This window comes from Curtobacterium sp. BRD11 (assembly GCF_031844345.1).
Taxonomy (GTDB): domain Bacteria; phylum Actinomycetota; class Actinomycetes; order Actinomycetales; family Microbacteriaceae; genus Curtobacterium.
The window spans coordinates 618,106-674,660 of record NZ_JAUZUZ010000002.1 but is presented as its reverse complement, the minus strand read 5'-3'; the positions used below and the strand labels follow the sequence as shown (position 1 = coordinate 674,660).

Sequence of the window (56,555 nt, the reverse complement as noted above, 5' to 3'; positions counted from 1 at the left end):
CGTCGTCGCCCTCGCTGTAGACGCGGTAGCCCGGGTCGAGCTGCACGAGGTCCATCTCGGCGTCGGCGGTGGTGCCGAGCAGCCGGAAGAAGTGGTCGAACACCTCGGGCATGAGGTACCAGGACGGCCCGGTGTCGAACCGGAAGCCGTCCCGCTCCCACGACCCGGCGCGGCCGCCGAGCTGGTCGCGCTGCTCGAGCACGGTGACGGCGTAGCCGTCGCGGGCGAGCAGTGCGGCAGACGCGAGTCCGCTGATGCCGCCGCCGACGATCACGGCACGTCGGGCCGGCACCGCGCGCCGCGACGCGGGGGTGGACGGACGGGAGGCACGGGACGGGGTCATGCACGGCCTCCAGACCGGTGGTGGGCTGCGCGGGACGACAGCGGGGCGCGTCCGGCGAGCACGCGCGCGGCGAGCTGCGCCTTCACCGGGTTCGGCACGCGCACGCGCGTCGTCACCAGGCGGTCCGCCGGGCACGCGGCGATCCGGTCGTTGAGCTCCTGGAACAGCGCGTGCGCGAGGCCGACGGCCTTGCGCGCGTCGACGGGGAGCAGCGGCACCGTCAGCGCGGCACGGTCGAGGTCGGCCTGCACGTCGGCGACCAGGCGGTCCTTGGTGGCCTCGTCGAACGTGCGGACGTCGACCCCCGGGAAGTACGAGCGGCCGAGCACCTCGAAGTCGGCGTGCAGGTCGCGGAGGAAGTTCACCTTCTGGAAGGCCGCCCCGAGCGCGCGGGCACCGTCGACGAGCACGGCGTCGTCGAAGGTCGGCCGACCGGCCCGGTACACGAACGCACGGAGGCACATCAGCCCGACGACCTCGGCGGAGCCGTACACGTACCGGTCGAACGACTCCTGGTCGTGCTCGGTCCGCTCGAGGTCCATGCGCATCGACGCGAAGAACGGCTTCGTGAGCTCCGGCCCGAAGCCCGTCGTGCGGGCGGTGCGGGCGAAGGCGTGCACGACCGGGTTCACCGAGAAGCCCAGTGCCATCGCACGCTCGGTGTCGGCCTCGAGCTCGTCGAGCACGGTGCGCGCCAGGTCGTGGTCGAGTCCGGCCTCGGTCGCGGGACCGTCGACGACCTCGTCGGCCACGCGGACCAGGGCGTACACGTTGCGGATGTGCTCGCGGGTGTCCCTGGTGAGGAGCCGGCTCGCCAGGCCGAACGAGGTCGAGTAGCGCTCGATGACGACCCCGGAGGCAGCCTCGGCCGTCGCGTCGTACAGGGGCAGACGCGGTGGTGCGGTCTGGGTCACCGCACGCGCTCCAGCAGTTCGGACACCAGGTGCTCCAGTCGTTCGGCGAGCTCGTAGGGCAGGGCCGCGAGCTCGGCTCGGGCGAGGGCGGCGTGCTCGGCGATCCGGGACTCGGCCGCCGCCTTCGCGCCGCAGGTCTCCAGGGTCGCACGGAGCTCGGCCGCGCGTTCCTCGCCGAGGTCGGGGTCACCGAGGTAGGGCGCGATGTCGTCCCAGCAGTCGGTGGTCGCGGCGTAGGCGATGAGCATGGTGCGCTTGCCCTCGCGCAGGTCGCCGAGCACGGACTTGCCGGTCACGGTCTCGTCGCCGTAGACCCCGAGCAGGTCGTCGACGATCTGGTAGGCGATGCCGATCTCGCGACCGAAGGCACCGAGGGCGGCCACGACGGACTCGTCCGCGCCGGCGAGCACGGCACCGGACTGCAGCGGCGCCTCGAACGAGTAGACGCTCGTCTTCGCCCGCTCCATGGCCAGGACCTCGTCGACGGAGGGCATGACGCCCAGCGCGAGGTCGACGTCGGTCATCTCGCCCGCAGCACTCGCGAAGACCGCGTCGTCGAGGATCTCGAGCAGCCGCGCACGACGGTCGTCGACGACACCGGACGCCTCGACGAAGCGTGCGGCGGCGACGAGGGCGAGGTCCCCCGCGATGACGGCGGCGCTCACCCCCCGGTGTTCGGCGGTGGACAGCGCGAGGCCACCGGTGGTGCCGGTGTCACGGAAGGACCCGGCGACGTTCGGCTCCCCGCGGCGCGACCAGTCGCGGTCGATGACGTCGTCGTGCACGACGAGCGCGGTGTGCAGCAGCTCGTACGCGGCGGCGACGTTCGCGGCGGCGTGGGCGTCCGTGCCGCCGAGCCCGGCGTACGCGGTGAGGACCATGCGGGGGCGGAAGCGCTTGCCGCCCATGCTCGCTCGACGGAGCACCCGCCAGAGTTCCTCGGACGGTCTGCCGAACCGACGCGCACGGGCCGACGACACCGCGAAGAAGCGTTCGATGCAGTCGTCGACCAGTGCGAGGTCGATCTGCGCCACGGTGGCCGCTTCCTCGCTCATTGGCCTAACCTATCGGGGCAGATGAACACTTTCCCGGAATCCGTCGTCCTGCTCGCCGAAGACCGCACTCCCATCGGCACCGCCGAGAAGTTCGCGGTGCACACCGAGGACACCCCGCTCCACCTCGCCTTCTCGTGCCACGTGCGGAACGCCGAGGGCAAGGTCCTCGTGACCCGTCGCGCCCTGTCGAAGAAGACCTGGCCGGGGGTGTGGACGAACACGTTCTGCGGGCACCCCGGACCGGACGAGGCGTTCGAGGACGCCGTCGCCCGCCGCGCCTCGCGCGAACTCGGCATCACCGTGCGCGACGTCGAGCTCGTGCTGCCCGACTTCCGGTACCGCGCGGTCGACGCCTCGGGCATCGTCGAGAACGAGGTCTGCCCGGTGTTCCGCGCCGTGACCGACGACGTCCCGGCCCCCGCGGACGACGAGGTCGCCGAGTACGCCTGGCTCTCCGAGGACGAACTGCGGGCATCGGTCGCCGCGGCACCGTTCGCCTGGAGCCCCTGGCTCGGGTGGCAGCTCACGGAGCTCGAGCAGCAGGGACTGCGCGTCACCCGCTGAGCGATCGCTCACTCGACGCACGTCCACCCTCCGGGTAACGTGGCCCGCTGGTCGCGCCCTGGCGACCGCGGACGACGAGAAGGGCAGGTGAGGCGCGATGTCGGGTGACCATCCTCGATCGGGCCGGACAACCGCCCCGGTCGTCACCGTGCCCGTTCGCTGACGCACGCTCCGCACCGGCTCGACCGGTGCCCGTGCTCGCCCTGCTCCGTCGCGGAGCATCGCGCCTGCCTGCTCCCGAGCACGAGGAGCACGACATGGCACGCATCGACGACGCCGTCTACGTCGCAGGACGTCGCATCGGCGGTCCCGCGACCCTGTCCCGGGCCACGGAGACCGACCCGGTCACCACCACGGCGACGGCCGCGGACGGCACGCTCGCCTGGATCGGCCTGCTGCGCCCCGACGACGCCGAGCTCGAGGCCGTCGCCGCCGAGTTCGACCTGCACGAGAACGCCGTCGAGGACGCCCGCAAGGGACACCAGCGCGCCAAGCTCGAGCGGTACGGCGACACGCTCTTCCTGGTGCTCCGACCCGCCTGGTACCGCGCCGACACGAACGAGGTCGAGTTCGGCGAGGTGCACCTCTTCGTCGGTCGGCGGTTCGTGGTGACCGTGCGGCACGCCGAGGAGCCCGACCTCGCCGCCGTCCGCTGCCGGGTCGAGGCCGACCCGGCGTTCCTCGCCACGGGGTCCGAAGCCGTCACCGCCGCCGTGCTCGACGAGATCGTCGACGGCTACGCACCGGTCGTCGAGGTCATCCAGGACCAGGTCGACGCCATCGAGGACCAGCTGTTCGCGGGCCAGGTCGACCCCGGCGTCTCGAAGCGCATCTACCAGCTGCTCAGCGAGGTGCTCGGGTTCCAGCGCGCCACGGCCCCGGTGCCGGCGATGGTGCGCGGGCTGCTCCGGGGCGCCGACAAGTACGGCGTCGACGACGAGGTGCAGCACCGCCTGCGCAACGTGCTCGACCACGCCCTCCGCGTGACGGAGCGGGTGGACTCGTTCCGGGCGCTGCTCGAGAACGCCCTCACGCTGCACTCGACCCTCGTGACGCAGGAGCAGAACGAGGCGATGCGGCGGATGACGAGCGCCTCCCTGGCGCAGGGCGAGGAGAGCCGGCAGCTCGCCCGGGCCGCGCACCGCCAGGGCGAGGAGGTCAAGAAGATCTCGTCCTGGGCGGCCATCCTCTTCGCCCCGGGGCTCATCGCCGGCGTCTACGGCATGAACTTCGACCACATGCCGGAGCTGCACTGGCGGTACGGCTACCCGGTCGCGATCGTGGCGATGCTCGCCCTGGCGGGGATCCTGTGGCTGGTCTTCCGGAAGCGCAACTGGCTCTGACGCGGGTACGGCTGGCGTGCAGCGCGGGGACGTGCATAATGATCTGGCTCGGAATGTGAACGTGCACATCGAGGTGCCACGGCCCCGAGCAGGAGAGAGCAACGATGGCGTCACCGCGGACACAGCAACCGCGCTCGCCCAGCATCCGTGACGTCGCGCGGGTCGCCGGCGTCTCGCACCAGACGGTTTCGCGCGTGCTCAACAACTCGGACGCCATCCGCGCCGAGACCAAGGACCGCGTGCTCGCCGCGATGGAGCAGCTGCAGTACCGGCCGAACCGCGCCGCGCGCGCCCTGGTCACCAGTCGGACGCACACCATCGGCGTGCTCACCGCGCAGCGCTCCCACTACGGACCGGCCGCGACGATGCAGGCGATCGAGGACGCCGCCGTCACGCGCGGCTACTCGGTGACGACCGCGAACATCGCGGCGGCCACTGACGAGGCGGTCCGGGACGGCCTCGGGCACCTGCTCGACCAGGACGTCGAGGGGATCATCGTCATCGCGCCGCAGCAGCGCGTGTTCGACCTCATCGAGGAGCTCGGGATGCGGACGCCCTACGTGGCGCTCCGCACGAGCGGCGGGGACGAGCGCTCGACGCTCTTCATCGACCAGATGGAGGGCGCCCGGCTGGCGACCGCGCACCTGCTCGACCTCGGCCACGAGTACGTCCGGCACATCGCCGGGCCGCAGGACTGGATCGAGGCCGAGGCCCGCATGCAGGGGTTCCTGCGCGAGATGTCCGACCGGGACATGCCCGTCGTGCCGCCGATCCTGGGCGACTGGACCGCGGACTTCGGCTACCACGCGGGCCGCGAGCTCCTGCGGTACCGGGACTGCACGGCGATCTTCTGCTCGAACGACGCGATGGCGCTCGGGGTCATGCACGCGGCGCGGTCGTACGGGCTCGACGTCCCGGGTGACCTGTCCGTGGTCGGCTACGACGACATCCCCGAGGCGAAGCACCTCTGGCCGCCGCTGACCACGGTGGAGGTCGACTTCCCCGAGCTCGGTCGGCGCTGCGTCGAACTGCTCCTGCCGTCCGAGGGGCACACGCTCCGTCCGGTCGACCTCGTGCCGCAGCTCGTGGTGCGCGGATCGACGGGCGCACCCCGGCGCCGCTGACGCGAGCATGCGTCGGCCTGGAGGCCCGTGGCGACCCCGCCCCGCGCCTCCCGTCCGCCCTGCGCGACGCCCGACCACCCCACCTCGGGGGGCGTCAGGACGCGGATTCCGCCGGATCACGCGGGCCGTTACGAAAACGCGACCGAACCGAATTGACAGCCGCGACGGGGCTGTGCGTAAATTACCTCCGTTCCGCCGATGTGAACGGTCACATGACCGTCACACCGAGCAGGACACCGGACGCGACAACGAGGTCCACGCAGGCACTCCTGCGCCCCCGATGCCGCACCTCACCACCCGAAGGACTGCCGCACCGCAGCGGCAGAAGGAGATGCACCGTGGCGTCAACCCCACAGGGACCGGACCTGGCCACCAGGTCCGTCACCAGCGCCGAGACCATCCTCGAGATGCGGTCGATCACCAAGGAGTTCCCTGGTGTCAAGGCGCTCTCGGACGTGTCGCTCAGCGTCCGCGCCGGCGAGATCCACGCGATCTGCGGCGAGAACGGCGCCGGCAAGTCCACCCTCATGAAGGTGCTGTCGGGCGTCTACCCGTACGGCACCTACAGCGGCGAGATCGTCTACGAGGGCGACGAGGTCCGCTTCAAGGACATCAAGCAGTCCGAGCAGGCCGGCATCGTCATCATCCACCAGGAGCTCGCGCTCATCCCCGAGCTGTCGATCACCGAGAACCTGTTCCTCGGCAACGAGCCCGGCCGCTTCGGTGTCATCGACTGGACCAGCGCCCAGCTCCGCGCCCAGGACCTGCTCGCCCGCGTCGGCCTCGACGAGGACCCGGACACGCAGATCAAGAACCTCGGTGTCGGCAAGCAGCAGCTCGTCGAGATCGCGAAGGCCCTGCACAAGGACGTCAAGCTCCTCATCCTCGACGAGCCGACCGCGGCCCTGAACGAGAACGACTCGCAGCACCTGCTCGACCTCATCGTCGGGCTGAAGTCCAAGGGCATCGCGAGCATCATCATCAGCCACAAGCTCAACGAGATCGAGCAGATCGCCGACGAGATCACGATCATCCGTGACGGCAAGGCGATCGAGACGCTCAACGTGAAGGGCGACGGCGTCAACGAGGACCGCATCATCCGCGGGATGGTCGGCCGCTCGCTCGAGAGCCGGTTCCCGGACCGCACGCCGAAGATCGGCGAGGTCTTCTTCGAGGTCAGGAACTGGACCGTCCAGCACCCGCAGGACGCCTCGCGCCTGGTCGCGAAGGGCTCGAACTTCCACGTCCGCCGCGGCGAGATCGTCGGCTTCGCGGGCCTCATGGGCGCCGGCCGCACCGAGCTCGCGATGAGCATCTTCGGCCGCTCGTACGGCAACTTCATCGACGGCCAGATCATCAAGGACGGCCGCGAGATCAAGATCGCGAACGTCCAGCAGGCGATCCAGAACGGCCTCGGCTACGTCTCCGAGGACCGCAAGGCCCTCGGTCTGAACCTGCTCGACACGGTGAAGCGCTCCACGGTCGCCGCCGACCTGCCGAAGATCTCGAAGGCCGGTGTCGTCGACTCCCTCGAGGAGTACGACGTCGCCGAGCGCTACCGCAAGATGCTCCGCACCAAGGTGCCGACCGTCGAGGAGAACGTCGGCAAGCTGTCCGGCGGGAACCAGCAGAAGGTCGTCCTGTCCAAGTGGATGTTCACCGACCCGGACCTGCTGATCCTCGACGAGCCCACCCGCGGCATCGACGTCGGCGCGAAGTTCGAGATCTACGGCATCATCCAGCAGCTCGCGGCACAGGGGAAGGGCATCATCCTCATCTCCTCCGAGCTCCCCGAACTCCTCGGCCTCTCCGACCGGATCTACACGATCTTCGAGGGCCAGATCACCGCCGACGTCCCCGCGGACCAGGCCGACCCCGAGACCCTCATGCGCAGCATGACCTCCGCGCGGAAGGGCGCACTGATCTCATGAAGAACCTGAAACTGCTGTTCGGCAAGGGCAACAGCATCGGCCAGTACGGCATGATCATCGCGCTCATCGCGATCCTGATCCTGTTCTCGATCCTGACGAACGGGCTCATCCTCGAGCCGACGAACATCATCAACGTGTTCCTGCAGTACTCCTACATCCTCATCCTGGCGCTGGGGATGGTCATGGTGATCATCGCGGGACACATCGACCTGTCGGTCGGGTCCGTCGCGGCGTTCACCGGCATCATCGTCGCCCAGTCGATGGCGCAGTGGAACTTCCCGGCGTGGGCCGCGATCATCCTCGGCCTCGCCGTGGGTGCAGCCGTCGGTGCCTGGCAGGGCTTCTGGGTGGCGTTCGTGAAGGTCCCGGCCTTCATCGTGACCCTGGCCGGCCAGCTCATCTTCCGCGGTGCGAACCAGATCATCGGCAACTCGACGTCGCAGCCGGTGCCGGACGACTACGCGAAGATCGGTTCGGGCTTCCTGCCCGACTTCGGCCCGGACTTCGGGTTCTCGAACGGCACGCTCATCCTCGGCATCGTCACCTGCCTCGTGCTCGTCTTCCTCGAGTTCCGTGGTCGTCAGCGTCGCAAGAAGATGCAGGCCGAGCTCGTCCCGCTCTGGGTCTCGATCGTCCGCACGGGCATCCTGGTCGCCGTCACCCTCGTCGCGACGTACCTGTTCGCCGCCGGCCCCGCCGGCACGTCGATCCCGATCGTCGCGATCATCCTCGGTGTCCTGACCATCGTCTACGGCTTCCTGACCAAGAACACGATCTTCGGCCGCCAGGTCTACGCGGTCGGTGGCAACGCGAACGCCGCCGTCCTGTCCGGCGTCAGCGCCCGCAAGGTCAACTTCTTCGTCATGATGAACATGTCCGTCCTGGCCGCCGTCGCCGGCATGGTCTTCGTCGGCTACTCGGGTGCCTCGGGCCCCGCGGACGGCACCGGCTGGGAGCTCGACGCGATCGCCGCCGTGTTCGTCGGTGGCGCAGCGGTCGCCGGTGGCATCGGCACGATCTCCGGATCGATCATCGGTGGTCTCGTCATGGCCCTGCTGTCCAACGGTCTGTCGCTGGTGGGCCTCGAGTCCAACCGCGTCCAGATCATCCGCGGTCTCGTCCTGCTCGTCGCCGTCGCCTTCGACGTCTACTCGAAGTCGCAGGGTCGTCCGTCCCTGATCGGCGGGATGTTGAAGCAGTTCCAACGCAAGGACACCGAACAGAACACGGTGGCCGCGCAGCAGCCGCGGACCATCGAGGACCAGCCCGAGAAGGTCAACGTCCAGTAACACGTGGCGGGCGGCCGCTCCGGTGGCCGCCCGCACGATCCCCGCACCACACAGCACCACTCCTCAACGAAGAGAAAGCAATCTCATGCGCAAGAAGCTCATCGCCGGCATCGGCCTGGCACTCGTCGCGGGTCTGGCCCTCAGCGGCTGCTCGGCCCGCGGCAACTCGGACGCCGGCTCGGACTCGTCGGGCGGCGCCTCGAACGTCCAGATCAAGAAGGGCGACCTGATCGGCGTCGCGCTCCCCGCCAAGACCTCGCAGAACTGGGTCCTCGCGGGTGCCGCGTTCGAGAAGTCGATCGAGGACGCCGGCTTCAAGGCCGACATCCAGTACGCCAACGCCGGCAACCCGGTCCCGGACCAGCAGGGCCAGATCCAGTCGATGGTCACCAAGGGCGCGAAGGCGATCATCATCGGTGCCGCCGACGGTTCGCAGCTCGGCACGCAGGTCGCCGCCGCCAAGAAGTCCGGCGCCGTCGTCATCGCCTGGGACCGCAACATCCTGAACACCGACGACGTCGACTACTACGTCGCGTTCAACAACTTCAAGGTCGGCCAGCTGCAGGGCCAGGCCCTGCTCGACGGCATGAAGGCCAAGAAGTCGAGCGGCCCGTACAACATCGAGCTCTTCTCCGGCTCGCCCGACGACGCCAACGCGAAGGTCTTCTTCAACGGCGCCATGGACGTGCTCCAGCCGAAGATCGACGACGGCACCCTCAAGGTCGTCTCGGGTCAGACCTCGTTCTCGAAGACGAACACCCAGGGCTGGCTCGCGCAGAACGCCCAGTCGCGCATGACCGACATCCTGACGAAGTCGTACACGAACACCGAGCTCGACGGCGTCCTGTCGCCGAACGACACCCTAGCCCGCGCCATCCTGACCGCCACCAAGGCTGCTGGTAAGCCGAACCCGGTCGTCACCGGTCAGGACTCCGAGACCGCCTCGATCCCGCTGATCATGCAGGGCGAGCAGTACTCGACCATCTACAAGAACACCACCGAAGAGGCGCAGGCCGCGATCGACCTGGTCTCCGACCTGGCCGACGGCAAGACCCCGAAGACCACCGAGGACAAGAACAACGACAACGGCAAGAAGGTCGTGCCGGCCGTCGAGCTGACCCCGGTCCTGGTCACCAAGGAGAACGCGGTCGAGGCCTACAAGGGCAACGACACCCTCGAGGAGCTCGCCAAGAAGGGCTGATCCCCTCCACGGCAGCACCACAGCACCACAGCACGAGGAAGGCCCCGTCTCGCTCCGGCGAGACGGGGCCTTCCCGCGTCCCGGGGCACCGGCGTCGAGACGCCGGCGTCGCCGCCAGGCGCCGCCACGCCCGCGAGACGCCTCCGGTTCCGGGGGCGTCTCGGTGGCCGCGGTGCGTCTCGCGCAGACGCCCCCGTCTCGCGGGACGGACGGAGCGCCGGACGGGAGGCACGGGGCGCGGCCGCCACGGGCCTCCCGTCCGTCAGCCGGCTGGGTCGGAGGGCTCGCCGGCCGGGTCGGAGGGCTCGCCGACCGGGTGCGCCGGATCGCCCGGACCGACAGGTGTCGGTGTCGCACCCGTCGCGCGCAACCGCTCGGCCGCCTCCCGCAGCCGTGGCACGTCGACGCGTGCCGTCCACAGCAGCACCGACGAGGTCACCCCCCGGCGTCGGCCGGTCAACCGGTCCCCCACGCCGGCGAGACGCGCCCACGGGATCTCGGGCTCGGTCGCCGTGAGGACACCGGGCAGGGCCGCGACCACCGTGCCGATCTCGACCAACCGCATCCGGACCGCGTCGAGCACGACGTCCGACGGAGTGGCGTCCGCGACGTAGCGCTCGATCGCCTCGCACGCGCGCACGACCGCGTCGAGCCGTTCGTCCACCTCCGGTCCCGTGGCACCCGTCACAGCGGGACCGCTGCACGGTGCAGGTCCGACCCGGCGCACAGGGCGTCGAGCACCTCGACGTCGACACCGAGCAGCCGCTCCGCCTCGTCCTGGATCCGCATGAGGGTGAAGATGCCGGCACCGGGCTCGAGGTCCACGAGCAGCCCGACGGACTCGGCTCGCCGCCGGGAGCCGGTGGTGCACAGGACGCGGGGTGCGGCACCGCCGTTGCGCTCCACCGCCGCGACCAGAGCGTCGCGCGCGGCCGCGATGCGATCGACCAGGGGAGGCGGCGCGTCCACCGGGAGCAGGTCGACCGATGCCTCGAACCCCGCAGCACGGACGAGCCGCTGCAGTGCCGCGAGCGACGGTTCCCGCCGACCGTTCTCGTACGTGCTGATCACACTCTGCGTGACCCCGGCGCGAGCGGCGAGCTGCACCTGGGTCAGTCCGGCGCGCAGTCGGGCGTCGCGGATGATCTCGGACGCCACCACCGGCTGCGGCGCACGGGTCGGTGCTTCGGCCATGCAGCAACGATACACAGAGTGCGACATTTCGCCGTGCAGTAGTACATCACCGGTCCCGCGGCGGCCTCCGGGCGGGCGTGATCGGCCCCGTCCGCGGTCAGTCCCGCTGCGAGACGTCCGCGCGGTGGAAGTTCAGCGCCGAGCGCGACGGGGTCGGACCACGCTGGCCCTGGTAGCGCGACTGGTACTCGGCAGAGCCGTACGGCTTCTCCGCCGGGCTCGAGAGCTGGAAGAAGCAGAGCTGCCCGATCTTCATGCCCGGCCAGAGCTTGATCGGCAGCGTCGCGACGTTCGACAGCTCGAGCGTGACGTGGCCCGAGAAGCCCGGGTCGATGAAGCCCGCCGTCGAGTGCGTCAGGAGGCCGAGGCGACCGAGCGAGCTCTTGCCCTCGAGGCGTGCGGCGATGTCGTCCGGCAGCGTCACGACCTCGAACGTCGAACCGAGGACGAACTCCCCCGGGTGCAGCACGAACGCCTCGTCCGGGTCGGTCTCGACGAGACGGGTGAGCTCGGGCTGGTCCTCTGCGGGGTCGATGTGCGGGTACTTGTGGTTGTCGAACAGCCGGAAGTACTTGTCGAGGCGGACGTCGATGCTCGACGGCTGCACGAGCGAGGAGTCGTACGGGTCGAGGCCGATCCGCCCCTCGGCGAGCTGGGCGGTGATGTCGCGGTCGGAGAGCAGCACGCAGCAACCCTAGCGGCAGGGTCCGGCCACCGGTATGCTGCGAGGCTGCCCTGCCGGGCGGCGGACGACGGCCGTCCGACCGGCCGACCACAGGGGGCAACGATGGCCGACCACACCGACACGGTCGACGGGCAGCTCGTCGTCGAGGAACTCGTCGTGCCGGCGACGATGGACGACGATCCGGAGCTGGTGCGGGCGTTCTCGGACTGGCTCGCGGTGTCCGATGCCGCCGAGGTCGCGGTGCACGGGCTGCCCGAGCTGGCGTGGACGCCCGCCGAGGCACTGCCGATGTGCCGCGAGCCCGACGCACCGAGCCGCCTGTTCGTGGTGCGCGACGGTGACGGCGAGGTCGTGGCATCGGGGGCGTACGACTCGAAGACGGAGCCGGGCACGACGAACTGCTGGCTGTCGGTGGGTGTCCGCCCCGACCGACAGCGCCGCGGCATCGGCACGCTGCTCGCCGACCACCTCGAGGGCGTCGCCCGCGCCGAGGGACGCACCCAGTGGAAGACCCACGCGGTCTCGCGGCAGGTCGGTCCCGGTGACGGGCCCGGGTACCGCCAGGCGCCGACGGGCTCCGGCGCCGTCCCCGAGGACGAGGCCGGCGTGCGCTTCCTGACCGGACGCGGCTGGCGGTTCGGACAGGTGAACCGCGTCAGCCGACTCACACTGCCCGCCGATGCCTCCGTCGTCCGGGCACTGCACGACCGCGCGACGACGGCGGCCGGTCCCGCCTACAGGGTGCACACGTGGACCGGAGCCACCCCCGAGCGGTGGCTCGACGACCTCGCGCTGCTGCACACCCGGATGAGCACCGACGCCCCCGAGGGCGACATGCCGGAGCCCGAGGACGTCTGGACGGCCGACCGCGTCCGGGAGACCGAGGAGCAGTTCGCCGTCGGACCGCACACGATGTTGACGGTCGCGGTGGAGCACATCGCGAGCACCACCCTGGCCGGTTTCAGCCAGATCAAGATCCCGGCGGATCCCGCTCGGGCCGTGATGCAGTGGGACACGCTCGTGCTCCGCGAGCACCGCGGGCACCGACTCGGACGGCTCCTCAAGGTGGTCGGGATCGAGACCGTCGAGCGGGACTTCCCGGGCCGGCCGTCGATCGTCACCTCCAACGCCGAGGAGAACCGGCCGATGCTCGACGTCAACGAGGCGGTCGGGTTCGTCGGGGTCGGCAGCGAGGGCATCTGGGAGCACCGCGCCTGACGGCCGATCGGGCGTCCGGAGTCGGGAGCGGGGTGTCAGGCGGGCGACCTACCATTGGACGGTCATGACCGTCACGTCAGCCGCCACGCAGCCCGGGGACACGGCACCCGACCCCGCCCCCACCACAGCGCGATCCACCACCGTCGCGACGGTCCTGGTCATCGCGATCCCCCTCGCCGTGGCGTGCGCCGTGCTCGGCATGACCGTGACCGGCGCCTTCACCGCGTCGCAGCAGCTCGTCTCCGCCGGTGACCTGGTCGAGTACGGCCTGCCGGTCGCCCGCGTGGTGCACGACACGACCGCCGCCCTGGCCATCGGCTTGCTCATCGTCGCCGCGTTCGCGCTGCCCGCGAAGAAGGCCGACCACGGCGCGATGTCGAGCGTGCAGCACCGTGCCGCGCGGTGGGGTGCCGCTGCCGGTGCCGTGTGGTTCCTGGCGGCCGTCGTCGGCGTCGTGCTGACCGGCGCCAACACCCTGGGCGTCCCGCTCACCAGCCCGGTCTTCGCCCGCAACTTCCTGCTCTTCGCGTTCCAGGTCGAGATCGGCCAGTCACTCGTCGTCTCCGCCGCGGCGATCCTCGTCGCGACGCTCGTCGCCGCGTTCGCCACCCGGGTCACCACGCTCGCGGTCGCCACCGTCGCCGCGCTCTTCGCGCTGCTGCCCCTCGCACTCTCCGGGCACGCCGCGGGCGCCCTCGAGCACGCGAACGCGGTGAACTCGCTCGCCGTGCACCTGGTCGCCGTGTGCGTCTGGGCCGGCGGGCTCGTCGCCGTGCTGCTGCTCCGCACCCGGACGAAGGGTGCCACCGGCCGGGTCGTCGCCCGCTACTCGACGCTCGCGGGCTGGGCCTTCGCCGCGGTGGCCTTCTCGGGCATCGTCAACGCCTCGCTCCGCCTGACCGGCCCCGCCGACCTCGTCACGACGACGTACGGCTGGCTCATCACGGTCAAGGCCGTCACCCTCGTGCTGCTCGGGCTCGCCGGGGTCGCCCAGCGCCGGAAGCTCGTGCCGGGTCTGCTCCGTGCACCGCTCGACCGGAAGCTCTTCGTGCGGTTCGCCCTGGCCGAGGTCGTCTTCATGGCCGTCGCGATCGGCGTCTCGGTCGCCGTGTCCCGCTCGCAGCCGCCGATCCCGCAGACGCCGGAGACCGGGCAGGACACCCGCTCCGGCCTGCTCGGGTACACGTACCCGCCGGCGCAGACCGTGCAGACCTACCTGACGCGCTGGCACATCGACTGGGTGTACCTGGCGATCGCCGTCGTCGGTGCCGGCTGGTACCTCCTGTCGGTGCGGAAGCTCAAGCAGCGCGGCGACTCGTGGCCGGTCGGCCGGACCATCGCGTGGTTGCTCGGCTGCGCGCTGTTCATCTGGACCACCTCGGCCGGGCCGGCGGTCTACGGCATGGTGCACTTCTCGTCGCACATGCTCCAGCACATGCTGCTCATGATGTTCGTGCCGCTGCCGCTCGTGCTCGGCGGGCCGGTGCTCCTGGCGCTGCGGACCCTGCCGGTGCGGAACGACGGGTCGCGCGGCGCTCGCGAGTGGCTCATGCTCTTCACGCACTCGCGGTGGATGCAGTTCCTCGCGCAGCCCGCCGTCGCCGGTGTCATCTTCGCCGGGTCGCTCGTGGTGTTCTACTTCACCCCCGCGTTCCAGTACGCGATGCAGTCGCACGAGTGGCACGTCGTGATGGTCGTGCACTTCGTCTTCAGCGGGTACCTGTTCTTCTGGGTCTTCGTCGGCGTCGACCCGGGTCCGAAGCGCCCGCAGTACCCGATCCTCATCATCGCGCTGCTGGCGACCCTGGCCTTCCACGCCTTCTTCGGCGTCGCCGTGATGACCTCGCAGTCCGTGTTCGCGGCCGACTGGTTCCACGCCCTCGGCCAGACCGACGACCGGGCACTGCTCGCCGACCAGCACACGGGCGGTGGCATCGCCTGGGGCGCGTCCGAGCTGCCGATGGTGTTCGTCGCGCTGCTCGTGGTGCGCAACTGGGTGCGGACGGACAAGCGGGACGCCAAGCGCCTCGACCGCAAGGCCGAGCGCGACGGCGACGCGGACCTCAAGGCGTACAACGAGCGGCTCGCCGCCATGAGCAAGCGCGACTGACGCCGATCCCCCCGGCACCGGGCGGGGTTCGGACCCTGCGTCCGGTCAGTCGCCGTGGACGATGCAGACGGCGTCGAGCTCCATCGACGCCTCGAGCGCAGCGGTCACACCCGGCTCGCCCTCCGGGCCGAACGGCGTCACCGTGTCCACCCACCACAGCGGCGCGGACAGCGTCGGGGCGTCCGGCAGGATCCGCGCGACCTCGTCGATCGAGTCGACCCGTCGGACACCGAGCACCGTGATCACCGGGTGCGTCGCGTCGCGGCAGACCTGCAGCACCGGACCGTCGTCGAGTGCACGGACGCCCCACGACTCGTCGTGCAGCAGCAGCGCCTCGGCGACGTCGCGGGTCTCCACCGGTCCACGGCAGAGGAGTGTCACGTCACGCGGCACCCTGACCGCCCGTGCTCCGGCCGGAGGTGGCGTGCGACCCGCGGTCGTGGCCGTCCAGCGCGCCGTCGTCGTGTGCGGGGTCGAGCGGAGCACCGCCGACGAGCTGCAGGAAGCGGTCCTCGTCGATGCGGTCGAGGAACGACTCGAGCGCCTCCCACCCGTCGTCGAAACGCACGACCAGTCCGCCGCCGCCGAAGCCCGACGTCGACGTGCGCGGTGGCGGCCACTCGCCGGCACGGTCGAGGAACTCCGCCGCCTCCGGACCGACGACGACGGCCAGCGGGGTCGGTTCCTCGTGGGCAACGGCGCGGACCAGGTGGTCGGCGTCACCACGGCGCTGCATCACGACGCCGAACACCGGCTCGACCTGGTCGGCGACGCGGTGCACCGCGTCCAGGAGCCGCGACGCGAGGGCCGGGTCGGCACCGTGCTCGGGGATCGTCAGCACCGCGGACATCGTCTCCACGACCACGCCGTCGAGCAGGTGCGCGGTCATGGTCGCCGAGAACCCCTCGCCGTGCGCGTACGAGGTCGAGACCTCCGGGGCCTCGTGCTTGGCGTACTGCGTGACGACCCAGCGGTCCCACGGCACCGTGAGCGGCTCACTGGTGCCCCAGTGCGTGGGACAGGTGCCGACGGTCTCGCACAGGGCCTCGATCGCGGTCCCCATGTCGACCGACCGACCGGCGTGGTGGCGCAGGGTCAGGTCGATGCTGATCTGGCGGACCGAGTCCGGCGATGCGAGGTGTCCCGGCGCCGGCGGACCGACGAGTTCCGGCCCGCGGCGGACGAAGTCCTCGATGCCCGAGGCGCCGACGCCCGTGCGGCCGTCCCGCATGCTGCCGTCGGGACCGTCCACGGCCCATGCTGCCTGGTGCACGCCCAGCGCGTGCCGCAGGGCGGGGGTGACGGATGCCTCCTGGCCGGTGCGGAGCACGACCGTGCGGCCGGACTCGGACGCACGACGGAGCAGCGAGGCGAGCGACTCCGTCAACCACACGACCGGCGATGCAGAGCGGACCACGATGGCGGGGCCGACCACGTCGTCGATGAGGGGATGCCTGACCATCCGGGTCCTCCTCCGGTAGGGCGTCGGAACCCCCTGGACGGTACACACGCCGACGACACGTGTCCGTCGGCCAGGGGACCTCACAGGGGAGACACGGCGACCGGGCCGGACCGACCGGGAGGCCCGGCCCACCGCCGCCACGGACCGTGCGGCGCGCGTTCGGCTGGCGTCCAGCGGAGAATCCGCTAGGCTTGCTGCGTCCCGTCCGGCGGGATGCGCGAGTGTAGTTCAATGGTAGAACTCCAGCTTCCCAAGCTGGTAGCGCGGGTTCGATTCCCGTCACTCGCTCCACTGGTCCCCCTGATGCCCGTCGTCAGCCTCGCTACGCTGCGTGCATGACGTCCTGGTGGGATCGCACCGATCCGTCGGACGACCCGCGACTGTCGAACCGCATGCCGGACGGGATCGTCGCGTGCTGGTGGAACGTCGTCGGCGGCGCTGCGCTCGTGGTCGGGTTCCCCACGATCGTCCTCACGAGCGGCTCCGACGCCGCCCACGTCGTGTTCGCGCTCTCCGGGTTCGTGATCGCCGTCGTCATGGAGGCGTTCTTCCTCCGGAAGCTCCTGCAACGGCTCGCCGGCCGTCGAGGGCTCCGCGCCGAGCACGCCGAGGAGCAGCGACGCGCACGGGAGGACACCGACGAGCAGGGCTGACGCCTCGGTGAGGTACACGCGGCTCCGAACCCGCCCGGGCAGCGCCTGGTAGACCTCGTTGGACGAACGCGTCAACGGTCGATGCACCGTGTGGGCTCCCGACGGAGCCGGCGGCCCTCGTGCTCCAGTCCCGAGCGGCTCACCCCACCTCCGGCGTCCCGGACCCACACGTCACGCACGTCCGCACAACGAAAGGACCACCCATGAGCTTCCTCGGCTTCATCCTCCTCGGCCTCATCGCCGGCGCCATCGCCAAGCTGATCCTCCCCGGTCGGCAGGGCGGCGGCTGGCTCGCCACGCTCGTCCTCGGTGTCATCGGCGCCCTCATCGGCGGCTGGATCGGCGGCGCGGTCTTCAACGTCGGCTACGACGGCTTCTTCAGCATCCAGTCCTGGATCATCGCGATCCTCGGCGCGCTCGTCGTGCTGGTGATCTGGGGCCTCATCACGGGCCGCCGCGGGAGCCGCGCGTAGTCCACGAGCTCCACGACGACGGGAGGCGCGGTGCCGGACGGCACCGCGCCTCCCGTCGTTCCACCAGTCAGCACGACCCGGAAGACCCCGCCATGCACCTGCGCCGCTCCCCCGCCCCGACCAGCGTCCGCCCGCGCACCTGGACCGACCCGTACGGCCGACTCGCGGTGCGCTGCCTGCAGACCGTGGTGATCGTCGTGGTCATCGGCGGGATCGTCACCGCTGCGACCACACTGAGCCTCGTCACGATCCCGGTGCTGCTCGCGCTCATCATCGCGTCGGCCCTGCACCCGCTGGTCGGCTGGCTCCGTCGGCACGGGGTCCCGTCGGTGCTCGCCACGACGATCGCGTTCGTGGCCGTCCTCGCGGTGCTCGCCGGCGTCCTGTGGCTCCTCGTCGCCGCCGTCGCGAACCAGTGGTCCTCGCTGCAGGACTCGGCGGTCGACGGGCTCCAGCAGGTGCAGGACCTGCTCCACGAGCTGCCCGTGCGCATCACCGACGGGCAGATCGAGGACGCCGTGGACGGTGTCGTCGACTTCGTGACGAGTGCCCGGTTCGGGGCGGGGGCCGTCGCCGGCATCTCGGCGGTGACGAACGTCGTCACCGGGGCCGTGCTGATGGCGGTCATCCTGTTCTTCTTCCTCAAGGACGGCCCCGCGCTGTGGGAGTTCCTGCTCCGCCCGTTCACCGGCGAGCAGTACGACCGTGCGCGCCGCATCGGGGACCGCGTGGTGACGACCCTCGGCGGGTACGTGCGCGGGACGGCCGCCGTCGCCGCCTTCGACGCGGTCGCGATCGGCACCGGGCTCGCCGTGCTCGGCGTCCCGCTGACGATCCCGCTCGCGGTGGTGGCGTTCGTGACCTCGTTCATCCCGATGATCGGCGCACCGATCGCCGGCACCCTCGCGGCGCTCGTGACCCTCGTCGCACTCGGGCCGGTGAAGGCGGTCATCGTCGTCGCGATCGTCGTGCTCGTCAACCAGATCGAGGGCAACTTCCTGCAGCCCGTGCTCATGGGCAGGACGCTGCGGCTGCACGGGCTCGTCATCCTGGTCGGCCTGACCGCGGGCACCGTGCTCGGCGGCGTGACCGGCGCGCTGCTCGCGGTGCCGCTCATCGCCGCCGGGTGGGGCGTCGTGCAGGTGTGGAACGGCGAGGACGCTCCCGCGACGCCCTGGCGGCAGAAGCGGCGCGAGACGGTACCGGTCAGCTGAGCGCAGGGCGGTCACCATGCCGCACTACGCTGCCCTGATGGACGGGACGCAGCCGGACGAGACCCGGTTCGACGGGCACGTGGTGATCGGCGGCGGCGTGGTCGGCGCCGCAGCAGCCTGGGCCCTGACCGCCCGCGGCGAGCGCGTCCTGCTCGTCGAGCAGCACGGTCGCGGACACCTCGAGGGCTCGTCGCACGGCACGACCCGGATCTTCCGGCAGGGCTACAGCGACCCGGAGTACGTCGCGCTGACGACCCGCGCGCTCGCGCTCTGGGACGCCCTCGAGTCGACGACCGGCACGACGTTGCTCGACCGGACGGGCGCGGTCGACCACGGCCGGCCCGAGGTGGTCGACGCCATCGCCGCGGCGCTGGCGGACGCCGGGATCCCCCACGAGACCCTGACCCCGGAGGCCGCCGCGGACCGCTGGCCCGGCATCGCGTTCGAGGGGCACGTCCTGACCCACGCGACGGCCGGACGCATCCGGTCGGCCGACACGATCGAGCTCCTGCTGACGCTGGCGGAACAGACGGGCCTCGCCGAGCTCTGGTTCGGCACCCGGGTGGCGGCGGTCGCGGACCACGGGGACGCGGTCACCGTGACGCTCGACGACGGCACGGCGCTCCGCACGGCGAGCGTGGTGGCCGCGGTGGGGTCCTGGGCGCCCACGCTGGTGGGTGACGTGCTCGCCGCACGCGGGGCGCGCCTCCCGGCCGTCCGCGTCACCCAGGAGCAGCCCGCCCACTTCCCGACCCACCTGCCGGACGAGGCCTGGCCGTCGTTCGTGCACTGGGCCGACGGCGACGACGTGTACGGGTTGCTGACCCCGGGCGAGGGCGTCAAGGTCGGGTTCCACGGCACCGGCCCGGTCGTCGACCCCGACGCCCGCGACAAGCGCCCCGTGCCCGAGGAGGCAGCGCGGCTGCAGGCCTACGTCGCCCGGTACGTCCCCGGCGTCGACGCCACACGCCCGACGTTCATCAGCTGCCTGTACGACACCACGCCGGACGAGGACTTCGTCATCGACCGGCGCGGACCGCTCACCGTCGCGACCGGGTTCTCGGGCCACGGGTTCAAGTTCGCGCCGCTGCTCGGGGAGCTCCTCGCCGACCTGGCGACCGGTGGCGAGCCGATCCCCCGCTTCGCCCTCTGACCGCCCGCCGCCCCGCTACGGTGGTCCGGTGCGCGTCGTCATCGCTCCCGACTCCCTGAAGGGCACCGCCACGGCGGCCGACACCGCGCGGGCGGTCCGGGCCGGGTGGCTCGACGAACGGCCGGAGGACGACGTCGTCACCGTGCCGATGGCCGACGGCGGCGAGGGCACGCTCGACGCGTTCGCCGCGGCGTACCCGGCGGCCGAACGCGTGCCCGTGACGGTGACCGGACCGGCCGGCACCCCCGTCGACACCCACTGGCTGCGCCTGCCCGACGGCCGGGCCGTGGTGGAGCTCGCGGCGACGAGCGGGCTGCCGCTCCTGGGCGGGGCACTGCTCCCGGAGACCGCGACGAGCCGAGGGTTCGGCGAGGCGATCGCGGCGGCGCTCGACGCGGGCGCGACCGGGCTCGTGCTGGGCATCGGGGGCAGCGCCTCCACCGACGGCGGACGCCCGGTGCTCGAGGCGCTCGGGCTCGCCGTCGGTGCTTCCGGCGCGGTCGACCGGTCGGGGCTCCGGCCCCTGCCCGCCGGTGGGGTGGTCGTCCTGTCCGACGTCACGTCACCGCTGCTCGGGCCGGCCGGTGCGGTGGCCGTGTTCGGACCGCAGAAGGGCATCACGCCGGACGCTGCCCCGGCGTCCGAGGAGCGGCTCGCCGCCTGGGCACGCAGCCTGCCCGAGGTCGACCCCGCGACGCCCGGTGCCGGTGCCGCGGGCGGTGTCGGCTTCGGGCTGCTCGCCTGGGGCGCGACCCTCGCACCGGGAGCGCTCGCGGTCGCGGACGTGCTCGGACTCCCGTCGCTGCTCGACGGCGCCGACGTCGTGGTCACCGGCGAGGGACGCTTCGACGAGCAGAGCGCCGCGGGCAAGGTGCCGACGGTCGTCCGGGCGCTCGCGACGGAGCACGCGCCGGGGGCCCGGGTGGTGCTGGTCGCGGGCGAGATCGAGGCGCGGCTGGACGACTTCGCGGCGGCGGCCTCGCTCGTGGTGCTCGCGACGCAGACGACCGGTGAGCCGGACGACGCCCTGCGTGACCCGCTGCGCTTCGCGACGATCGCCGGGCAGCGGTTGGCACGGCTCGTCGGCTGAGCGCCCAGCCTCGTTGTTTGACTGGCAAATCTCCACAGGCTTGCGTTCCGCATCAGAACAGGCAACCGCGGTCTCGTATTGTTTGACTCGTGGTCTCAGTCTGACGCATGAGGGGATCGGCGGATGGTTCAGAGGTACTCGGACGATGAGTTGCGCGAACTCGTTGATGCGCTGCGCGCTGGTGGCCGGGAGACGGAGTGGATCGAGTTCAAGCACAACAACGCCGATCCAGAGCGGATCGGCCGGTACATCTCGGCGCTCGCCAACACCGCTGCGCTGGCGAACACGAGCCGCGGTTACCTCGTCTGGGGTATCGAGGACGAGAGCCAAGACGTCGTCGGGACGACCTTCAACCCTGATCGTGCGCCGGTGCGGGGTCAGGAGCTCGAGTTCTGGTTACGCCGCAAGCTCCGTGACAGCGTCGACTTCTCCTTCGAGCAGACCGAGCTCCAAGGCCAGCACGTCGTGCTGCTGTCGGTTGACGCAGCGCGGGACCGTCCTGTCGAGTTCGAGCACATCTCCTGGGTGCGAATCGGATCCAACCTGACGAAGTTGTCGGACTGGCCAACCGTCGAAGCACGGCTCTGGTCGGTCTTACGCGGAGAGTCCTTCGAGACAGGCGTGGCGAGGGACGGTGTCGTCGCCGAGCAGCTGACGGATCTCCTCGATCTTCCCGTGTACTTCCGCCGATCAAGAACCCCTGCCCCAGAACGGCAGAACGAACTCTTGATCATCTTCGAACGTCTCGGCGTCATCCAGGTCGAAGACTCCGGTCGCTGGAAGATCACCAATCTGGGCGCACTCCTCTTCGCACGAGATCTGAGGCAGTTCCCGAGCCTCGAGCGCCGGGCCGTGCGTGTCGTGCAGTACGCGGGTGTCGACCGGATGGAGACTGTTCGGAGGCAGGATGGCGCCAAGGGTTACGCACTCGGCTTCACGGGACTCCTCGCCTGGGTGAAGGCGATACTTCCCGCTCGCGAGATCTACGTTGAGGGCGAGCGCAGGACAGAGGAGGTCTTCACGGATCTCCTCCTTCGCGAGGTCATCGGCAATGCGCTGATCCACCAGAGCTTCACAGACACGGGTAATGGGCCGCTCATCGAAGTCTTCTCCGACCGGGTGGAGGTCACGAACGCGGGTCCGCCTCTCCTTCCGATCGATCGTTTGATCAACCTTCCGGCCGTGTCCCGGAACGGGAAGCTCGCAGGGATGATGCGACGCATGAACCTCTGTGAGGAGAACGGCACCGGCTGGGACAAGATCGCGAGCGAGACGGAACGAGCCGGCTTGCCCTCCCCGAAGGTCGAGGTCGTGGAACATGCCACCCGCGTCATCGTCTACGGACCGAGGAAGCTCACCGCCATGCAGCGTGAGGACAAGGTTCGGGCGGTGTACTTCCACGCGTGCCTCCGTTGGGCGTCGTACGAGCGACTGACGAACGCCTCCCTCCGCTCGCGGTTCGGCATCAGTGCAAGCAACAGCTCGCAGGTCTCACGCCTCATCAGCGATGCAATCGAAGCCGGGCAGATCGCGCTCTACGACGACACCGTGGGTCACCGCGCAAAGTCCTACGTCCCCTACTGGGCTGCCGCGGACGACTCCACGAAGGCGGCTTCCGACGATCGAGAGTGACGGCTCACGCGGGACGAGCGAGTACGTCCGAAAATCCCGGTCCGCAAATTGACTCGTCAGCGGAGGGCGGGCACGCGGGCTGCGTATCTCGTCTTCGTGCAGTCCTGGCTCGTACGGGCCGGCACCGAACCGATGCTCACGATGGGGAATCGCTGGCACCGCTCGAAGCACCGGTGCGGTGGACCGACTACGCGACCAGGGCGGAAATCTCGAATCAGACGCTGCAGAAGCGGCAGTCGGAGTTCCTGGCGTTGGGCAGCATGATGGCGCTCTCGGCGTAGCTGCGCGAGCTCGGAACGCCGAAGTCGAAGTCGGTGGATGCAACCGCTGACGACCGCCCACGTTGCGACGAGGCGACACGCCCGCCCGGGCGCACGAGGGGTACCCCGACGCAACCTCCCTGCCCCCGGGGCGCGGGACCACACTGGGGAGCGGGTCGCACCCGACCCGAGAAGCACCCCCACGAGGAGACCAATGCGCACCGTCAACGCGTACGCGGCACCGTCGGCCACCGAGCCGCTCGTCAAGACCACCATCACCCGTCGTGACGTCGGCCCCGACGACGTCATGATCGACATCGCCTACGCCGGGATCTGCCACTCGGACATCCACACCGTCCGCGGCGAGTGGGGTCCGATCCAGTACCCGCAGGTCGTCGGCCACGAGATCGTCGGCCACGTCACCGAGGTCGGCGCGAACGTCACGAAGCACCAGGTCGGTGACCGGGTCGGCGTCGGCTGCATGGTGAACTCCTGCGGCGAGTGCGAGCAGTGCCGTGCCGGCCAGGAGCAGTACTGCCTCGAGGGCAACATCGGCACCTACGCCAGCGTCGACCCCGCCGACGGCTCGATCACGCAGGGCGGCTACTCGCAGGCCGTCGTCGTGAACGAGGACTTCGTCCTGAAGGTGCCGGAGTCGCTCGACATCGAGAAGGTCGCGCCGCTGCTCTGCGCCGGCATCACCACCTACTCGCCGCTGCACCACTGGAAGGTCGGCCCCGGCTCGAAGGTCGCGGTCGTCGGCATGGGCGGCCTCGGCCACATGGCCGTCAAGATCGCCGTCGCCCTGGGCGCCGAGGTCACCGTCCTGTCGCAGACCACGTCGAAGGAGGCCGACTCGCTCCGCTACGGCGCGAAGGCCCACCACGCGACGAAGGACCCGGCCACGTTCGAGCAGCTCGCGCAGTCGTTCGAGCTCATCATCAACACCGTCTCGGCGAAGCTCGACATGAAGGCGTACCTCGGGCTGCTCAAGGTCGACGGCACGCTCGTCAACGTGGGCGCCCCGTCCGAGCCGCTCGAGGTCCCGGCGTTCGCGCTCATCCCGCGCCGCCTGAGCTGGGCCGGTTCGGCCATCGGCGGCATCGCCGAGACCCAGGAGATGCTCGACTTCTGTGCCGAGCACGACATCCTGCCGGAGACCGAGCTCATCAGCGCCGACCAGGTCAACGAGGCGTACGAGCGCGTACTGTCCTCGGACGTCCGCTACCGCTTCGTGATCGACGCGGCCACGCTGGCCTGACGACGGGTCCACGGACGGGAGGCGCGGTGCCGGCCGGCACCGCGCCTCCCGTCCGTCCGTCCATCCGGAGTGGCACCACCCTCCTTGTCCGCAGAACGCGAGACAGCAGTCCGGGCTGCGCGACGCGCCCGCTGCGCCGACACGAGGAGGGAGGCTGGTTCGATGGACGACACGACGAACGAGGGACTCCGCTCCCTGGTGTCGGTGTCCGGCAGTGACACCGACGGCGCGATCGCCGACCTCGCCGGGATGTACGCCGGCAAGGCCTGGCACTCGGCGCACGTCGACGACGACTACTGGTACCGCTACGTCGCAGTCGGCGACGAGCGCATGAGCATCCGCCGGTCGCAGATGCACGGCTCACTGCGCGGCGACGTCGCCGTCGAGGGCGAGGTCGTCGTCCAGTGGCTCGACTCCGGCACCGCGACCGTCGACACCGGCCGGAACGCCGTCCGCATGCAGCCGGGCGTCCCCGTGCTCTTCCCGATCGAGCAGCGCTTCGAGATGGAGTACCGCGACTGGGACCAGCGACTGGTGCACCTCGACCGCGACCTCGTGCTCGACGTGGCCTCGGAGCGCCACCTCGTCGACGGCACGCTCGCCTTCGACCGGTTCACGCCACCCACGACGGCGGCTGTCGAGCGGTGGCGCGCGTCGGTCGCATCGGCGGTGCGGGCGCTGCGCGACGGGGGCGCGGGATCGCTCGCGTGGCACGAGTCCCAGCGAGAGGTCGTCCGCTCCCTGCTCGACCTGTACCGGTTCCACGGGGAGCCCGCTCCCGTCGGCTGGGGTGAGCACCGCAACGCCCGCGTCCGCTCCGCCGTCGAGACCGTCCACGCACGGGCCCACGAGCCGCTGACGGTGTCCGCCATCGCCATCGCTGCCGGTCTGAGCGTGCGCGGACTGCAGGAGTCCTTCCAGCGGACCCTCGACCGCACGCCGATGCAGTACCTGCGCGAGGTGCGGCTGCGTCGGGCGCACGACGACCTGCTCCGTGCCGAGCCCGGCTCCGTCGCCGTCGCCGCGATCGCGGCCCGCTGGGGCTTCACCCACATGGGACGGTTCTCGGGCGAGTACCTGCGGCGGTTCGGCGAGTACCCGAAGCAGACGCTGCGGCGCTGACCCCGGGCCGCTGCTCGTCGCTCGTCGCCGGTCAGCCGACCTCGTCGCCGGACGGCAGCGCGCCGCACCAGTCGACCGAGGACGCCTGCACGCTCGCCTCGAGGGTGCCGGAGGAGGCGTCCACGACGCTCACCAGGTCCCCCGACGCGGACCGCGTGGTGACCGCGAGGAACTGACTGTTCGGGGACGGGCAGACCGCGGTGACGCTCGCGTCCGCCGGCACCGTCACGGGCAGCCGGGAGGCACGGCTGCCGTCCACGCGCACGATCCGCTGGGCGAGGGTGCCGTCGGCCCGCACCTCGCCCACCACGCGCACGTACGTGTCGTCCGTGAGCGGGGCGATCCGACCGAGGTACGGCGCATCGGTGCTGCCCCGCGGTGCCGGCAGCTCCTGGCGCTGCCCGTCGGTCAGGTCGAGCCGGACGATCCCCGTGCCGGTCTCGACGACCGCCGTGGTGCCGCTGCCGACGTAGCCGTGCAGGTACGTCGCGCTGCCGAGCCGGACCGGGTCGTTCCGCCCGCTCATGTCGACGAGCACCAGGTCGTCGGAGCCGGTCCGCACCAGGGCGCTCTCGGTGCGGGGCACGTACGCCCACTGCCCGACGGTCATCGGTTCGGCACCGGCGGTCGGCTTCCCGTCGGCCGCGATCGCCGTCGGCAGGTGCGTGCCGGTCATGTCGACCACGTACAGCCCGACGTCCCGCGACTGGCCGGTCGACGTGTCGGCGTACTCGAACCCGAAGGACGCCCCGTCGTCGGCGACGTGCAGCGCGGTCACCCGGCCCGCCGCGGTCGGGAGCGTCAGCCGCTCGACGGGGGTGCTGTCGTCCTGCACGCCGCCGGCCAGGGGCACGATCTCGACCGTCGAGCGACCGTCGGCACCGCGGACGACGACGAGCGAGCGGCCGAGGCGCGCGTACTCGGTGATGCCCGTGGACTCGAAGACCGTGGTGGCGCCGCCGGCGTCGAGGGAGCGCCGGACGATCCGGTCCTTCCCGCCGGACGGAGCGGGCACGAGGGCGAGCACGTCGGTGCTGCCCGTCGTGATCGTCGTGCGGAGCTCGGACGCGGCGGGCTGCCCCGGGGCGCGGACGTCGCGCACGGCGATCTCGTACGTGCGGTCGTAGGCGAGCGGCCCGGCGAACTCGACCGCGATGGTGTTGCCGCTCGAGGTGACGGTGTGCGGGGCGGACGGAGTCACGGTGACGGCGTCGGCCGGCACCTGCTGCAGGGCCTGGTTCGCGGTGAGGATGACGCGCTGCGCCGGCCGGGACACGAGACCGGTGGCGTCGTAGGTGACGTCACGGAGCCGGGGGCCCTGCTGCGAGCCGACGACCGCGGCGACGGCGCCGACGAGCACGAAGACCGTGATCGACGCCACCAGTCGGCGACGGAACCGGTCGCGCGGGCGGCGGCGGAGCGGTGCGGTGTCGTCGGTGTCGGTGTTCGTGCGCATCAGTACTCGTAGGGGTCCGTCGGCTGGTCGATGGCGCGGACGTCGGCGGCACGGATGACGATCCGTGCGTCGGCGGACTGGTCCGGGTTCGCCGCGAGCTTGCCCGTGACGCGCACCCACTGGTCGGCGTCGGGCACGGGGCCGTCGACGACCACACCGAGGCCGACCGGTTGGGCGTCGACGGCGCAGCAGCTGATCACGAAGCGCGTCAGCGTGAAGGACCCGTCCGCGCCCGGGACGACGAAGCCGGAGAGCTCGACCGGCTTGCCGACCAGCGCGCTCGTGTCCGTGGTCTGACGGATGAGCGCCGCCCAGTCCTTCACGCCGTACTCCGAGGTGTCGACGCCCTCGCTGCCCAGCAGGGCGACGTCCTGCGTGCCGGTGGCGTTCGACAGGGTCGGGGTGTCGACGCTCCGCTGCTGGGCGGTGCGGGCGGACAGGGTGGTCGGCGGGAGCACGAGCATGGCGACCGTGACCCCGACGGTGGCCGCGGCCGCGATGCCGCCGAGGACACCGCGGGTGACCCGGGCGGCTCCGGGGGCGCGGCGACGGACCGCCCGGGCGGCGTCGGAGCCGTGCTCGTAGGCGGTCCCGTCGTCGGGCGTGCGCGCGTGGCCGCCACCGTGCGCGTGGTCGCCACCGTCGGCGTGGGCGGCGTGCGCGTGGTGGTGCTCGTCGGCGTGGGCGACGTGCGCGTGGTCCTGCTCGTCGTCGTGGGCGTGCCCGTGCCCGCGCGCCACGGCGACGAGCCCCGCCACCGAGGCCGGTACGGCGACCGCGGCGAGGATGATCGTGAACAGGTCGTACCGCGGGTTGATGTACAGGTCGAGGTGTCCGACCAGGGCGAGCCACAGCGTGCACAGCGCCACCGCGAGCACCGACCCGAGCCCGAGGTACGCGGGAGCCTTCTCAGACGAGGACATTCATCACCAACCCGACCGCCGCGGTGAACAGGACGCAGACGACGGCGAGCAGCACCAGGAAGCGCGCGCGGAACGTCGTCCGGAGCAGGGCGATCATCTTGACGTCGATGATCGGCCCGATGAGCAGGAACGCCGTGATCGACCCCGGCAGGAACGTCGAGGCGAACGACAGCGCGAAGAACGCGTCGACGTTCGAGCAGAGCGAGATCGTCATCGCCAGGAGCATCATCGCGGCGACCGACAGCACCGGGTTCGCGCCCACCGCGACGAGCGTCGACCGGGGCACCGCGACCTGGATCGCGGCCGCGAGCCCGGCACCGACGAAGAGCGCGGGCATCATCGTCGCGGTCTCGCCGCCGAACTGCGACGCGCTCTCGCGCCAGCGGTTGCGGGAGCGCGGTGCCCCGACGGCGGCACGGCACCGGGCCTCGAACGCGGGCAGGAGCAGCTCGGCCGGGCGACGGTGCGCGGCGACGATCCACCCGACCAGGTTCGCCAGCACGAACCCCCCGACGATGCGGACGACGAGGATCCACCCGGACCACCCGAACGCCTGCGCGGTGCTGATGATCACGAGCGGGTTGAGGATCGGCGCGGCCACCAGGAACGTGACGGCCTCGGCGGGGGTGAACCCGCGCATCATGAGCCCCCGGGCGAGCGGCACGTTCCCGCACTCGCACACCGGGAAGAGCATCCCGATGAGCGAGATGACCGCCCGTCGGGGCAGCGGCCGCTCGGGCAGGATCCGCTCGAGCACGCCCGCCGGCACCCAGACCTCGACGACGATCGAGAGCACGATGCCGAGCACGACGAACGGCAGCGACTCGACGACGACGCTGATGGCGAGCGTCAGGAAGTCCTGCACGACGTCGGGCAGCCCGGCCGTGCCCACGCTCGGCGACACCACGCGCACGCCGAGCAGCACCACGACGGCGCCGAGCACCAGGCCGGGGCCGGTGAGCGTGCGGGTGGGGGCGGGGCGAGTGGGAGCGCTCGTCACCGGGACAGGATAGGCGAGGAGCGCGCCGGCTCCCTCCGGGCCGCGCGGGGACGGGTGTCAGTCGGAGGGCAGGCCGGCCAGGTGTCGGTCGAGCAGGTCGACCGCCCACTCGGCGGACTCCCCCGGGGCGAGGCGTGTGACGTGCACCGCGAGACCGTCGACGAGCGCGTGGAGTCGGCACGCCTCGTCGGCCCGCTGGTCCTCCGGCACCCCGACGAGTGCGACGATCCGGTCGCACCACGTGCGCATCTCGGCGACCACCCGGTCCAGGGCCGGTCGGAGCGCAGCGTCGGTGAGCGCGGCGTTGCCGAGCGCCAGGTACACGTCGAGCTCGACCACCCGCTCGTCGTCCAGCGGCAGCAGCTCGAGCAGGATCCGGCGTGCGGTCTCGCGGTCGGGCAGCCCCTCGGGGATCGCGTCGATCCGTTCACGGGTCCGGTCGAACACGAGCGTGATGGTGTGCTCGCGCATCGCCGCCTGCGTCGGGAACACGTAGCGCACGGTGCTCGGCGGCAGCCCGGCCTCGGCGGCGACGCCGCGGACACTCAGGGCGCCCAGTCCGTCGCGGGCGAGGACGCGGCACGCGGCGTCGGACACGTCGAGACGGCGCTGTTCGAGGTCCTCGCGGGTGGTCACCAGCACATCGTCGCACGCTCGTGCGACTCGTGCTAGCGTCGGTCCGGCAGGAGTCGCACAGTCGTGCGACTCGCGACGAGGAAGGGAGACCGCCATGGCATGGGTCGTGCTCGTCCTGTCCGGTGTGCTCGAAGCGGTGTGGGCCACCGCACTGAGCGCGTCGAACGGGTTCAAGAAGGTGGTGCCGACGGTCGCGTTCGTGGCCGGCATGGTGCTCAGCATGGTGGGCCTCGCGTTCGCCATGAAGGCGATCCCGGTCGGCACGGCCTACGCCGTGTGGGTCGGCATCGGGGCGTCGCTGACGGTCATGGTCGCGATCCTCCGCCGCCAGGAGGCTGCCTCCGTCGCCCGTGTCGCCCTCGTCCTCGGCCTGGTCGCCTGCGTGGTCGGCCTCAAGGTGGTGAGCTGACGTGGCGTTGCTCGTCCTGTTCGTCAGCGCGGCGCTCGAGACCGTCTGGGCCACGGCCCTCGGCGCGAGCGACGGCTTCACCGCCCCCGGCCCGACCGCCCTCTTCGCGGTCACGATCGTCGTGAGCCTGGTCGCGTTCGGGTACGTGCTGCAGCACATCCCGATCAGCACCGCCTACGCGGTGTGGACGGGCACCGGCGCGGCCCTCACCGTCCTGTGGGGCATGGCGACCGGCGCCGAGCCCGTCACGTTCCTGCGCCTGCTCTTCATCGCCGGCATCGTCGCGTGCGTCGTCGGCCTCAAGCTGGTGCCGGCCCGCCCGGTGGCGCCGGCCCCGGAGCCCGGGGCCAGCACCGCTCCGCAGCAGTCGCCCCGCGCGTAAGAGAGAGTGCGATGGGTCGGAACGCGCGTGGCGACGGACGGGAGGCGCGGTGCCAGCCGGCACCGCGCCTCCCGTCCGTGAGGGGGTCACGTGATCAGACGGACGCACCCGTCCACTCGTCCTCGGCCGCGACGTGGTCGCTCGCCGCGGTCCCCGCGGCGAGCGCGGCGGCCACACGGTCGGCGTGCGAGGGCGGGTCGGACGGCACGTGCGCCGGACGGTCCGCCTCGTTGATCCTCCGGAGCTCGGGGACGATGTCCTCGGCCAGGATGTCGATCTGCTCGAGCACCGTCTTGAGCGGCAGCCCGGCGTGGTCGATGAGGAACATCTGGCGCTGGTAGTGCCCGACGTGGTCCTTCATCGTGGCGTAGCGGTCGATGACCTGCTGCGGCGAGCCGACGGTGAGCGGGGTCTGGGCGGTGAAGTCCTCCATCGACGGGCCGTGGCCGTACACCGGGGCGTTGTCGAAGTAGGGGCGGAACTCGTCCCAGGCGTCCTGCGAGTTCTTCCGGGCGAAGAACTGCCCGCCGAGGCCGACGATCGCCTGGTCGGCCGTGCCGTGCCCGTAGTGCTCGAAGCGCTGGCGGTACAGACCGACCATCTGCTCGGTGTGCTGGATCGGCCAGAAGATGTTGTTGTGCAGGAAGCCGTCGCCGTAGTACGCGGCCTGCTCGGCGATCTCCGGCGTGCGGATCGAGCCGTGCCACACGAAGGGCGCGACCCCGTCGAGCGGACGCGGGGTCGAGGTGAAGCCCTGCAGCGGGGTGCGGAACTTCCCCTGCCAGTTCACGACGTCGTTCTCCCACAGCTGGCGGATGAGCGCGTAGTTCTCGATGGCCAGGTTCACGCCCTGACGGATGTCCTGCCCGAACCACGGGTAGACCGGACCGGTGTTGCCGCGGCCCATCATGAGGTCCATGCGGCCGTCGCTGATGACCTGGAGCATCGCGTACTCCTCGGCGATGCGGACCGGGTCGTTCGTGGTGACGAGGGTCGTGCTCGTGGACAGGGTGATGTGTTCCGTCCGACCGGCCAGGTAGCCGAGCATCGTCGTCGGGCTCGAGGCGACGAACGGCGGGTTGTGGTGCTCGCCGGTGGCGAAGACGTCGAGGCCGGCCTGGTCCGCGTGCTCGGCGATCGTCAGGATGTCCCGGACGCGCTGGGTGTCGTCCGGCGTGGTGCCGGTCGTGGGGTCCGTCGTGACGTCGCTGACGGTGAAGATCCCGAACTGCATGGTGCCCGCCTCCTGGTGCTGGCTACTGGTGCTGCTGGTTCGATGCGTTTGCATCGACTTGCCGGGTACAACGTACCGCAGCCCCGGGCATTCCCGCCAGCGCCGAGTGCGTCCGGAGGCACACAGCGCAAGGTGGACCCGGAGGCGCTCAGCGCCGGGTGTGCCTGGAGGCGTTCAGCGGCGACGCCTCCCGGTCGTCGAGGCGTCCGCTCGTTCGGGGGGGGGGCAGTCCGCCTGGACTGCAGCTCAGCGGCGGGGCGGCAGGGCGCGTTCGTCCGTCTGCGCGGCGTGGTGGAGCCCGTCCGCGAGCCACACGACCGTGACGACCGCCAGCACGCTCACGCTCGACGCCATGCGGCCCGCGACCAGGACCGCATCGTGCAGGTCGGCGACCCCGGCCAGGCCCGCGACCACGGCGACCACCCCGACGAGCAGACCGACGCCCGTCGCGACCAGGAGCAACGCGGTCACCAGGCGACGGGGGCCCCGACGCCCGTCCCGGTCACCGCGCTCCCCGCGGTCGACCCGCGGTCCGACGGCACGGACGAGCCCGAGCCAGAACAGGGCGATCGCGCAGGCCCCGACGATGTCGCTCACCCGGTGCCAGCCGTACACGACCGTCTGGTTCGCCACGAACACGGCGTAGGCAGCCCCCACGATCGTCACCACCGGTCGCCAGCGCCGGGGCGTCACGAGGAGCACGGCGAACAGTGCCGCGAGCGCGATCGTCGCGTGTCCGGAAGGGTACGAGTTGGGCGTCTCCGACTGGGCGATCTCCGGGCGCTCGGCGATACGCTTCACGAGAGTCGAGGTGGCTGCCGACGCGAGCACCACGACGCCCGCTCCGAGTCCGACCGCGAGCCGGCGCCGGGCGAACGCGACGGCGGCGATCACGACCACCAGCAACAGGATGACCGGCACCGAGATGACGTTCAGTGCAGTGTCCGACCCGAACAGGTCGGACTCCCGGACCCCGCCGAGCGCGGCGTCCTCGACCCGCTGCCCGACCGGCGTCAGCACGGCGACGGCGTAGACGAGAGGCACGATCACGAACCCCAGAGCCGCCAGCAGCCCCCACCGCAAGCGCCGCGAGACCAACGGTCCGCGCGACTCGGGCGCGGTGCGTTCGGGCGTGCGGGTCACCGGCGTGGTCCTCCTCGGTGTGGCGATCATCGGTCTCCTCGTCCGGCTGGTGCCGCGCGTGCGATTCGGACGGTCGGGGTCCGACACGATACCGTTGGTCCGCCGGTCCGCGCCTGTGAACCAGGGGTCAGCCACCTCAGGATCCGACGGCCGCACCACCCGTGCACCGCGGGCAGGTGCTCCGGCTCCCGCCGCCGGTCCGTCCGGTGCGACCACCCTGTACCAGGAGGAGACCGAAGTGGCCATCAAGGAACCCAGCATCACGGCGTCGCCGAACCGGGGCCTCGCCCTGACGGTGGGATCGCTCCTGGCGCTCTGGGGCTTCCTCGGCTTCTTCTTCGCCGCCGACGGCGACCCGGGCTTCTTCAGCCGCGAGGGCGGGATGCTCTGGAATGCCTTCGGCGTCAACCCGGCGATGTGCCTGCTCTGGATCCTGCTCGCCGTCGTGCTGCTCATCACGAGCCTCGGCACCACCATCGGTGCGCGGAACGGCAACCGTCTGGTCGGCGTCGTGCTCGTCGTCATGGCGGTGTACGGCTTCGCGCTCGGTGGCACCTCGGCGAACGTCTTCGCGCTGACCTTCGCGGACAACCTGTTCCACGCGATCATCGGCGTCGTCCTGCTCCTCACCGCCTTCGGTGCGGACCGCGAGAACGTCCGTGCGATCCGGGCGGCCCAGCGCGCCTGACGCGCCCGTCGTACGTCCTCGACGCCCCGTCCACCGGCTGGTGGGCGGGGCGTCGTCGTCGTCGGGGCTCGGCCCGGGCTCGTCGAGCGGGCAGGACCCACCACGGGTGCTCCACCGAGCGGGCAGGACACGCCAGGGTCGTCCGCCGAGCGGGCAGGACTCGTCGACGACTCCCGCCGACCGTGACGGATCCGGCCCGATCGGCGGGTGACGACCGTGACGGATCTGGCCCGATCGGCGGACGTCCGACACCGGGGGGGGCGGAGGGGCCGGCGCGTCAGTCGCCGTCGGGGTCGGGCGCTGCCTCGAGCTCGGTCGCCACGACCCGCGGCGCCTCCGACATGAAGCGTCGGACGTCGAGGTCCACGATGATGTCCTGCGGCCGCAGCGGACGAGTCAGGTAGAGCCCCTCGAGCGACGTCAGCCGCGACAGCGCCACGTACGTCTGCCCGGCGCTGAAGACCCGGTTGCCGAGGTCGACCACCGCGCGGTCGTACGTCGAGCCCTGGGACTTGTGGATCGTCACGGCCCAGGCCAGGCGCAGGGGGAACTGCTGGAACTCCCCCACGGTGTCCTTCTTCAGTTCCTTCTTGTCCGGGTCGTAGGAGTACTTGAACTTCTCCCACACGGACGGCTGGACCTCGAAGGATTCCCCGTCGACGTCGACCCACACGGTGTCCCGGATGGTGGTCACGACGCCGAGCGTGCCGTTCACCCAGCGCTGGTCGGGGTCGTTGCGGAGGAACATGACGTGCGCGCCGGGCTTCAGCTCGAGCGCCTCGTCCGCCGGGAAGTTCCGCCCGCCGAAGTCGCCGTTGACGTCGGCCCTGGCGGTCTTCACCGTGCCCGGCAGCCGGTCGAGGGCCGCCTTGTTGATCCGCGCGACCGTGTCGTTCCGGGTCGCCAGGGTGATGGCGTCGTCGGGCGCCGGCCGGGCTCCGGCCGTGTTGAGCTGTCCGGCGATGTCGGCCGTGACCCGACCGTGCCGCACCGCGGTGAGCATCGCCGCGAAGGCGTCGTCACGCTGCCGGTGCACGGTCGCGAGCTCGACGATGTGCAGCTCGGCCTCGAGCCAGACCTTCGCGTCGAAGAACCACATCGACCGGTAGTGGTCCGTGAAGTACGCCCGCTCGTCGCCGTCGCCCGGGACCGGCGGCAGCTGGTACGGGTCGCCGAACATGACGACCTGCACGCCGCCGAACGCCTCGAACTGCCGTCCGCGGGCCTTGCGGAGCGACCGGTCCATCGCGTCGAGCAGGTCGGCGTTCACCATCGAGACCTCGTCGATGACGAGGGTGTCGATCGTGTTGAGGAGCTTCCGGGTCTCCGGCCCCTGACGGAGCTCGGCGTCGGCGATGAGCCCGATCGGCAGCCGGAACAGCGAGTGGATCGTCTGCCCGCCGACGTTGAGCGCGGCGACGCCGGTCGGAGCACAGATGACGACCTGCTTCTCGGTGTTCCACGACAGGTGGTTGAGGAGCGTCGACTTGCCCGTGCCCGCGCGTCCGGTGATGAAGACGTGGTCGCGGGTGTGCTCGATGTACTCGAACACCGCCCGCTGTTCGGCGCTGAGCTCGACGCTCACCGCTCGGCCGTCCCGGACGCCGGTGCCGGGTCCGGTGCCGTGCTCGCCGACCCGGTGGCGGGCGCACGGTCGGGCGCGGATCGGTCGCCGCGCAGTCGGAGCACCGTGACGACGACGACCGTCACGAGCAGCGCGATCCCCGCGACGACGAGCACGACTCCGGCCCGGGCCTGGTCGTCGATCGGGGTCGGTCCCCACTCGCGGCCCATCGCGCCGAACCACGACGCCTGGAGCAGGCCGAGGGGCCCCTGCATCGCGATGCCGAGCGAGACGGTGCCCGCCGCCACGACGACCGCGCCCGCGATCCGCACGAGCGCCGCGCCGGTGCTCGCCGCCCGGGCACCAGCGGCCACCGGGGTGAGGAGCGTTGGCACGGCGGACAGCCCGACGAGCAGCAGCCCGACGTCGACCAGGGTGCGGCCGGACGGGTCGCTCACCGACCAGCGCAGGACCTGGGTGGCGTAGAGCCCCCACCAGACCGCGGCCAGGAGCACGAAGGACGGGAACGGCTGCGCCAGGTACCGCACCACGCCGTTGTCGACGAGCAGGCCCGTCCACTCGCGGACGCCCGTCGAGCCGTCGTCGCGCGGGTGCACGGCGGACCGGATGAGCTGCACGGGCGCGGCCGCCCAGAGGAGTGCGGGGACGACCAGGCCGAGCAGCACGTGCGCGCCGACGTTGGCGGACACCAGGAAGCGGTCGTAGGTGTGCAGCGATCCCGACGTCGCCAGGACCAGCGTGACGACCGCGATCGCGGCGGCGACGGAGCGGCGCACCGGCCAGGAGACACCACGACGCCGCAGTCGGACCACGCCGGCGGTGTACGCGGCAGCGGCGAGCACGGCGGCCAGCAGCCAGAACAGGTCGATGTTCCAGGCGGTGAGCCAACCCCACGACCCCGGCGCCGCGGGGAGCGGGTCGTCGGTCAGCAGCTCGGCCGGGGTCGGGTTCGTCGTCTTGCTGAGGGCGACCTCGCCGGCCGGCGTCGCGGTCCGTCCGAGCGCTGCGGCGAACCCGCTCGCGATGCCCATCACGGCGAGTTCGACGAGCACGAGGGTCCAGAACGCACCGCGGCGCTCCGGGGCGTCGGTGAGCGACCGGATCGCACGACGACGTTGCACCGCGCCGAGCACGCCGATGCCGACGAGCGCGGCGGTCTTCACGAGCACGAGCACGCCGTACGGGCTGGCGAGGTTCGCCGGGGCGCCGATGCGGATGATCGCCGACGCCGTGCCGGACACGGCGACGAGCACGAAGCAGCCGAGCGCGATGCTCGAGTACCGCGCGACGACGAGCGGCAACCGGTCACCGGGCAGCACGTTCCGCAGGAGCACGACGAGCAGCAGGCCACCGACCCACAGGGCCGCGCCGACCAGGTGCAGCCCGAGGGCGGTCACCGCCGAGTCGTGGCTCGCGGTACCCGCGGCGTGCCCCTGCTGCGCGAGCGGCACGAGCCCGACCATCGCGACGCCGGCGGTGAACGCGACCATGCCCCGCCCGCGGACGGCGAAGCAGAGCACCGTCACGGCGGCGGCGATGAGCACGGAGACCAGCCACGCGGTGCCGAGGTCGGTGCCGGTGAGGAAGACCCCCATCGACTGGCCGAACTGCTCGTCGAGGCTGAGGGCCGACCCGGCGACGGACAGGAACGTGAAGAAGGTCGTGGCGGCGGCGGCGACGGTCCAGACCCCGGCGGCACCGGCGGCGACGTCGATCGCGCGGTTCCACTCGGGGCGGGTGCGGGAGAGTCCGACGATGGTGAGCGCGAGCCCGCCGATGGTCGCTGCCGCGGACAGGTCGACGACGAGCCGAGCGATCGGCAGCCCGAAGCGCACGACCGCGCCCGGGTCGGCGATGAGTGCGCGATCCGCCCCGCCGCCGATCACGAGGGCGACGAGGAGGGAGACGAACCCGACGAGCAGCAGCACGGCGGGGCCGGCGATGCGTGCGATCCGGTCCACCCGACAAGCCTAGGCGGTGCCCGACCGACCACGGCACGCCGGGTGGGTCGACCTGTGGGCGGTGCGCCGCGCCTCCAGGCCGTGCAGGACCGGCCGGGGCACCGCGGACACGGGAGCCGCCCGGGAACGACGGAAGGGACGGCCGGAGCCGTCCCTTCCCGGTGGTGCTGAGCGGTCCTACTTGACGGCAGCCTTGAGCTTCGAGCCGGCGCTGACCTTGACCGAGTCGCTCGCGGCGATCTCGATGGCGTCACCCGTCTGCGGGTTGCGGCCGGTGCGCGCGGCGCGGTGGGTCTTCTCGAAGGCGATCCAGCCCGGGATCGTGACCTTGGTGCCGTCGGCGACCGACGACGAGACGACGCTGAACAGCGCGTCGACGACGCCGTTGACGGTGGCCTGGCTCTGGCCGGACTCCTGCGCGACGGCAGCGACGAGCTCGGTGCGGTTCAGTGACTTGTCAGCCATGGATGTCCTCCTCGGACTTCTTGCAGTGTCGGTGGGACGTCCGGGACGCCCGCCCGCCCGGAGCGGGGTGCCCTGGACGTGGTGGCCCCGCGGACGAGCACGCCCGGCGGAACCGTCAGCGAACCTACCAGCCGAGCGGGGTCCGGACGACCGACTCGCCCGGATTTCCGGGGTTGTGGAGGGTCTGGAGGGGTCCGAGTGACGGATGTGGCGACCGTGTACCCCGCTCGGGCCGGGAACGACGAACGCCCCGTCCCTCTGCAGGGACGGGGCGTTCGGTGGTGCTGGTGCTTACCAGGAGCTCTTCGTGATGCCCGGCAGCTCGCCACGGTGGGCCATGTCGCGGAAGCGGACACGGCTGATGCCGTACTCACCGAGGTGGCCACGGGGGCGACCGTCGATGGCGTCGCGGTTGCGGTAGCGGACCGGCGACGCGTCGCGCGGGAGCTTCTGCAGGCCGACGCGGGCGGCCTCACGCGACTCGTCGGTGCCGTTCGGGTCCACGAGGGCCTTCTTCAGCTCGAGACGACGCTCGGCGTAGCGCGCGATGACCTCGGCGCGCTGGTTGTTCTTCGCGATCTTGCTCTTCTTCGCCATGCTTAGCGCTCCTCACGGAAGTCGACGTGCTTGCGGATCACCGGGTCGTACTTCTTGAGCACGAGGCGGTCCGGGTTGTTGCGACGGTTCTTCTTGGTCACGTAGGTGAACCCGGTCCCCGCGGTGGAGCGGAGCTTGATGATCGGACGGACGTCCTGACCCTTCTTGGCCATCAGATCTTCTCCCCACGGGCGAGGAGATCCTTGACGACGGACTCGATGCCGCGTGCGTCGATCACCTTGATGCCCTTAGCGCTGAGCGTGAGCGTGACGTTACGACGAAGCGAGGGCACGTAGTACGTCTTCTTCTGCACGTTCGGGTCGAAGCGACGCTTCGTCCGGCGGTGCGAGTGCGAGATGTTGTGTCCGAAGCCGGGGGTGGCTCCGGTCACCTGGCACACTGCTGCCATGGTTTCCTCCTGAGGTACCGAGCGACCGGACGGCCGCTCCCAAGGTCACTTGCCTGGCACGCACGCGCTCGTCACCGTGAGGTGACCGCAGCGAGGGGGTTGTGCGCGCCGCCCAGGCCCGCTGACCCTGTCGAAGGACCCGCAGACACCGCGCGACCGCGGCGTACGCGACGGTCGGAGGGCTTGGAACAACTGGGTCTGCCACGCGGACGCGGCGGACCAGGGGTCAACGTTACGGGACGGCCGCGCGTGTCGCAAGCCGGGCCTCCCGTCCGGGTCGCACCGGTACCGGCCTGGAGGCGCGGCTCGGCCCCGTCACGCCGGTTCCGGTCCGGCCTGTCTCGGCACTCCCGGTCGCATGACGTGCCGTCGGGCGGCTCGGTAGACGGCATGTCGTGCGACCAGGACGGATGCGCGCGGCAAGTCGTGCGACGAGGACGGCCAGGAGGCCCGGACGCGCCCGGACGAGCCCGGACGCGCCCGCGGCCTACGGTCCCGCGGTCGGCCGCGGCGCCAGCGCCTGCACCAGCAGCGCGCCGAGCTCCCGCGGAGCCGTGACCATCGGCCAGTGCCCGGTCTCGAGCCCCACGATCGTCAGGTCCTCGACGGCGACGAGCTCCGTCGTCCACGCATGGTGCTCCGCCACCATCGCCGCGAGGTCCGTCGCCGGGACCTCGCACGACACCACCGTCGCCGGGATCGCGCGCCGCGCGGGGTCGGTGTAGTGGAAGGGGTCGGACGCCACGGCCGCGGGCTCCGGGACCGCCCGGCGCTCGAGGTCCTCCCGCACCGCGGGCGTCACGTCACGCACGGTCGCGGGCTCCCAGACGTCCCACGACGGCAGCGGTACGACCCCGTCGACCACGGGCAGCTCGTCGTTGACGACGGCGCCGTCCGGCCCGGGGAACGTGTCGACGTAGAGCAGGTGCGCCACGAGCGACGGTCGTCGATCGGCGGCCATGAGCACCATCGGACCCGCACCCGAGTGCCCGGCGAGCGCGACGGGCTCGTCCGGCGTGGCCACGGCGTCGAGGACCGCCACGATCCCGGCGACCTGCTCGTCGAGCGTGTCGCCCGTCCGCGTGATCGCCTGGACGGAGTGTCCGGCCTCCTGCAGCACGGGCGCCACCTCGTCCCACGCGCTCGCGTCGAGCCAGAACCCGGGCACCAGGATGACGTGCATGCGCGGGAGGTTACTCGCCGGTGCGCGCCGCGGTGCAGACCGCGCACTCGCCGAAGATGTCGACGACGTGGCTGGCGTTCGTGAAGCCGTTCGCCGCCGCGACCTCCTGCGCCCACCGTTCGACCGGGTCCGCCTCGATCTCGACCGTGCGGCCGCAGTTCCGGCAGATCAGGTGGTGGTGGTGCGCGTCGGTCGTGCACGCGCGGTACAGCGACTCGCCGTCCTGCTGCAGCGAGTCGGCGTCGCCCTCGGTCGCCAGGTCGGCGAGCGCCCGGTACACGGTCGCCAGTCCGATCGTGGAACCACCGTCCCGGAGGTGCTGGTGGAGGGCCTGCGCACTGACGAACCCCTCGGTGCCGGAGAGCGCGCTGCGCACGGCCTCCCGCTGCCAGGTGTTCCGCTTCGGCTTCTGCACGGCGTTCACGCGGTGACTCCTTCCCTGCGGGTCGCGTCGGTCGACGCGTCGGTCCCGGCCGGGAGGCGCGGCACGCCTCCGTCGGTCTGCTCACGGTCCGCGATGCGGTCGCGTCCGCGTCTGTCCCTGCGGCTGCCGACGATCCGGCAGACGACCCAGATCACGAACGAGATCGTCGTGACGTAGGGGCTGATCGGCAGTCCGCCGCCGAGTGCGAGCAGGATGCCACCGACGACCGACACGACCGCGAACACCGTCGAGAGCACCGGGACGACCACGGGGTGCGAGGTCAGGCGGAGCGCGGCGGCAGCAGGGGTGACGAGCAGCGAGAGCACCAGCAGCGCGCCGACGATCTGCACCGACACCGCGGTCGCGAGCCCGAGCGCGAGCATGAACACGATCGCGAGGGTCCGCACGGGCACCCCGGCAGCGGCCGCGACGTCGGGATCGACCGACGAGAACATCAGCGGGCGCCAGATCACCAGGAGCGTCACGACGACGATCGCGGAGACGACGACCAGCGAGGTCAGCTGCGGGTTGTCGACCGAGACGATCTGCCCGGTCAGCAGCCCGAACTTGTTCGCCGCCCGGCCCTTGTACAGCGCGAGGCAGAGGATGCCGAGCCCGAGACCGAACGGCATGAGCACGGCGATGATCGAGTTGCGGTCGCGGGCCCGCGAGCCGAGCAGCCCGATGAGCAGCGCTGCGACGACGGAGCCGACGAGCGACCCGGTGACGACGTTGACGCCGAACAGCAGGGCGGCGCTGGCCCCGGCGAAGGACAGTTCCGAGATGCCGTGCACCGCGAAGGGCATGTTCCGCGCGACGACGAACGGGCCGATGAGCCCGCCGACGATGCCGAGCACGGCGCCGGCCCAGATCGAGTTCTGGACGAGGACCAGGAGCTCGCCGTAGTCCTGGAACGAGAAGACGGTCGACAGCACGTCCATCAGATGCGTCCTTCGTCCGGGGTGGTGGTGTGCGGGTCGGCGTCGCAGTGGTGGTGCGCCCCGGTCTGGTCGTGGGCCTCGTTGGCGCCGACGATGACGATCCGTCCCATCGTGCGGACGACGTCGACCGGGGTGCCGTAGAGGTCGCTCAGCACGTCGGCACGCAGGACCTCGTCGGGGGCGCCGATGCGGAAGCGCCCGCCGGCGATGTAGAGGACCCGGTCGACGACGTCGAGGATCGGGTTGACGTCGTGGGTGACGAAGAGCACGGCGGCGTCCTGCTGCCGACGCTGCCGGTCGATGAGCTCGGTGACGCCCCGCTGGTGGCGGAGGTCGAGCGAGATGAGCGGCTCGTCGCAGAGGAGCAGTGCGGGGTCCGCGGCGATGGCCTGCCCGACGCGGGTGCGCTGCTGCTCACCGCCGGACAGCTCGGCCACCGGGGCGTCGGCGAACGCGGTCGCACCGACCTCGTCGAGGATGCGGTCGACCCGAGCGCGCTCGGCCCGGCTGGCGGGTAGGACACCCCACCGGGAGCCGGTCACCCCCTGGGCGATCATGTCCCGTGCGCGCAGGGGCGTGCCGGACTCCATGAGGCGCTGCTGCGGGATGTACCCGATCCTCCGGTGCCCGCGACGGACGGGCTGCCCGAGGAACGACATCGTCCCGCCCGTCAGGCGCTGCTGGCCGAGCACGGTGCGCAGGAGCGAGGTCTTGCCGGCACCGTTCGGCCCGAGCACCGCGACGAACTCGCCCGGCGCCAGGTCGAGGTCGAGGTGCGACCAGAGGGTCCGCGATCCGTACGAGAGCGCCGCGTCACGGAGGGCGAGCACGGCGGAACCGCCACGGCCGGGGGCCGCAGCGGTTCGCGAGGGGGTCTGGACCGCGGTCACTTCGCGAGCGCCCCCGTGATCTCGTCGATGTTCGCCTGCTGCCACGAGACGTAATCCTCCCCCTTCGGGAGCGTCTCCGTGACACCGACGACCGGGATGTCCGCCTGCTCGGCGGCCTTCTGGACCTGCTCGGTCTCGGGGCTCGAGGTCTGCTCGTTCACGGCGAGGAGCCGCACCTGCTTGCCGGTGAACAGCTTGAGGGTGTCGTTGAGCGCGGCCGGCGGGACGTCGTCGCCCTCCTCGATGGCCTCGGCGAAGGCCTCGGGCGTCACGTTGTCGAGCCCCATCGCGTCGAAGAGGTACCCGGGGACGGGCTCGGTGTACGACACCTTCTCGCCGTCGACCTTCTCCTTGGCCGCTGCGGTCTGCGACTCGAGGTCGTCGAGCTTCGTGGTGAGGGTCTTCGCGTTGCGCTCGAAGGTGTCGGCGTGCGCGGAGTCGAGCTTCGTCAGACGCTGTTCGAGGTCGGCCACGAGCTTCACCATCGTCGGGTAGTCGTAGAACACGTGCTCGTTGAACTCCGCGTCGCCGCCCTGGTCGAGTCCGGAGAGCTCCACGACGTTGATCGTGTCGGCCGTCGTGTTCGATGCCTTCGCCAGGGTGGTCATGAAGTCGTCGTACCCGCCGCCGTTCTCGATGAGCAGGTCGGCCTTGGACACGGCGAGCTGCGTCTTCGCGCTCGACTCGAACGAGTGCGGGTCCTGCGACGGGTCGTCGAGGATGCTCGTGACCTCGACGTCGTCGCCGCCGATCTCCTGCGCGATCGAGCCGTAGACGTTCGTCGAGGCGACGATCCGGACGGTGCCGTCACCCGAGGCCTCACCGGAGGCGGAGGACGTGGCGCAGCCGCTCAGCGCGAGGGCTGCGGCGCCGGCGACGAGCGGCAGGGCGAGGAGGCGACGGTTCTGCATGGTGCGAGCGTACGGCTTGCTGATAACGGTTGTCAAAATCAGCCGAGCGACGGACGGAAGGCGCGGTGCCAGCCGGTACCGCGCCTCCCGTCCGGAGCAGGATCAGCGAGCGATCAGGGCTTGGTGGCCGCGTCGATCGTGTTCTCGGCGATCGTGTCGTCCTCGCGGCCCGGCGTCCGCAGGTTCCACTTCTTGATCACGAACGAGAACAGGAAGTAGTAGACGACCGCGTACGCCAGACCGATCGGGATGAGCCAGATCGCCCCGTCGGCCTTGCCGAAGTTCAGCACGTAGTCGATCGCTCCGGCCGAGAATGAGAACCCGTCCCGGATCCCGAGCGCGTTGACCAGCGCCAGGGAGGTCCCGGTGAGGACCGCGTGGATGACGTAGAGCGGGAACGCCACGAACATGAACGAGTACTCGAGCGGCTCGGTGATGCCCGTCACGAACGACGTGAGCGCGGCCGAGATCATGATGCCGCCGACGACCTTGCGGTTCTGCGGCTTGGCGTTCCGCCAGATCGCGAGCGCACCGGCGGGCAGCGCGAACATCATGATCGGGAAGAAGCCGGTCTGGAAGATGCCCGCGGTCGGGTCGCCGGCCAGGAACCGCGCGATGTCGCCGTGGTAGGTCACGCCGTCCGCCGTGAAGCTGCCGAGCTGGAACCACGGGAAGAAGTTGAGCAGCTGGTGCAGGCCGATCGGGATGAGCATGCGGTTGACGAAGCCGAAGACGCCACCACCGATGACCGCGTTGTCCGCGACGGCCTGGCCCGCTGCGGTCAGCGCGATGTCGAAGTAGCGGTACACGAACGACATGAGCACCGCGATGACGAGACCGGCGACGGCCGTCAGGATCGGGACGAGACGGCGGCCGGAGAAGAAGCCGAGGAAGTCCGGCATCTTCGTGCGGTGGAACCGCTGCCAGAGCACGGCCGCGACGAGTCCCATCACGATGCCGCCGAGGACACCGAAGTTGATGGTGGCCTGCTCGCCGTTCGCGTCCTTCACCCCCGCGAGGACGATCGGCGACATGGCCTTCCAGACCTCGTACACGACCATGTAGCCGACGACCGCGGCGAGCGCCGTGGTCCCGTCCGACTTCTTCGCCCAGCCGATGGCGATGCCCACCGCGAAGAGCAGCGGCAGCCAGGTGAAGACGCCGTTGCCGGCCGCAGCGACGATCGAGGCTCCCTGCTCGAAGCCGGGGATGGCGCCGAGCATGTCGGACTGCCCCAGGCGGAGCAGGATGCCCGCGGCCGGCATGACCGCGATCGGCAGGAGCAGGCTCCGACCGAGGCGCTGGGCGTTCGCGAACAGCCTGGACTGCTTCTTCGGGGTCTTCTCGTCCGGCACGTCCGTTGCAGCAGCGGTGCTCATCGGCGTTCCTCTCGTCATCGGGTGGAGCTGGGCGCAGGGGTGAGTTGAGTCATGCGAGGACCCCGGGTAGCCTCGGCGGTACCGCCGGGTCCGGTCCTGTCCGGTCATGACCAGTTCCGTAGTCTGAACCGGTGACCAGATGCGTGTCAACCCGGCACGGAATCCGCAACGAGGAGGAAACGATGGCCGACATCAAGGCAGCCGACATCATCGCCGCACTGGGTGGCGCGGACAACATCGACGAGGTCGAGGGCTGCATCACGCGCCTCCGCGTCGAGGTCGAGGACGGCGACCTCGTGGACAAGGCCGCCCTGCAGGCAGCGGGCGCGCAGGCCGTCGTCGGCGGCGGCACCGGGTGGCAGGTCATCGTCGGTCCGATCGCGGACAACCTCGCGCAGGACATCCAGGACGAACTGTGACCGCGGTCCGGACCCCGTTCGCGGGCCCGGTCGTCGCACTCGCCGACGTGCCCGACCCGGTGTTCGCCGGGCAGCTGGTCGGTGCGGGGGTCGCCGTCGACCCGACGGATGTCGCGGGTTCGGTGACCGCGGTCGCCCCGGTGGACGGCACGATCGTCAAGCTCCACCCGCACGCCTTCGCCCTGCAGGGCTCCGCCGGGACGGACGTCCTGGTGCACGTCGGCATCGACACCGTGCAGCTGCGGGGCGAGGGCTTCGAACTGCTCGCGGCCGAGGGTGACACCGTGCACGCCGGGGACCCGGTCGTGCGGTTCACCCCGAGCGTGATCGAGGCCGCCGGCTACTCCCCGGTCTGCCCGGTCGTGGTGCTCGGCAGTGCGCCGGACTCGGTCGAGCAGCGCTCGGTCGGCACCACGGTGCCCGAGGGTGCCACGCTCTACACGGTCTGACCGCGGGGGAACCCTGCCGAGTCTCGGCCCAGCGGACGTCTTCGCGGGCGCACGAACGCGAACCTGTCCGCGGAGCCGAGGCTCGGCTCCGGCCGCGGGGGCGGGCGGGCGGCAGCGCGCGCTACGCCCCCGGCCGTCGGGCGGTGACCTCCATCTGCACCCGGTAGCGGTCGGACCGGTACCAGGACCGGGCGTGCTCGACGGGCCGGTCCCCCGAGTACGACACCCGGTCGAACTCGAGCAGGGGTGCCCCGGTCCTGGTCCCGAGCAGCGTCGCGACGTCGTCGGCCGCGGGCTTCGCCGCCACCGTCTGCTGCGCCCGGTCGATCGGCACGCCGTACGTGTCCGCCGCGAGCGAGTACACCGACCCGGACAGGTCCTGGTCGAGCAGGCCCGGGTACGCCGTCGCCGAGAGCCAGGCGTCGTCGACGGACACCGGTGCGCCGTCCGCCATCCGCAGGCGCTTCAGGTGGTGGGCCGTGTCGCCCTCGTCGAGGCGCAGCGCGGCCGCGGTGTCGGCCGGCGGGACCCGCTCCTCGCGCACCAGCACGACGGTCGTCGGGACGTGGCCGAGCGCACGCATCTCCTCGGTGAAGGACGCCAGGTGCAGTGTCGACTGCACGGGACGGTGCGCCACGAAGGTGCCCTTGCCGCGCACGCGCTCCAGGTAGCCCTCGTTGACGAGCTGTCCGAGGGCCTCGCGCACCGTGATCCGGGACACCCCGTACTCGGCGATGAGCTGCCGCTCCGAGGGGATCGCCGCGCCGGGCGCGAGTCGGGCGGTCGCGAGGTCGAGCAGGATCCGCCGCAGCTGCTGGTGCTTCGGCTCGGCCCCCTCGGTGATGCGGCTCGTCATGCGGTCCTCGTGCTCCGGTGCTCGTCGACTCCGGGCGGTCCTCGCCCAGCTGGTCCTGTGCGGACATGACCAGTTGTCCTCACAGTAGCGATCAGGATGCGAGAAGCCAACGCCGTGACAAGATGACGCCCGTGACCTCGGTGGTGATCGTGGACGACGAGACGCTCGTCCGGTACGGCTTCGAACTCATCCTCGGCGCAGCGGCGGACATCGACGTCGTCGCCACGAGCGGTGACGTCGACGCGGTCGAGACCGTGCGCCGGCACGCCCCCGACGTGGTCCTGCTCGACGTGCGCATGCCCCGGGTGAACGGGCTCGAGGTGCTCGCTGCACTCCGGCAGCTGCCCGAGCCGCCCGCCGTGGCGATGCTCACCACGTTCGACACCGACACGCAGGTGGTCACCCGGGCGATGGAGTCCGGCGCCGCCGGGTTCCTGCTCAAGGACACCGACCCGGAGTCGCTCGCCGAGTACGTCCGGGCGCTCGCCCGCGGCGGCATCGTCCTGGCACCGGGCGTGGACCGCACCCGCCTGTTCGCGCACCGGCCGTCGACGCCGGCGCCGGAGCTCTCCGACCGCGAGCACGCCGTGGTGCGGCTCGTCGCCGAGGGTGCCAGCAACCCCGAGATCGGCCAGCGCATCGGCGTCAGCACCGGCACCGTGAAGGAGGACGTCCGCGCCCTCCTCGCCGCGTTCGGCGTCACCACGCGCGTCCAGCTCGCGCTGCGCGCGGCGGAGGCCGGGCTGCTCGATGGCTGAGCCCGCTCCGTCCGGTCGCGTCCGACGACTGCTGGCGCGGACGGACGGGAGGCTCGACGCACTCGTCGACGTCGGCCTCCGTCGTGCGCGCGCCCACCCGGCCCCGTGGTGGCTGGTCGACGCGCTCTTCCTCGCGGCCGCCGTCGTCGACGCCGTGCTCGACATCGCGGGCGCCACGACGACCGAGATCACCCTGTCGCTCGTCGCGGCGGGTGCGCTCGTCCTCCGCCGGCGGCTCCCCGTCCTGGCCTTCGCGCTCACCATGCCCGGGCTCTTCATCGGCTCCGGCGTCGTCGCAGCGAGCATCGCCCTCTTCACGCTCGGTGAGCGGACGGACCGCCGGTGGCTCATGCTCCTCGCCGCCGTCGTGCAGTTCGTCGGGTTCAGCGGCTTCGTCGTCGGCCCACCGCAGCAGCTCGACGAGATCGTGGTGTCGATCGTGTACGCGCTCATCTTCGCGCTCGGCCCGCTCTCGATCGGCCTGCTCGTGCGGACCCGCGCGGACCTGGTCGACCGCATCGCCGAGCTCGGGGCCTCCCGTGCCGAGGAACGGCGTCGCGCCGCCGAGGTCGCCCTCTCCCGCGAACGCGCCCTGCTCGCGCGCGAGATGCACGACGTCGTCTCGCACCAGGTGACCCTCATCGCGGTGCAGGCCGGCGGCGTGCAGATGGCCGGGCGCGACGAGCAGGAGCGGGCGTTCGCGCGGACGATCCGGCAGCTGTGCGTCGTGACCCTGCAGGAGCTGCGCGAGATGGTCCAGGTGCTCCGGGCGTCCGGCGGCACCGACCGGGAGATCGCCCCGCAGCCCGTGCTCGCCGACCTGCCCCGGCTCGTCGCCGCGAGCGGGCTCGAGACCGACGCGGCCGTCGACCTGCCCGAGACCCTGCCCCTGCCCGTGCAGCGCGCGGTCTACCGCTTCGTGCAGGAGGGCCTGACGAACGTCCGGAAGCACGCCCCCGGCGCCGTGGTCCGGATCAGCGGTCGGCTGCACGGCGACCAGGTGCTCGTCGACCTCGTGAACGGGCCCGCACGTGCCGACCGGCTCGAACTGCCCGGGTCCGGCCTGGGGCTCATCGGGCTCGGCGAACGCGCGTCGCTCCTCGGCGGCCGCCTCGACTCGGGACCGCAGCCCGGCGACGGGTTCGCGCTGCACCTGCGCCTGCCCGTCGAGCACCGACCGAGCGTCCCCACCCCCTGACGGCCGGGCGAGCGAGCGGCGGACGACGGGTGACCAGCCCTCCGAGGGACGGTCGGTGGCCGATCGGCCACCCGTGTTCACGCCACCGCCCGATGCACCGACCCGGCAGGGTCGGCTGTGATGGCAGCGTGGTCCAGTCAGCGCTCGTCGCCAGCATCCGTCGACACCCCGTCTCCGTGGGCGTCGGCGTCGCCTCCGTCCTGCTCGCCGTCACGGCACGCGTCGCGCACGCCGAGCCGGACTTCCCGCACCACCCGCCGGTCGCCTGGGCAGCCCTCGCGGTCGTCGTGGCCGTCACGGTGCTCGCGGAACGCACGCTCGGGTCGCTGCGCACCGTCCTGGTCGGCGTGGGCGCCCCGCTCGCGGCCGTCGGCGTCACCTTCCTGGCGGTGACGGTCGGGTCGGCGATGGGCGAGGCGCACGCGGAGGCCGCCGCGGGTGAGCCGCTGTTCGCCCCGTCCGCCGTCGCGACCGCCCTGCTCGCCGCGGCCTCCGCCAGGATGCCGCCGGCCCGCCGTCGTCGTGTCCGCGCCGTCCTGTGGACGGTCGTGCTCACCCTGGTGCTGTTCGCCGGCCACGGCTCCGACACCGCGCGTGCCCTGGCGACCCTGTTCGGGACCGCCGCCGGAGCGCTCGTGGTGCGCCGCGCCTCCCGGCCGGCACCGACCGCGCCGCGCACCGACCGGACCGTCGTCACCCACCCGCGCTCGGTCGTCGTCGCGACGCTCGTCGCCCTCGGCGCGGGCACCCTGGTGACGCTCGTCGTGCCGGAGCCGGACGGCGTCCTGTCGCCGTTCGCCGATGCCATGAGCGACCGGGCGACCGTGCTCGTCGGGGTGCTCCTGGTCGGGGCCGCCTGGCTCGTCCAGCGCGGCCGTCGCACCGGGCTCGTCCTGGCGGCGGGCCTGCTGGTGACGCTGTCCGCCGTGCTCGCCGACGTGTTCCTCATCGAACCGCTGCAGGACGGCTTCGTGCAGTGGCAGGGTCTGACGACCGACGAGGTCGAGTGGCAGGTCACGCTGCTCGGGGCCTGGGCCGTCCCCGCCGCCGTGCTCCTGGCGATCGTGGCGCTCCGCGGCCAGCTGGTGCGCGCTCGCTTCCGTGCGACGCCGACCTGCGGCGAGGACTACCTCGGCATGCTCCGCGAGGGGGACGCGGGCACGCTCGGGCACATGGGCACCTGGCGGGGCAACGCGACCTGGACGCACCCGGACGGACTCGGTGCCGTCGCCTACCGCGTGCACGGCGACGTCGCCCTGACCGTGTCGGACCCGGCGTGCGCCGCCGCGGACCGGGCCGAGGTGGTCGCCGCGTTCGCCCGCGCCTGCGAGCGGAACGGCTGGACCCCCGCGTTCACGAGCGTGCACGAGCCGGTGCGGGCGATCCTCGCGGCCGAGGGGTGGGCGTCCTTCCCCGTGGGCGTGGAGTCCGTGCTCGACGTGACGACGTTCGACCTGCGCGGCAAGAAGCGCCAGGACCTGCGCACCGCGTCCAACCGTGCCGACCGCGAAGGGCTCCGCGACGAGTGGACCACGCTCGCCGCCCTCGACGCCGACCAGCGCGCGCAGGTCGAGGCGATCTGCACCCGCTGGGCAGCCGACCGTCGGCTGCCGGAGATGGGCTTCACGCTCGGTGGGTTCCGCGAGCTCGAGGACCCGGACGTCCGACTGCTGCTCGCCGTGACCGCCGAGGGTCGGGTGACCGCGGTGACGAGCTGGCTGCCCGTGTACGAGCACGGTGCCCTGACCGGGTACACGCTCGACGTCATGCGGCGCGGCGAGGACGGGATGCCCGGGGTGATGGAGTTCCTGATCGCCCGGACCGCCCTGCGCGCCCGCGAGGCCGGCCTCACCACGATCAGCCTCTCCGGCACGCCGCTCGCACCGCACACCGACGCCGGGTCCTGGGTGGCCCGCGGGTCGGCGCTCCTCGCCCGGGCGCTCGAGCCCGTCTACGGCTTCCGGTCGCTGCAGCGCTTCAAGGAGAAGTTCGGCGCGCGCCACGAGCCGCTCTGGCTCGTCGTCCCGAGCGCGCTGCAGGCGCCCCGGGTGGCGCGAGCGCTCACCAGCGCGTACGTGCCCGGGCTCCGTCCCAAGCACCTGTGGGCGCTCCGCCAGGCGCACGTCGCCCCGGCGGCTGAGCAGCCGGCCGCCCGCTCGTGAGCCCCTCCGAGTGGCTGCTCGCGACGCAGCTGCAGGCACCGAACAAGCTCGTGCCGGCCGACCTGGCGTTCGCCGTGCTCGCGACCGCCGTCCTGCTGCCCGCCGTGCGGCAGTGGCGGTCGCGGCAGGCCTGGCGCCGAGCGGCCCTCCGCGCCGGCATCGCTGCCGCTGCCGCGCTCGTCGTGCTCGCCGCCTGCTGGTTCACCACGCAGGTCGTCGACCTGTTCGGCGTCGCGCTGAGCCCGATCACGCAGATGTGGAGCGCCTTCGCCGGCGCGGCACTCGCCCTCGCGGTCACCGGTCTGGTGCAGGGCGGCGGATGGCGTCGCGCGCTCGCGATCGTCCTGGTGCCGGCGGCGCTCGTCGTGCCCGCGCTCGGCATCAACGTCGAGTTCGCCAAGTACCCGACGCTCGGCACCGTCGTGCAGAGCGACCCGTGGCCCGCCTACGACCGTGACGCCGCTCCCCTCGACACGATGCCCACCGCCGGGATCGTCCGGACCGCGACCATCCCCGGCACGCGCTCGCACTTCGACGCGCGGCCGGCCGTCGTCTGGCTGCCGCCGGCGGCCCTGGTGCGGGACCCGCGACCACTGCCCGTCGTCATCGCCTTCTCGGGGCAGCCGGGTGCGCCCGGGGACCTGTTCACCGCCGGTCGTCTGGCGGAGTCCCTGGACGCCTACGCCCGCGCGCACGACGGTCGGGCGCCCATCGTCGTGAGCGTCGACCAGCTCTCCGCGCCGGGGAGGAACACGATGTGCGTCGACTCCCGGCTCGGGAACGTCGCGACCTACGTGACGCAGGACGTGCCGACCTGGATCCACGCGAACCTGCCCGCGACGACCGACCGGAAGGCCTGGGGGCTGACCGGGTTCTCGCAGGGCGGCACGTGCACGATGCAGTTCCTCACCGGGCACCCGTCCGCCTTCGGTGCGGCGCTGGCGGTGTCGAGCGAGCTCCAGCCGATCGACCAGGGCCCGCAGCACAGCGCCGACCAGGCGTTCGGCGGATCCGTGGCGGCCTGGCAGGCGGCGGCACCGATCGCACAGATGCGGGAGCACGGGCTGGACGGCCACGCCCTCTGGCTGACCGCCGGGTCGTCCGACCGGGAGTTCAGCGAGAACGCACGGGAGCTCGGTGCGGCCGCGCGGGAGGCAGGGGCCCGGGTCGAGGTCGGATCAGCGCCGGGCAGCGGTCACGACTGGAACACCGTGCAGTGGTCGTTCCGGACGTACGTCGGGCCGTTCGCGGATGCGTTGTCCGTGGCGGAACTTCGATCACAAAACTGAATATCGTACATCCGATGTTTGACGTCAGTACCACCCTCGCGCAACGCTGTGGGGACACGTCAGACGAACGGAAGGACGACGACATGGAACACGGGACGACACGGGACACGGGGAAGCAGGTCCTGCTCGGGCTCGCCGTGACGATCGGTCTGGTCCTCGGCGGGACGGCGACAGCGGCGGTCGCCAGCCCGACCGAGGTCCTGGGGCACGGTCCCGAGGCGGGTGGGGTCGTCCTCCCGGACTCCGGCATCGGGACGACGGGCGAGCACCGGACCTCGGGCCAGCAGCGGAGTGACGGCGGGGGCGGGAGCTTCTGGCAGTGGGGCGTCAGCGGCGGGGACGTGTGGTCGAACTACTTCCGTGAGAAGCGGTGCCACGGCGCCACGGCGGTCGGCAAGAAGACGAAGCGCGTCACCGGTGTCGCAGGTGGTCGGTACGCCTACGCGGCGACGCCGAAGAAGCCCAGCGGGAACCAGGCGTACTACCACAACTGCTGATCCGGTCAGGCTCGAGAGGACGGCATGCGATCCCGCGTGCTGCGGCTCGCCTACGCGATCCCGCCGGTGCTCGCCTTCGTGCTCGCCTTCGTCGGACTGGCCGTGACGGACGAGTCCGGCGTGGTCGGCTCGACGTCGTCGGTCACCGTCTCCCTGGACGGCGCGGCGCAGTCGAACCGGGTCATCGCCGGAGCGATCGCCCGCGTCGCCCGAGAACACCACGCGACCGTCGTCCGGATGGTCGCCGACCGCGCTGACCCGATCGGACGCAGGGCGGCACTCGTGACCGATGCTCCGGGGACGATCGGCGAGCAGTGGCTCCGTGACGGCTACCCGGACTTCTCCCGCACGATGTCGTCCCGGGTCCGGCCGATGTCCGACCTCGATCGCGTGGACCCGGCAGGGACGTACGAACTGTTCGGGGACGAGGCCGCCCGGCGCGACCTGGTCCGCGCCTTCGCCTCGGCCGGGTACGGAGCCCGGACCGAGTCGACCCCGCTCCTGGGCCGGCTCGGGATCGGCGCGACGGTCGACGGCGTCCCGGGCCTGGTCGGCGTCCTGGTGCTCGGAGCGACGACCGCGTGCCTGGTCGCGACGGTCGGCTCCCCACGGCGCTGCGCGGTCCGGCGACTGCACGGACACAGCACGGCGCGGATCCTGCGGCAGGAGCTCGGTGCACTGCGGACGAGCGCGACGGTCGCGCTCGTCGGCGCGCCACTCGCCGGCGTCGGCATCTGGATCATGAACGGCGCAGCGCAGTGGCCGGCACTCGTCGCTGCGACCGCGGTGCTCGGCGCCGCGCTGCTCACGCCGGTGGTGCTCGCGCACGCGACGGGCGTCCTCCTCGCCTGCCGACGGCCCCTGGTCGACGCGCTGCGTGGGGCACGGCCGCCGGGCGGTGTCGTCGGCCTCGCCCACGCCGCCCGTCTCGTGGCGACCCTGCTGCTCGTCTCCGCAGTGAGCGGTCTCGTCGGCGCCGAGATCGTGGCGAGGACGTCCGGCACCGAACGGGACCTCCGAGCGGCGGGGACGGCCGTGCAGCTGTGGATCACGCCGGACCCCCGACCGATCGAGTCGCAGGCGTACTGGGACCGGCTCGGCCGGTTCGCCGGTGGGGCGCTGCAGGACCACGACGCTCTGCTCAGCGCGGTCAAGGAGGTCTCGACCGGTTTGGGCAACGCCGGGGTGCCCGCGCTCTTCGTCGACGCCGAGTACCTCCGGCTCCAGGACGTCCGCGCGGCAGACGGCACCCGCATCCGCGCCGGGTCGAGACCGACCGTCTGGATCCCCGAGCACAGCTGGCTCGATCCGGACGCACTGGTCCGGTCGCTCACCGACTGGGACCTCCGCGATGCGCCCGATGCGGCCCGCAGGGACATCACCGTCGGGCGCCTCGGTACGCCGGAGCTCTGGACCTACCCGGACGGCGGCTCGGTGCGGGGCTGGCTCGACGACGCCGTCCTGGTGGTCGTCCCGACGCCGGCCACGATGTTCTCGGCGGACCAGCTCGGCTCGTGGCTGTCGACCGGCGACGTCGCGTTCCGCGACCGTGCGCGCGCGGAGCGGGCGATCCACGCTGCCGGGGTCGGCTCGGAGATCAGTGCCGTGGTGGACGTCGGACAGGCGGCAGCGGAGACCGCACGCGGTGCCCGACGGACGGTCGTCGCCCAGGCTGCTGCGGTCGTCAGCGCTGCCGTCGTGGCGGTCGTACTCGCCGCGCTCGCCACGTCGGCCCATCGTCGACGGCACGGCCGTGCCCGGTTCGCCAAGACCGTCGCGGGCGTCCACCCCGTCCGTGCCGACGGCGACCTGCTGACCGTCGAGGTCGTGTCGGTCGTCCTCGCAGCACTGGCAGCCGGAGTGGCGTGGTCCCGGCTCCGGCTGGGCGATGCGGGGCAGATCTCGGTGCTGGACCCACTGACGCAGGCCGCGAGCCCGTCGGCCCTGCTCGCGGTCACGGCCGCGGTGGTCGTGTCGATCCTGAGCACGTCCATCGTCCTCGGCACGGCGCGCGAGACCGACCGATCACGAGGAGACGAGGCGCGATGATCGAGGCACGAGGGATCAGCAAGCAGCGGGGCGGTCACACGCTCTGGGAGGACCTCACCTTCTCGGTCGCCGCCGGCGAGGTCGTGGCGCTCACGGGCCCCAGCGGCTGCGGCAAGTCGACGCTGCTCGACTGCGTCGGCCACATCGACCGGGTCGACTCCGGGACGATCAGCATCGGCGGTGTGGACGCGGGACGGAGTGCACGCCGCGCGCGCCTGCTCCGACGGGACCACATCGGCTACCTGTTCCAGGACTTCGGGCTGGTCCACGATGCAACCGTGGGGGCGAACGTCGACCTCGCCCGACCGACCGGACGCGGCCGTCGTCGGGGCCTCTCGACCGCCGCGGCGCTCGAACAGGTCGGACTCGGCGGCCGCTCGACGGCGCGCGCCCATGAGTTGAGCGGCGGCGAGCAACAGCGCGTCGCGCTCGCGAGGCTCCTCGTCAAGCAGCCGTCCGTCATCCTCGCCGACGAGCCGACCAGCGCGCTGGATGCCGACAACGCTGCGCTGGTGCTCGACCGGCTCGAGTCGTTCGCGGCCGCGGGCGCCGCGGTCCTCATCGCGACGCACGCGCCGTCGGTCACACGGCGCGCGGCACGCGTGATCGCCCTCCGGGATGCTCGGGACCATCGAGGCGGACCCTGAGCAGGCCCGCTCCTCGGCGCCGTCCGCCCCTCAGGCGTTGCGGACGAGCCAGGCGAACTGGTCGTCGGTGAGTTCGCGGTCGGTCCACACCTGACCGAGCACGCCGTCCGGAGCAGCGACCGACGCCGACCCCTGCCAGACGAGCGACAGCCCCACCTTCCGCAGCACAGCGGCCGACGCCGGGTTGTTCGTCAGCACCCGGCCGGTCACCGGCGCGCAGGGAGCTGCGCGGTGCGCTTCGGCCACGGCTGCGCGCGCGAGCTCGCCGGCGTACCCGTTCCCCCAGGCCGCGGGAGCCAACCGGTAGCCGAGGTTCCAGACCCCCGCCGTCGTCATGTCGACGCCGCCGACCCCGACGAACGCTCCGTCCGTCGTGCGGACCGTCCACGAACCGAGGCCGTACCGGGCCCGACCGCCGATCTTGCGCTGCACGAGGTCGACCGTCGTCGCACGGTCGGTGTGCCGCCCGGAGGGCAGGTGTCCCCAGGTCCGCGCGTCGGAGAACACCGCGTGCACGTCGTCGATGTCGGCGGGCGTGAGCGGTGTCAGCACCAGGCGATCCGTCCGGATCTCCTGCTGTGGGGTCAGGAGCTGGTGGGCCATGGTCCGATCATCACCCCGACCCCCGACAAGTGGGTGGACACCACGCGACGTCCGCGCGATCCGGCCCCGGACTGCGGCTTCGCGCAGCCCGGGGCCGGACCGGTGACGGGCGTGCAGGCGTCAGTCGAGCAGCAGCGCCGGCTCCTCGAGCACCGAAGCGATGTCGTGCACGAAGCGCGAGGCCACGTCGCCGTCGACGACCCGGTGGTCGAACGAGGCACCGATCGTGGTCACCATGCGCGAGCGGACCTCGCCGTCGACGACCCACGGCTTCGGCTTGATCGTGCCCATCGCGACGATGGCGACCTCGCCCGGGTTGAGGATCGGGGTCCCGGTGTCCATGCCGAAGACACCGATGTTCGTGATCGTCACGGTGCCGTCCGCCATCTGCTGCGGCGTGGTCTTGCCGTCGCGGGCGGTGAGCGTCAGGTCCTCGAGCGCCTTCGCGAGCTCGAACAGGGACATGTCCTGCGCGTCCTTGATGTTCGGCACGATGAGCCCACGCGGGGTCGCCGCGGCGATGCCGAGGTTCACGAAGTGGTGGACGATGATCTCCTGGTCGGTCCAGGTCGAGTTCACCGACCGGTTCCGACGGACGGCCCAGATGACCGCCTTGGCGAAGACGAGCAGCGGCGAGACCTTGACGCCGGCGAACGTCGGCGAGGACTTCAGGCGCTTGACGAACTCCATGGTGCGGGTCGCGTCGACGTCGACGAACAGGGACACGTGCGGCGCCGTGAACTTCGACGTGGTCATCGCCTTCGCGATGGCCTTCCGCACGCCCTTGACCGGGATGGTCTCGCGGCGGACGTCGCCCCATTCGGGCGTCTCGATGTTGCGGAAGACGCCGGCCTGCTTCGCGTGCCGGATGACGTCGTCGCGCGTGACCTCGCCGGCGAGACCCGTCGGCACGACCTCGGTCAGGTCGACGTCCAGGTCCTTCGCGAGCTTCCGGATCGGCGGCTTCGCCAGGACGATGCCCGACACGACGGCCTTGCGCGGTCGGGAGCCCTGCTCGCCGACGGCCTGCGAGATGCTGTCCTCGCCCGGGTCCGAGGCGGCCTCGGCCGCGGCGACGGCGTCCGCACTGGAGGCACGGCTCGCCTCGGCGGCGAGCGCTGCGGCCCGGCGGGCGCCCGGCTTCCGGCGGGACGGGGACGTGGTCGCGGAGCCGTAGCCGACCAGGACGGCGCCGGACGACTCGTCGGAGCCGACGACGGTCGCGTGGTCCGCGACCGGCTGCGACGGAGCCGCGTGTCGCGGCTGCGGAGCAGCAGCTGCCGCTGCGGGCGCGGCCGGTGCCGGCGGGGTCTGCTGCGCGGGGGCCTGCTGCACGGGCGCCGGCGGCGTCTGCGCGACGGGAGCCGGAGCGGCCGCTGCGGCAGGCGGGGTGACGGCGACGTCCGGCGAGGCCGGGACGCTGTCGGCGACGGTGGACGGGCCTCCCGGCTGGGCGGACGTCGACGCGACCTGCACGTCCGAGTCGACCCGGATGATCGGCTTGCCGACCTCGACGGTGTCACCCTCGGAGACGAGCAGCCCGGTGACGGTCCCGGCGAACGGCGACGGCAGCTCGACGAGCGACTTCGCGGTCTCGATCTCGACCAGGACCTGGTCGACGGCGACCTCGTCCCCGATCGCGACGCGCCACTGCACGATCTCGGCCTCGGTCAGGCCTTCGCCCACGTCGGGCAGGGGGAATTCGGCGGCGGGCACTGCGG

57 protein-coding genes and 1 tRNA gene (1 of these 58 running past the window's edge) are annotated in these 56,555 nt (G+C 71.8%); 29 read left to right on the top strand and 29 right to left on the bottom strand.

The annotated features are described in order from the left end of the window. The 3 genes in view from crtI to Q9R28_RS07905 are tightly spaced (each overlapping or abutting the next) and all read right to left on the bottom strand, a layout consistent with a single transcriptional unit that may run on beyond the window. Positions 1–343, bottom strand: the 5' portion of a protein-coding gene (gene crtI / locus Q9R28_RS07915) for a phytoene desaturase family protein (RefSeq protein WP_311205832.1). 1,322 nt of this gene lie to the left of the window's left edge; only the first 343 of its 1,665 coding nucleotides appear in the window; the start codon lies at positions 341–343; its stop codon lies beyond the left edge, outside the window. Next, a complete protein-coding gene (locus tag Q9R28_RS07910) occupies positions 340–1,257 on the bottom strand; it encodes a phytoene/squalene synthase family protein (RefSeq protein WP_209684186.1) in 918 nt (305 codons plus the stop codon). The genes crtI and Q9R28_RS07910 overlap by 4 nt, the downstream gene beginning before the upstream one ends. Then, positions 1,254–2,312 carry a polyprenyl synthetase family protein gene (locus Q9R28_RS07905; RefSeq protein ID WP_311205831.1) on the bottom strand — a complete coding sequence of 353 codons (1,059 nt, stop codon included), beginning with the start codon at positions 2,310–2,312 and terminating at the stop codon, positions 1,254–1,256. The genes Q9R28_RS07910 and Q9R28_RS07905 overlap by 4 nt, the downstream gene beginning before the upstream one ends. Before the next feature lie 21 nt (positions 2,313–2,333). On the opposite strand from Q9R28_RS07905, the gene idi reads away from it, so the two are divergent. The 6 genes from idi (at position 2,334) to Q9R28_RS07875 (ending at position 9,764) form a co-directional block, all read left to right on the top strand. Further along, positions 2,334–2,876 carry an isopentenyl-diphosphate Delta-isomerase gene (gene idi / locus Q9R28_RS07900; protein WP_066651866.1) on the top strand — a complete coding sequence of 181 codons (543 nt, stop codon included), beginning with the start codon at positions 2,334–2,336 and terminating at the stop codon, positions 2,874–2,876. A gap of 257 nt (positions 2,877–3,133) precedes the next feature. After that, positions 3,134–4,219: a magnesium and cobalt transport protein CorA gene (locus Q9R28_RS07895; RefSeq protein WP_311205830.1), complete on the top strand. Its 1,086-nt coding sequence runs from the start codon at positions 3,134–3,136 to the stop codon at positions 4,217–4,219. 104 nt (positions 4,220–4,323) lie between these two features. Then, on the top strand, positions 4,324–5,343 hold the full coding sequence (locus tag Q9R28_RS07890) for a LacI family DNA-binding transcriptional regulator (protein WP_066651865.1): 1,020 nt from the start codon (positions 4,324–4,326) through the stop codon (positions 5,341–5,343). Positions 5,344–5,750: 407 nt separating this feature from the next. Next, positions 5,751–7,274, top strand: coding sequence for a multiple monosaccharide ABC transporter ATP-binding protein (gene mmsA, locus Q9R28_RS07885; RefSeq protein ID WP_311205846.1), 1,524 nt, complete (start codon positions 5,751–5,753; stop codon positions 7,272–7,274). Next, positions 7,271–8,563, top strand: coding sequence for a multiple monosaccharide ABC transporter permease (gene mmsB, locus Q9R28_RS07880; RefSeq protein ID WP_209684191.1), 1,293 nt, complete (start codon positions 7,271–7,273; stop codon positions 8,561–8,563). Before mmsA ends, mmsB begins: the two co-directional genes overlap by 4 nt. A gap of 85 nt (positions 8,564–8,648) precedes the next feature. Next, positions 8,649–9,764 (top strand): sugar-binding protein, encoded by a 1,116-nt coding sequence (locus Q9R28_RS07875; RefSeq protein ID WP_066651861.1) that lies wholly within the window; start codon positions 8,649–8,651, stop codon positions 9,762–9,764. Between the two features lie 262 nt (positions 9,765–10,026). Here Q9R28_RS07875 and Q9R28_RS07870 read toward each other — a convergent pair whose 3' ends face one another. The 3 genes from Q9R28_RS07870 to dcd form a co-directional block, all read right to left on the bottom strand. Further along, the gene (locus Q9R28_RS07870; protein ID WP_311205829.1) at positions 10,027–10,428 is read right to left on the bottom strand and encodes a hypothetical protein; all 402 of its coding nucleotides are present in this window, start codon (positions 10,426–10,428) and stop codon (positions 10,027–10,029) included. 20 nt (positions 10,429–10,448) lie between these two features. Then, positions 10,449–10,958, bottom strand: coding sequence for an XRE family transcriptional regulator (locus Q9R28_RS07865; RefSeq protein ID WP_066651859.1), 510 nt, complete (start codon positions 10,956–10,958; stop codon positions 10,449–10,451). Positions 10,959–11,055: 97 nt separating this feature from the next. Beyond that, on the bottom strand, positions 11,056–11,643 hold the full coding sequence (dcd, locus tag Q9R28_RS07860; RefSeq protein WP_209684193.1) for a dCTP deaminase: 588 nt from the start codon (positions 11,641–11,643) through the stop codon (positions 11,056–11,058). Positions 11,644–11,745: 102 nt separating this feature from the next. Between dcd and Q9R28_RS07855 the strand changes: the two genes are divergently transcribed. Continuing rightward, on the top strand, positions 11,746–12,861 hold the full coding sequence (locus tag Q9R28_RS07855; protein WP_311205828.1) for a GNAT family N-acetyltransferase: 1,116 nt from the start codon (positions 11,746–11,748) through the stop codon (positions 12,859–12,861). Positions 12,862–12,925: 64 nt separating this feature from the next. Then, a complete protein-coding gene (locus tag Q9R28_RS07850) occupies positions 12,926–14,971 on the top strand; it encodes a cytochrome c oxidase assembly protein (RefSeq protein WP_311205827.1) in 2,046 nt (681 codons plus the stop codon). 45 nt (positions 14,972–15,016) lie between these two features. Here Q9R28_RS07850 and Q9R28_RS07845 read toward each other — a convergent pair whose 3' ends face one another. Next, entirely contained in the window at positions 15,017–15,328 is a 312-nt protein-coding gene (locus Q9R28_RS07845) for a hypothetical protein (protein ID WP_209684196.1), read from the bottom strand. 25 nt (positions 15,329–15,353) lie between these two features. After that, a complete protein-coding gene (locus Q9R28_RS07840) occupies positions 15,354–16,433 on the bottom strand; it encodes a DUF6177 family protein (protein ID WP_311205826.1) in 1,080 nt (359 codons plus the stop codon). Between the two features lie 217 nt (positions 16,434–16,650). Between Q9R28_RS07840 and Q9R28_RS07835 the strand changes: the two genes are divergently transcribed. The 9 genes from Q9R28_RS07835 to Q9R28_RS07795 all read left to right on the top strand — a co-directional run bounded on the left by Q9R28_RS07835 (position 16,651) and on the right by Q9R28_RS07795 (position 25,291). After that, positions 16,651–16,724: transfer RNA gene (locus tag Q9R28_RS07835), tRNA-Gly, on the top strand. Between the two features lie 44 nt (positions 16,725–16,768). Continuing rightward, positions 16,769–17,086, top strand: a complete 318-nt coding sequence (locus Q9R28_RS07830) for a hypothetical protein (RefSeq protein ID WP_251154172.1) — start codon at positions 16,769–16,771, stop codon at positions 17,084–17,086. Between the two features lie 203 nt (positions 17,087–17,289). Further along, positions 17,290–17,559: a GlsB/YeaQ/YmgE family stress response membrane protein gene (locus tag Q9R28_RS07825; protein ID WP_066651839.1), complete on the top strand. Its 270-nt coding sequence runs from the start codon at positions 17,290–17,292 to the stop codon at positions 17,557–17,559. Positions 17,560–17,651: 92 nt separating this feature from the next. Next, positions 17,652–18,773, top strand: a complete 1,122-nt coding sequence (locus tag Q9R28_RS07820; protein WP_311205825.1) for an AI-2E family transporter — start codon at positions 17,652–17,654, stop codon at positions 18,771–18,773. A 37-nt stretch (positions 18,774–18,810) separates the two neighbouring features. Beyond that, positions 18,811–19,926, top strand: a complete 1,116-nt coding sequence (locus Q9R28_RS07815) for an FAD-dependent oxidoreductase (RefSeq protein WP_311205824.1) — start codon at positions 18,811–18,813, stop codon at positions 19,924–19,926. Between the two features lie 28 nt (positions 19,927–19,954). Beyond that, positions 19,955–21,016, top strand: coding sequence for a glycerate kinase (locus Q9R28_RS07810; RefSeq protein WP_311205823.1), 1,062 nt, complete (start codon positions 19,955–19,957; stop codon positions 21,014–21,016). A gap of 123 nt (positions 21,017–21,139) precedes the next feature. Further along, positions 21,140–22,648, top strand: coding sequence for an RNA-binding domain-containing protein (locus Q9R28_RS07805; protein ID WP_311205822.1), 1,509 nt, complete (start codon positions 21,140–21,142; stop codon positions 22,646–22,648). Positions 22,649–23,122: 474 nt separating this feature from the next. Next, positions 23,123–24,169, top strand: coding sequence for an NAD(P)-dependent alcohol dehydrogenase (locus tag Q9R28_RS07800; protein ID WP_066651831.1), 1,047 nt, complete (start codon positions 23,123–23,125; stop codon positions 24,167–24,169). Positions 24,170–24,331: 162 nt separating this feature from the next. Further along, entirely contained in the window at positions 24,332–25,291 is a 960-nt protein-coding gene (locus Q9R28_RS07795) for a helix-turn-helix domain-containing protein (RefSeq protein WP_311205821.1), read from the top strand. Positions 25,292–25,322: 31 nt separating this feature from the next. On the opposite strand, the gene Q9R28_RS07790 is transcribed toward Q9R28_RS07795, so the two are convergent. From Q9R28_RS07790 to Q9R28_RS07775, 4 genes are read right to left on the bottom strand one after another with little or no spacing between them, the layout of a single operon-like run. After that, the gene (locus Q9R28_RS07790; protein WP_311205820.1) at positions 25,323–26,747 is read right to left on the bottom strand and encodes a hypothetical protein; all 1,425 of its coding nucleotides are present in this window, start codon (positions 26,745–26,747) and stop codon (positions 25,323–25,325) included. Then, positions 26,747–27,670, bottom strand: coding sequence for a TIGR03943 family putative permease subunit (locus Q9R28_RS07785; protein WP_311205819.1), 924 nt, complete (start codon positions 27,668–27,670; stop codon positions 26,747–26,749). Before Q9R28_RS07785 ends, Q9R28_RS07790 begins: the two co-directional genes overlap by 1 nt. Next, positions 27,657–28,670 (bottom strand): permease, encoded by a 1,014-nt coding sequence (locus Q9R28_RS07780; protein WP_066651825.1) that lies wholly within the window; start codon positions 28,668–28,670, stop codon positions 27,657–27,659. Before Q9R28_RS07780 ends, Q9R28_RS07785 begins: the two co-directional genes overlap by 14 nt. Before the next feature lie 57 nt (positions 28,671–28,727). Next, on the bottom strand, positions 28,728–29,306 hold the full coding sequence (locus Q9R28_RS07775; RefSeq protein WP_251159929.1) for a TetR/AcrR family transcriptional regulator: 579 nt from the start codon (positions 29,304–29,306) through the stop codon (positions 28,728–28,730). A 94-nt stretch (positions 29,307–29,400) separates the two neighbouring features. Between Q9R28_RS07775 and Q9R28_RS07770 the strand changes: the two genes are divergently transcribed. Both Q9R28_RS07770 and Q9R28_RS07765 read left to right on the top strand, forming a co-directional pair. Next, on the top strand, positions 29,401–29,715 hold the full coding sequence (locus Q9R28_RS07770; protein ID WP_311205818.1) for a multidrug efflux SMR transporter: 315 nt from the start codon (positions 29,401–29,403) through the stop codon (positions 29,713–29,715). Between the two features lies 1 nt (position 29,716). Continuing rightward, a complete protein-coding gene (locus tag Q9R28_RS07765; protein WP_311205817.1) occupies positions 29,717–30,097 on the top strand; it encodes a multidrug efflux SMR transporter in 381 nt (126 codons plus the stop codon). Positions 30,098–30,191: 94 nt separating this feature from the next. Here the strand turns inward: Q9R28_RS07765 and Q9R28_RS07760 are convergent, their stop codons facing one another. Then, on the bottom strand, positions 30,192–31,331 hold the full coding sequence (locus Q9R28_RS07760; RefSeq protein ID WP_066651817.1) for a CE1758 family FMN-dependent luciferase-like monooxygenase: 1,140 nt from the start codon (positions 31,329–31,331) through the stop codon (positions 30,192–30,194). A 246-nt stretch (positions 31,332–31,577) separates the two neighbouring features. Beyond that, positions 31,578–32,375 carry a phosphatase PAP2 family protein gene (locus Q9R28_RS07755; protein WP_311205816.1) on the bottom strand — a complete coding sequence of 266 codons (798 nt, stop codon included), beginning with the start codon at positions 32,373–32,375 and terminating at the stop codon, positions 31,578–31,580. A 337-nt stretch (positions 32,376–32,712) separates the two neighbouring features. On the opposite strand from Q9R28_RS07755, the gene Q9R28_RS07750 reads away from it, so the two are divergent. Further along, positions 32,713–33,162 carry a DUF4383 domain-containing protein gene (locus Q9R28_RS07750; RefSeq protein WP_158407721.1) on the top strand — a complete coding sequence of 150 codons (450 nt, stop codon included), beginning with the start codon at positions 32,713–32,715 and terminating at the stop codon, positions 33,160–33,162. A gap of 277 nt (positions 33,163–33,439) precedes the next feature. Here Q9R28_RS07750 and Q9R28_RS07745 read toward each other — a convergent pair whose 3' ends face one another. The 12 genes from Q9R28_RS07745 to Q9R28_RS07690 all read right to left on the bottom strand — a co-directional run bounded on the left by Q9R28_RS07745 (position 33,440) and on the right by Q9R28_RS07690 (position 43,907). Beyond that, a complete protein-coding gene (locus tag Q9R28_RS07745; protein ID WP_209684228.1) occupies positions 33,440–34,747 on the bottom strand; it encodes an ATP-dependent RecD-like DNA helicase in 1,308 nt (435 codons plus the stop codon). After that, a complete protein-coding gene (locus Q9R28_RS07740; protein WP_311205815.1) occupies positions 34,744–36,708 on the bottom strand; it encodes a cytochrome c oxidase assembly protein in 1,965 nt (654 codons plus the stop codon). Before Q9R28_RS07740 ends, Q9R28_RS07745 begins: the two co-directional genes overlap by 4 nt. Before the next feature lie 177 nt (positions 36,709–36,885). Next, entirely contained in the window at positions 36,886–37,173 is a 288-nt protein-coding gene (locus Q9R28_RS07735; protein ID WP_058727660.1) for an HU family DNA-binding protein, read from the bottom strand. Between the two features lie 291 nt (positions 37,174–37,464). After that, on the bottom strand, positions 37,465–37,770 hold the full coding sequence (gene rpsN, locus Q9R28_RS07730) for a 30S ribosomal protein S14 (protein ID WP_022903745.1): 306 nt from the start codon (positions 37,768–37,770) through the stop codon (positions 37,465–37,467). A gap of 2 nt (positions 37,771–37,772) precedes the next feature. Further along, the gene (gene rpmG / locus Q9R28_RS07725) at positions 37,773–37,943 is read right to left on the bottom strand and encodes a 50S ribosomal protein L33 (protein ID WP_022908193.1); all 171 of its coding nucleotides are present in this window, start codon (positions 37,941–37,943) and stop codon (positions 37,773–37,775) included. Next, positions 37,943–38,179, bottom strand: coding sequence for a 50S ribosomal protein L28 (rpmB, locus tag Q9R28_RS07720; RefSeq protein ID WP_022903747.1), 237 nt, complete (start codon positions 38,177–38,179; stop codon positions 37,943–37,945). Before rpmB ends, rpmG begins: the two co-directional genes overlap by 1 nt. A 487-nt stretch (positions 38,180–38,666) precedes the next feature. After that, positions 38,667–39,362, bottom strand: a complete 696-nt coding sequence (locus tag Q9R28_RS07715; RefSeq protein WP_311205814.1) for an alpha/beta hydrolase — start codon at positions 39,360–39,362, stop codon at positions 38,667–38,669. A gap of 10 nt (positions 39,363–39,372) precedes the next feature. Further along, a complete protein-coding gene (locus Q9R28_RS07710; protein ID WP_081984565.1) occupies positions 39,373–39,786 on the bottom strand; it encodes a Fur family transcriptional regulator in 414 nt (137 codons plus the stop codon). Then, entirely contained in the window at positions 39,783–40,727 is a 945-nt protein-coding gene (locus Q9R28_RS07705; protein WP_311205813.1) for a metal ABC transporter permease, read from the bottom strand. Before Q9R28_RS07705 ends, Q9R28_RS07710 begins: the two co-directional genes overlap by 4 nt. Next, positions 40,727–41,557 carry a metal ABC transporter ATP-binding protein gene (locus tag Q9R28_RS07700; RefSeq protein ID WP_235426445.1) on the bottom strand — a complete coding sequence of 277 codons (831 nt, stop codon included), beginning with the start codon at positions 41,555–41,557 and terminating at the stop codon, positions 40,727–40,729. Before Q9R28_RS07700 ends, Q9R28_RS07705 begins: the two co-directional genes overlap by 1 nt. Before the next feature lie 56 nt (positions 41,558–41,613). Beyond that, positions 41,614–42,528 (bottom strand): metal ABC transporter solute-binding protein, Zn/Mn family, encoded by a 915-nt coding sequence (locus Q9R28_RS07695; protein WP_311205812.1) that lies wholly within the window; start codon positions 42,526–42,528, stop codon positions 41,614–41,616. Between the two features lie 113 nt (positions 42,529–42,641). Further along, complete coding sequence (locus Q9R28_RS07690; RefSeq protein WP_311205811.1) at positions 42,642–43,907, bottom strand: PTS transporter subunit EIIC; 1,266 nt, start codon at positions 43,905–43,907, stop codon at positions 42,642–42,644. A 161-nt stretch (positions 43,908–44,068) separates the two neighbouring features. On the opposite strand from Q9R28_RS07690, the gene Q9R28_RS07685 reads away from it, so the two are divergent. Beyond that, the gene (locus Q9R28_RS07685) at positions 44,069–44,326 is read left to right on the top strand and encodes a PTS transporter subunit EIIB (RefSeq protein ID WP_268746776.1); all 258 of its coding nucleotides are present in this window, start codon (positions 44,069–44,071) and stop codon (positions 44,324–44,326) included. Beyond that, positions 44,323–44,775 carry a PTS glucose transporter subunit IIA gene (locus Q9R28_RS07680; protein WP_311205810.1) on the top strand — a complete coding sequence of 151 codons (453 nt, stop codon included), beginning with the start codon at positions 44,323–44,325 and terminating at the stop codon, positions 44,773–44,775. The genes Q9R28_RS07685 and Q9R28_RS07680 overlap by 4 nt, the downstream gene beginning before the upstream one ends. A 121-nt stretch (positions 44,776–44,896) precedes the next feature. Here Q9R28_RS07680 and Q9R28_RS07675 read toward each other — a convergent pair whose 3' ends face one another. Beyond that, a complete protein-coding gene (locus Q9R28_RS07675) occupies positions 44,897–45,631 on the bottom strand; it encodes a GntR family transcriptional regulator (RefSeq protein ID WP_066651794.1) in 735 nt (244 codons plus the stop codon). Positions 45,632–45,762: 131 nt separating this feature from the next. On the opposite strand from Q9R28_RS07675, the gene Q9R28_RS07670 reads away from it, so the two are divergent. From Q9R28_RS07670 to Q9R28_RS07640, 7 genes are all read left to right on the top strand, one after another. Then, on the top strand, positions 45,763–46,389 hold the full coding sequence (locus tag Q9R28_RS07670) for a response regulator transcription factor (protein WP_200884149.1): 627 nt from the start codon (positions 45,763–45,765) through the stop codon (positions 46,387–46,389). Then, complete coding sequence (locus Q9R28_RS07665) at positions 46,382–47,587, top strand: histidine kinase (RefSeq protein WP_066651791.1); 1,206 nt, start codon at positions 46,382–46,384, stop codon at positions 47,585–47,587. Before Q9R28_RS07670 ends, Q9R28_RS07665 begins: the two co-directional genes overlap by 8 nt. A 128-nt stretch (positions 47,588–47,715) precedes the next feature. Beyond that, positions 47,716–49,749, top strand: coding sequence for a DUF2156 domain-containing protein (locus Q9R28_RS07660; protein WP_311205809.1), 2,034 nt, complete (start codon positions 47,716–47,718; stop codon positions 49,747–49,749). Beyond that, entirely contained in the window at positions 49,746–51,038 is a 1,293-nt protein-coding gene (locus tag Q9R28_RS07655) for an alpha/beta hydrolase-fold protein (protein ID WP_311205808.1), read from the top strand. The genes Q9R28_RS07660 and Q9R28_RS07655 overlap by 4 nt, the downstream gene beginning before the upstream one ends. 83 nt (positions 51,039–51,121) lie before the next feature. Continuing rightward, positions 51,122–51,535 carry a lactococcin 972 family bacteriocin gene (locus Q9R28_RS07650; RefSeq protein WP_271826750.1) on the top strand — a complete coding sequence of 138 codons (414 nt, stop codon included), beginning with the start codon at positions 51,122–51,124 and terminating at the stop codon, positions 51,533–51,535. 24 nt (positions 51,536–51,559) lie between these two features. After that, a complete protein-coding gene (locus Q9R28_RS07645) occupies positions 51,560–53,584 on the top strand; it encodes a hypothetical protein (RefSeq protein ID WP_311205807.1) in 2,025 nt (674 codons plus the stop codon). After that, positions 53,581–54,231, top strand: coding sequence for an ATP-binding cassette domain-containing protein (locus tag Q9R28_RS07640; RefSeq protein WP_311205806.1), 651 nt, complete (start codon positions 53,581–53,583; stop codon positions 54,229–54,231). The genes Q9R28_RS07645 and Q9R28_RS07640 overlap by 4 nt, the downstream gene beginning before the upstream one ends. 30 nt (positions 54,232–54,261) lie before the next feature. On the opposite strand, the gene Q9R28_RS07635 is transcribed toward Q9R28_RS07640, so the two are convergent. Then, the gene (locus Q9R28_RS07635; protein WP_066651778.1) at positions 54,262–54,834 is read right to left on the bottom strand and encodes a GNAT family N-acetyltransferase; all 573 of its coding nucleotides are present in this window, start codon (positions 54,832–54,834) and stop codon (positions 54,262–54,264) included. Between the two features lie 120 nt (positions 54,835–54,954). Beyond that, positions 54,955–56,550 carry a dihydrolipoamide acetyltransferase family protein gene (locus Q9R28_RS07630; RefSeq protein ID WP_311205805.1) on the bottom strand — a complete coding sequence of 532 codons (1,596 nt, stop codon included), beginning with the start codon at positions 56,548–56,550 and terminating at the stop codon, positions 54,955–54,957. Between the last annotated feature and the right edge of the window lie 5 nt (positions 56,551–56,555).

Coding starts and splice junctions, on each gene's coding strand:
- Q9R28_RS07875 (WP_066651861.1), top strand. CDS start 8,649: ATGCGCAAGAAGCTCATCGCCGGCATCGGCCTGGCACTCGTCGCGGGT.
- Q9R28_RS07650 (WP_271826750.1), top strand. CDS start 51,122: ATGGAACACGGGACGACACGGGACACGGGGAAGCAGGTCCTGCTCGGG.
- rpmB (WP_022903747.1), bottom strand. CDS start 38,179: ATGGCAGCAGTGTGCCAGGTGACCGGAGCCACCCCCGGCTTCGGACAC.
- Q9R28_RS07820 (WP_311205825.1), top strand. CDS start 17,652: ATGCACCTGCGCCGCTCCCCCGCCCCGACCAGCGTCCGCCCGCGCACC.
- rpmG (WP_022908193.1), bottom strand. CDS start 37,943: ATGGCCAAGAAGGGTCAGGACGTCCGTCCGATCATCAAGCTCCGCTCC.
- Q9R28_RS07825 (WP_066651839.1), top strand. CDS start 17,290: ATGAGCTTCCTCGGCTTCATCCTCCTCGGCCTCATCGCCGGCGCCATC.
- Q9R28_RS07705 (WP_311205813.1), bottom strand. CDS start 40,727: ATGGACGTGCTGTCGACCGTCTTCTCGTTCCAGGACTACGGCGAGCTC.
- Q9R28_RS07800 (WP_066651831.1), top strand. CDS start 23,123: ATGCGCACCGTCAACGCGTACGCGGCACCGTCGGCCACCGAGCCGCTC.
- Q9R28_RS07855 (WP_311205828.1), top strand. CDS start 11,746: ATGGCCGACCACACCGACACGGTCGACGGGCAGCTCGTCGTCGAGGAA.
- Q9R28_RS07695 (WP_311205812.1), bottom strand. CDS start 42,528: ATGCAGAACCGTCGCCTCCTCGCCCTGCCGCTCGTCGCCGGCGCCGCA.
- mmsA (WP_311205846.1), top strand. CDS start 5,751: ATGCGGTCGATCACCAAGGAGTTCCCTGGTGTCAAGGCGCTCTCGGAC.
- Q9R28_RS07790 (WP_311205820.1), bottom strand. CDS start 26,747: ATGCGCACGAACACCGACACCGACGACACCGCACCGCTCCGCCGCCGC.
- Q9R28_RS07735 (WP_058727660.1), bottom strand. CDS start 37,173: ATGGCTGACAAGTCACTGAACCGCACCGAGCTCGTCGCTGCCGTCGCG.
- Q9R28_RS07770 (WP_311205818.1), top strand. CDS start 29,401: ATGGCATGGGTCGTGCTCGTCCTGTCCGGTGTGCTCGAAGCGGTGTGG.
- Q9R28_RS07840 (WP_311205826.1), bottom strand. CDS start 16,433: ATGGTCAGGCATCCCCTCATCGACGACGTGGTCGGCCCCGCCATCGTG.
- Q9R28_RS07690 (WP_311205811.1), bottom strand. CDS start 43,907: ATGAGCACCGCTGCTGCAACGGACGTGCCGGACGAGAAGACCCCGAAG.
- Q9R28_RS07640 (WP_311205806.1), top strand. CDS start 53,581: ATGATCGAGGCACGAGGGATCAGCAAGCAGCGGGGCGGTCACACGCTC.
- Q9R28_RS07760 (WP_066651817.1), bottom strand. CDS start 31,331: ATGCAGTTCGGGATCTTCACCGTCAGCGACGTCACGACGGACCCCACG.
- Q9R28_RS07850 (WP_311205827.1), top strand. CDS start 12,926: ATGACCGTCACGTCAGCCGCCACGCAGCCCGGGGACACGGCACCCGAC.
- rpsN (WP_022903745.1), bottom strand. CDS start 37,770: ATGGCGAAGAAGAGCAAGATCGCGAAGAACAACCAGCGCGCCGAGGTC.
- Q9R28_RS07830 (WP_251154172.1), top strand. CDS start 16,769: ATGACGTCCTGGTGGGATCGCACCGATCCGTCGGACGACCCGCGACTG.
- mmsB (WP_209684191.1), top strand. CDS start 7,271: ATGAAGAACCTGAAACTGCTGTTCGGCAAGGGCAACAGCATCGGCCAG.
- Q9R28_RS07715 (WP_311205814.1), bottom strand. CDS start 39,362: ATGCACGTCATCCTGGTGCCCGGGTTCTGGCTCGACGCGAGCGCGTGG.
- Q9R28_RS07865 (WP_066651859.1), bottom strand. CDS start 10,958: ATGGCCGAAGCACCGACCCGTGCGCCGCAGCCGGTGGTGGCGTCCGAG.
- Q9R28_RS07795 (WP_311205821.1), top strand. CDS start 24,332: ATGGACGACACGACGAACGAGGGACTCCGCTCCCTGGTGTCGGTGTCC.
- Q9R28_RS07815 (WP_311205824.1), top strand. CDS start 18,811: ATGGACGGGACGCAGCCGGACGAGACCCGGTTCGACGGGCACGTGGTG.
- Q9R28_RS07645 (WP_311205807.1), top strand. CDS start 51,560: ATGCGATCCCGCGTGCTGCGGCTCGCCTACGCGATCCCGCCGGTGCTC.
- Q9R28_RS07635 (WP_066651778.1), bottom strand. CDS start 54,834: ATGGCCCACCAGCTCCTGACCCCACAGCAGGAGATCCGGACGGATCGC.
- Q9R28_RS07895 (WP_311205830.1), top strand. CDS start 3,134: ATGGCACGCATCGACGACGCCGTCTACGTCGCAGGACGTCGCATCGGC.
- Q9R28_RS07890 (WP_066651865.1), top strand. CDS start 4,324: ATGGCGTCACCGCGGACACAGCAACCGCGCTCGCCCAGCATCCGTGAC.
- Q9R28_RS07665 (WP_066651791.1), top strand. CDS start 46,382: ATGGCTGAGCCCGCTCCGTCCGGTCGCGTCCGACGACTGCTGGCGCGG.
- Q9R28_RS07805 (WP_311205822.1), top strand. CDS start 21,140: ATGGTTCAGAGGTACTCGGACGATGAGTTGCGCGAACTCGTTGATGCG.
- Q9R28_RS07675 (WP_066651794.1), bottom strand. CDS start 45,631: ATGACGAGCCGCATCACCGAGGGGGCCGAGCCGAAGCACCAGCAGCTG.
- idi (WP_066651866.1), top strand. CDS start 2,334: ATGAACACTTTCCCGGAATCCGTCGTCCTGCTCGCCGAAGACCGCACT.
- Q9R28_RS07785 (WP_311205819.1), bottom strand. CDS start 27,670: ATGTCCTCGTCTGAGAAGGCTCCCGCGTACCTCGGGCTCGGGTCGGTG.
- Q9R28_RS07905 (WP_311205831.1), bottom strand. CDS start 2,312: ATGAGCGAGGAAGCGGCCACCGTGGCGCAGATCGACCTCGCACTGGTC.